The organism is Granulicella sp. S190 (assembly GCF_009766095.1).
In the GTDB taxonomy this organism is placed as follows: domain Bacteria; phylum Acidobacteriota; class Terriglobia; order Terriglobales; family Acidobacteriaceae; genus Edaphobacter.
This window is the reverse complement of record NZ_LMUD01000016.1, coordinates 111,197-154,753: the sequence shown is the minus strand read 5'-3', so window position 1 is coordinate 154,753 and position 43,557 is coordinate 111,197. Positions and strand designations below refer to the sequence as shown.

At 57.7% G+C, this 43,557-nt stretch carries 45 protein-coding genes and 1 tRNA gene; 20 read left to right on the top strand and 26 right to left on the bottom strand.

The window, feature by feature from the left end:
- A partial coding sequence (locus GSQ94_RS21365; RefSeq protein ID WP_254063779.1) for a S41 family peptidase occupies positions 1-688 on the bottom strand: 688 nt, incomplete at its 3' end.
- A 142-nt stretch (positions 689-830) separates the two neighbouring features.
- Positions 831-907, bottom strand: a tRNA-Met gene (locus GSQ94_RS10085).
- Between the two features lie 16 nt (positions 908-923).
- Here GSQ94_RS10085 and kdsB point away from each other — a divergent pair.
- Both kdsB and GSQ94_RS10075 read left to right on the top strand, forming a co-directional pair.
- On the top strand, positions 924-1,748 hold the full coding sequence (kdsB, locus tag GSQ94_RS10080; protein ID WP_158943642.1) for a 3-deoxy-manno-octulosonate cytidylyltransferase: 825 nt from the start codon (positions 924-926) through the stop codon (positions 1,746-1,748).
- Positions 1,749-1,778: 30 nt separating this feature from the next.
- Positions 1,779-2,129 carry a hypothetical protein gene (locus GSQ94_RS10075; RefSeq protein ID WP_158943640.1) on the top strand — a complete coding sequence of 117 codons (351 nt, stop codon included), beginning with the start codon at positions 1,779-1,781 and terminating at the stop codon, positions 2,127-2,129.
- A gap of 22 nt (positions 2,130-2,151) precedes the next feature.
- Here the strand turns inward: GSQ94_RS10075 and GSQ94_RS10070 are convergent, their stop codons facing one another.
- The 5 genes from GSQ94_RS10070 to coaD form a co-directional block, all read right to left on the bottom strand.
- Complete coding sequence (locus GSQ94_RS10070; RefSeq protein WP_158943638.1) at positions 2,152-2,817, bottom strand: HAD-IA family hydrolase; 666 nt, start codon at positions 2,815-2,817, stop codon at positions 2,152-2,154.
- Positions 2,814-4,265 carry a phosphoglucomutase/phosphomannomutase family protein gene (locus GSQ94_RS10065; protein ID WP_158943636.1) on the bottom strand — a complete coding sequence of 484 codons (1,452 nt, stop codon included), beginning with the start codon at positions 4,263-4,265 and terminating at the stop codon, positions 2,814-2,816. The genes GSQ94_RS10070 and GSQ94_RS10065 overlap by 4 nt, the downstream gene beginning before the upstream one ends.
- Positions 4,266-4,312: 47 nt before the next feature.
- Positions 4,313-5,479: a mannose-1-phosphate guanylyltransferase gene (locus GSQ94_RS10060; RefSeq protein WP_158943634.1), complete on the bottom strand. Its 1,167-nt coding sequence runs from the start codon at positions 5,477-5,479 to the stop codon at positions 4,313-4,315.
- 67 nt (positions 5,480-5,546) lie between these two features.
- The gene (locus GSQ94_RS10055) at positions 5,547-6,743 is read right to left on the bottom strand and encodes a pyridoxal phosphate-dependent aminotransferase (protein ID WP_158943632.1); all 1,197 of its coding nucleotides are present in this window, start codon (positions 6,741-6,743) and stop codon (positions 5,547-5,549) included.
- A gap of 56 nt (positions 6,744-6,799) precedes the next feature.
- Entirely contained in the window at positions 6,800-7,294 is a 495-nt protein-coding gene (gene coaD, locus GSQ94_RS10050; protein WP_158943630.1) for a pantetheine-phosphate adenylyltransferase, read from the bottom strand.
- A 128-nt stretch (positions 7,295-7,422) separates the two neighbouring features.
- Between coaD and GSQ94_RS10045 the strand changes: the two genes are divergently transcribed.
- Genes GSQ94_RS10045 through GSQ94_RS10035 form a run of 3 tightly spaced genes read left to right on the top strand, consistent with a single transcriptional unit; the run spans position 7,423 to position 9,159 of the window.
- Positions 7,423-8,049, top strand: a complete 627-nt coding sequence (locus GSQ94_RS10045) for an RNA polymerase sigma factor (protein ID WP_254063778.1) — start codon at positions 7,423-7,425, stop codon at positions 8,047-8,049.
- Positions 8,046-8,564: a hypothetical protein gene (locus GSQ94_RS10040; protein ID WP_158943629.1), complete on the top strand. Its 519-nt coding sequence runs from the start codon at positions 8,046-8,048 to the stop codon at positions 8,562-8,564. Before GSQ94_RS10045 ends, GSQ94_RS10040 begins: the two co-directional genes overlap by 4 nt.
- Before the next feature lies 1 nt (position 8,565).
- A complete protein-coding gene (locus tag GSQ94_RS10035) occupies positions 8,566-9,159 on the top strand; it encodes a Spy/CpxP family protein refolding chaperone (protein ID WP_158943627.1) in 594 nt (197 codons plus the stop codon).
- 122 nt (positions 9,160-9,281) lie between these two features.
- Here GSQ94_RS10035 and recA read toward each other — a convergent pair whose 3' ends face one another.
- Positions 9,282-10,349 carry a recombinase RecA gene (recA, locus tag GSQ94_RS10030; protein WP_158943625.1) on the bottom strand — a complete coding sequence of 356 codons (1,068 nt, stop codon included), beginning with the start codon at positions 10,347-10,349 and terminating at the stop codon, positions 9,282-9,284.
- Between the two features lie 187 nt (positions 10,350-10,536).
- On the opposite strand from recA, the gene GSQ94_RS10025 reads away from it, so the two are divergent.
- Complete coding sequence (locus tag GSQ94_RS10025) at positions 10,537-10,827, top strand: RcnB family protein (RefSeq protein ID WP_158943623.1); 291 nt, start codon at positions 10,537-10,539, stop codon at positions 10,825-10,827.
- An 82-nt stretch (positions 10,828-10,909) separates the two neighbouring features.
- On the opposite strand, the gene GSQ94_RS10020 is transcribed toward GSQ94_RS10025, so the two are convergent.
- Positions 10,910-12,520: an FAD-dependent thymidylate synthase gene (locus GSQ94_RS10020; RefSeq protein WP_158943621.1), complete on the bottom strand. Its 1,611-nt coding sequence runs from the start codon at positions 12,518-12,520 to the stop codon at positions 10,910-10,912.
- 4 nt (positions 12,521-12,524) lie between these two features.
- Here GSQ94_RS10020 and GSQ94_RS10015 point away from each other — a divergent pair, with 4 nt between their 5' ends.
- The 6 genes from GSQ94_RS10015 to GSQ94_RS09990 all read left to right on the top strand — a co-directional run bounded on the left by GSQ94_RS10015 (position 12,525) and on the right by GSQ94_RS09990 (position 17,686).
- The gene (locus tag GSQ94_RS10015; RefSeq protein ID WP_254063777.1) at positions 12,525-13,346 is read left to right on the top strand and encodes a YqjF family protein; all 822 of its coding nucleotides are present in this window, start codon (positions 12,525-12,527) and stop codon (positions 13,344-13,346) included.
- A gap of 66 nt (positions 13,347-13,412) precedes the next feature.
- On the top strand, positions 13,413-14,159 hold the full coding sequence (gene fabG, locus GSQ94_RS10010) for a 3-oxoacyl-[acyl-carrier-protein] reductase (protein WP_158943619.1): 747 nt from the start codon (positions 13,413-13,415) through the stop codon (positions 14,157-14,159).
- 496 nt (positions 14,160-14,655) lie between these two features.
- Positions 14,656-15,663: a hypothetical protein gene (locus tag GSQ94_RS10005; RefSeq protein WP_158943617.1), complete on the top strand. Its 1,008-nt coding sequence runs from the start codon at positions 14,656-14,658 to the stop codon at positions 15,661-15,663.
- Between the two features lie 66 nt (positions 15,664-15,729).
- Positions 15,730-16,515: a class I SAM-dependent methyltransferase gene (locus GSQ94_RS10000; protein ID WP_158943615.1), complete on the top strand. Its 786-nt coding sequence runs from the start codon at positions 15,730-15,732 to the stop codon at positions 16,513-16,515.
- A 273-nt stretch (positions 16,516-16,788) separates the two neighbouring features.
- Positions 16,789-17,136 carry a helix-turn-helix domain-containing protein gene (locus GSQ94_RS09995; protein WP_254063776.1) on the top strand — a complete coding sequence of 116 codons (348 nt, stop codon included), beginning with the start codon at positions 16,789-16,791 and terminating at the stop codon, positions 17,134-17,136.
- A gap of 82 nt (positions 17,137-17,218) precedes the next feature.
- On the top strand, positions 17,219-17,686 hold the full coding sequence (locus GSQ94_RS09990) for a GAF domain-containing protein (protein WP_158943613.1): 468 nt from the start codon (positions 17,219-17,221) through the stop codon (positions 17,684-17,686).
- Between the two features lie 52 nt (positions 17,687-17,738).
- Here GSQ94_RS09990 and GSQ94_RS09985 read toward each other — a convergent pair whose 3' ends face one another.
- The 7 genes from GSQ94_RS09985 to GSQ94_RS09955 all read right to left on the bottom strand — a co-directional run bounded on the left by GSQ94_RS09985 (position 17,739) and on the right by GSQ94_RS09955 (position 23,035).
- On the bottom strand, positions 17,739-18,569 hold the full coding sequence (locus GSQ94_RS09985) for a rhomboid family intramembrane serine protease (protein WP_158943611.1): 831 nt from the start codon (positions 18,567-18,569) through the stop codon (positions 17,739-17,741).
- A gap of 149 nt (positions 18,570-18,718) precedes the next feature.
- On the bottom strand, positions 18,719-19,210 hold the full coding sequence (locus GSQ94_RS09980; protein WP_158943609.1) for a hypothetical protein: 492 nt from the start codon (positions 19,208-19,210) through the stop codon (positions 18,719-18,721).
- Between the two features lie 107 nt (positions 19,211-19,317).
- The gene (locus GSQ94_RS09975; RefSeq protein ID WP_158943607.1) at positions 19,318-20,382 is read right to left on the bottom strand and encodes an MBL fold metallo-hydrolase; all 1,065 of its coding nucleotides are present in this window, start codon (positions 20,380-20,382) and stop codon (positions 19,318-19,320) included.
- 82 nt (positions 20,383-20,464) lie between these two features.
- Positions 20,465-20,704 (bottom strand): hypothetical protein, encoded by a 240-nt coding sequence (locus tag GSQ94_RS09970; RefSeq protein ID WP_158943605.1) that lies wholly within the window; start codon positions 20,702-20,704, stop codon positions 20,465-20,467.
- A gap of 16 nt (positions 20,705-20,720) precedes the next feature.
- Positions 20,721-21,224, bottom strand: a complete 504-nt coding sequence (locus GSQ94_RS09965; protein WP_371417488.1) for a MaoC family dehydratase — start codon at positions 21,222-21,224, stop codon at positions 20,721-20,723.
- 41 nt (positions 21,225-21,265) lie between these two features.
- Entirely contained in the window at positions 21,266-22,126 is an 861-nt protein-coding gene (locus tag GSQ94_RS09960; protein WP_158943601.1) for a 3-hydroxybutyryl-CoA dehydrogenase, read from the bottom strand.
- Between the two features lie 60 nt (positions 22,127-22,186).
- Positions 22,187-23,035 carry a PP2C family serine/threonine-protein phosphatase gene (locus GSQ94_RS09955; RefSeq protein ID WP_158943600.1) on the bottom strand — a complete coding sequence of 283 codons (849 nt, stop codon included), beginning with the start codon at positions 23,033-23,035 and terminating at the stop codon, positions 22,187-22,189.
- Positions 23,036-23,137: 102 nt separating this feature from the next.
- Between GSQ94_RS09955 and GSQ94_RS09950 the strand changes: the two genes are divergently transcribed.
- Complete coding sequence (locus GSQ94_RS09950; RefSeq protein WP_158943598.1) at positions 23,138-24,037, top strand: site-specific DNA-methyltransferase; 900 nt, start codon at positions 23,138-23,140, stop codon at positions 24,035-24,037.
- Here the strand turns inward: GSQ94_RS09950 and GSQ94_RS09945 are convergent.
- Together GSQ94_RS09945 and GSQ94_RS09940 are read right to left on the bottom strand one after the other, a co-directional pair.
- Positions 24,000-24,458, bottom strand: a complete 459-nt coding sequence (locus GSQ94_RS09945) for a DUF4870 domain-containing protein (RefSeq protein ID WP_158943596.1) — start codon at positions 24,456-24,458, stop codon at positions 24,000-24,002. The two genes, GSQ94_RS09950 and GSQ94_RS09945, sit on opposite strands and share 38 nt — an antisense overlap.
- A 408-nt stretch (positions 24,459-24,866) precedes the next feature.
- A complete protein-coding gene (locus tag GSQ94_RS09940) occupies positions 24,867-25,808 on the bottom strand; it encodes a metallophosphoesterase (protein WP_158943594.1) in 942 nt (313 codons plus the stop codon).
- Between the two features lie 120 nt (positions 25,809-25,928).
- Here GSQ94_RS09940 and GSQ94_RS09935 point away from each other — a divergent pair, with 120 nt between their 5' ends.
- From GSQ94_RS09935 to GSQ94_RS09915, 5 genes are all read left to right on the top strand, one after another.
- Entirely contained in the window at positions 25,929-26,387 is a 459-nt protein-coding gene (locus GSQ94_RS09935) for a vitamin K epoxide reductase family protein (RefSeq protein WP_158943592.1), read from the top strand.
- 104 nt (positions 26,388-26,491) lie between these two features.
- On the top strand, positions 26,492-26,890 hold the full coding sequence (locus tag GSQ94_RS09930; RefSeq protein ID WP_158943590.1) for a hypothetical protein: 399 nt from the start codon (positions 26,492-26,494) through the stop codon (positions 26,888-26,890).
- Positions 26,891-27,100: 210 nt separating this feature from the next.
- Complete coding sequence (locus GSQ94_RS09925; RefSeq protein ID WP_158943588.1) at positions 27,101-28,054, top strand: dehypoxanthine futalosine cyclase; 954 nt, start codon at positions 27,101-27,103, stop codon at positions 28,052-28,054.
- Positions 28,055-28,322: 268 nt separating this feature from the next.
- Positions 28,323-29,825, top strand: a complete 1,503-nt coding sequence (locus tag GSQ94_RS09920) for a glycosyltransferase (RefSeq protein ID WP_254063807.1) — start codon at positions 28,323-28,325, stop codon at positions 29,823-29,825.
- Positions 29,826-29,908: 83 nt separating this feature from the next.
- Positions 29,909-30,289 (top strand): hypothetical protein, encoded by a 381-nt coding sequence (locus GSQ94_RS09915; RefSeq protein WP_158943584.1) that lies wholly within the window; start codon positions 29,909-29,911, stop codon positions 30,287-30,289.
- 89 nt (positions 30,290-30,378) lie between these two features.
- Here GSQ94_RS09915 and GSQ94_RS09910 read toward each other — a convergent pair whose 3' ends face one another.
- The 7 genes from GSQ94_RS09910 to mreC all read right to left on the bottom strand — a co-directional run bounded on the left by GSQ94_RS09910 (position 30,379) and on the right by mreC (position 41,485).
- Complete coding sequence (locus tag GSQ94_RS09910; protein ID WP_158943582.1) at positions 30,379-31,374, bottom strand: outer membrane beta-barrel protein; 996 nt, start codon at positions 31,372-31,374, stop codon at positions 30,379-30,381.
- Between the two features lie 265 nt (positions 31,375-31,639).
- On the bottom strand, positions 31,640-35,386 hold the full coding sequence (locus GSQ94_RS09905) for an Rne/Rng family ribonuclease (RefSeq protein WP_158943579.1): 3,747 nt from the start codon (positions 35,384-35,386) through the stop codon (positions 31,640-31,642).
- A 615-nt stretch (positions 35,387-36,001) separates the two neighbouring features.
- Positions 36,002-37,102, bottom strand: coding sequence for a rod shape-determining protein RodA (rodA, locus tag GSQ94_RS09900; RefSeq protein ID WP_158943577.1), 1,101 nt, complete (start codon positions 37,100-37,102; stop codon positions 36,002-36,004).
- Positions 37,103-37,117: 15 nt separating this feature from the next.
- On the bottom strand, positions 37,118-39,049 hold the full coding sequence (gene mrdA / locus GSQ94_RS09895; RefSeq protein WP_158943575.1) for a penicillin-binding protein 2: 1,932 nt from the start codon (positions 39,047-39,049) through the stop codon (positions 37,118-37,120).
- Between the two features lie 87 nt (positions 39,050-39,136).
- Positions 39,137-39,661, bottom strand: coding sequence for a rod shape-determining protein MreD (gene mreD, locus GSQ94_RS09890; protein ID WP_158943573.1), 525 nt, complete (start codon positions 39,659-39,661; stop codon positions 39,137-39,139).
- 177 nt (positions 39,662-39,838) lie between these two features.
- Positions 39,839-40,207 (bottom strand): rhodanese-like domain-containing protein, encoded by a 369-nt coding sequence (locus GSQ94_RS09885; RefSeq protein WP_158943571.1) that lies wholly within the window; start codon positions 40,205-40,207, stop codon positions 39,839-39,841.
- A 96-nt stretch (positions 40,208-40,303) separates the two neighbouring features.
- Positions 40,304-41,485: a rod shape-determining protein MreC gene (gene mreC, locus GSQ94_RS09880; RefSeq protein ID WP_158943569.1), complete on the bottom strand. Its 1,182-nt coding sequence runs from the start codon at positions 41,483-41,485 to the stop codon at positions 40,304-40,306.
- Between the two features lie 149 nt (positions 41,486-41,634).
- Here mreC and GSQ94_RS09875 point away from each other — a divergent pair, with 149 nt between their 5' ends.
- On the top strand, positions 41,635-42,240 hold the full coding sequence (locus tag GSQ94_RS09875) for a cytochrome P460 family protein (protein WP_158943567.1): 606 nt from the start codon (positions 41,635-41,637) through the stop codon (positions 42,238-42,240).
- Between the two features lie 13 nt (positions 42,241-42,253).
- Here the strand turns inward: GSQ94_RS09875 and GSQ94_RS09870 are convergent, their stop codons facing one another.
- A complete protein-coding gene (locus GSQ94_RS09870) occupies positions 42,254-43,201 on the bottom strand; it encodes an alpha/beta hydrolase (protein ID WP_371417497.1) in 948 nt (315 codons plus the stop codon).
- A gap of 273 nt (positions 43,202-43,474) precedes the next feature.
- Between GSQ94_RS09870 and GSQ94_RS21360 the strand changes: the two genes are divergently transcribed.
- Positions 43,475-43,557 (top strand): GTPase (locus tag GSQ94_RS21360; RefSeq protein ID WP_254063806.1); only part of this gene is annotated, 83 nt, incomplete at its 3' end.

Here is a 43,557-nt window from a genome sequence, read left to right as displayed (position 1 = left end):
TGTTCCCAGCCTTCGGCATCGCCTTCAGTTTGGCTTCAATCTGCTGCACATGATCGTGATCGAGTACCCCAGGCTTCAGATAAAGGATCGACGAGTTCTCGTACATCGTCTCTGCAACCGGAGCAGGGGCAGTCGAAACACGAGTCATCACAATCTTGTCCGGCGCAGCCTTCCGCGGCCGCACTACGGAGACCGTCAGTTCGCTTCCGGACTGTCCTTCGAGCAACAACTGGATCATTGCCAGCGAGATATCGCGCGTATCCTGCGGCCCGATGGCCTCGATGATGTCCCCATCCGCTAGGTTTGCCTTATCAGCCGGACTGCCCGGCACTACAGAGACCACGGTGGCGTAGCCAAACCGCTTTGAAACATTGATCCCCACCTGCGCCTTGCCGCCTTTGTCTGCCTTGAAAGCCTTGTAGTCCTCAGGAGTCAGATAGCTGGAGTCAGCGTCGAGGGACTCGAGCAGCCCACGCAGAGCGCCGTTGGTGACGGCGTTGATATTCGGCTCTTCGACGTAGTCCGTCTGGATGTGCCTTAGTACTTCGCTGTAGACGTTGATCTGGCGGTAAGCGCCATCCTGAGGCTCGCTGGCAGCACTCACGGGGTTCGAGTTCACGCCCAGAAAAACAGTAACGACTAGAGCAACCGACACGGCGAGCAATAGAATCTTCGAGATCTTAGGCATAGTTCAGAGCGACTCCATGGGGTGTTCCCAGCGCAATATCGTTTAGACGCATCCCACGGGAAATCATCCCGCAGATCAGACAATCTAGACAAAATGATACTCTCGAACCGTAGAGAGTGCGCCAGCAGTCGCTATAACACTTTGGTGGCGGTGGGCAGAATCGAACTGCCGACCTACGGGTTATGAGTCCGTCGCTCTAACCATCTGAGCTACACCGCCAATGTGTGTAAGGGGCATGCCGGCACAAAACTTCTCTGTTACGAGAGAGACGATCGCCACGGCACAGCCATCTCCAATCATACTTGATTCCGGACTCATCGAAAAGCCGTCCGTCCTGGGCGTTATTCCTGCTCGGCTCGCCTCCACGCGCCTGCCCCGCAAAGTCTTACGCAACCTTGCCGGCCGGCCCATGCTGGCGTGGGTCTACGAGGCGGCCAGCGCCTGCCCCCAGCTTGACCGCGTCCTGGTCGCCACGGACTCAGACGAGGTCGCCGAGCTCTGCGACCGCAATCAGTGGCCTGTACAACTTACCTCACCCGATCTTCCCAGCGGCACCGACCGCGTTCACGCCGTCGCCCGCAATGTTCACGCGGATATCTACATCAACATCCAGGGCGATGAGCCGCTGCTCAAGCCCCAGCACCTGACGGCTCTTCTGCGGCCTTTTGCCCAGAGACACGTCGAAGTCTCCACCCTTAAGGTCCTCTGCTCTGCCGAAAACATCACTAACCCCAACGCCGTCAAGGTCGTTACCGCCGCCGACGGTCGCGCGATTTACTTCTCTCGCGCCACCATTCCTTACGACCGCGATGGAGCTACCCCGAAGTATTGGAAGCACATAGGCCTGTACGCCTACCGCAAAGCAACGCTCGAACGCTTCCCCACCCTCCCCACCAGCCTTCTGGAACAAACCGAACGGCTCGAGCAACTTCGCTTCCTTGAGAACGGCATCAGCGTCCACGTCGAACCCACGGAGTTCGACACCATCGGCGTCGATACGGAGGAGGATCTCCAGCGCGTCGAATCCCTTCTAGCTGGAGCAGACGCGCAGAGACGGTAAACTGAGCTTCGATACCAGAGGAGTCGGCACATGCTGCTCGAACTCGCCAAACCCGTCGCCCTCCTGCTTTGCCTGCTCTCCCTATTAGCGCTCTTCCACACCGTGTTTCTAACCATGGAAGACCCTCATCTACTCCTCCAGCCGCACCAGGCGATTCGCGACCGAATCTTCGACTCGCTTCTGCTCCTCATACTCTCAGCCGGAATTTCACTAGTGGGTGGGCTCATCTTCCGCGAGTCCGAGCCTCTTCCGCCGCCTTCTCTCTCCACAACCCTGCCGCTGCAGATCTTCTATTGGGCCACCAGCATCATGCTTGTTCTTTTCTTTCTTGCCTGGTTTCTGGAGACGCACTACATCTTCAGCCCATCGATTCACTGGTGAGTTCTGCACCCATTGGGCGCCTTTAGATGGAGGGAGTAAATCGTACTTCCAGGCCGTCCGCTGTCGTCGCAACCCGGACGCTCTCAAGTGATCCAACCACCCAGTTTGCCGCGTGCAAATCCTGCGCCGAGTGCGTCCCCAGCACGCCCAGCACACGACAACCAGCAGCCACACCAGCTCCCACACCAGAGGGCGCATCCTCCACCACCAGGCACTCTGACGGCAGCAGGCCGAGTAACTCCGCACCGCGCCGGTAGGGTTCAGGATCTGGCTTGCCCCGCTCCACCATATCCGCACTGATAATACGATCGGGAACAGGCAGCCCAGCTGCCTTCAGACGCCCCACCAGCAGCCGGCTGGTCGCCGAGGTTACGATGGCCCAGCGCTCGACCGGAAGACTCTCCAACAACGCCTTCACACCCGGCAGCACAACAAGGTCTGCGACATCGTCCATCTCCAGATCTTCGATATACCGCAGGCCCTCCTGAGGATCGATATCCGGTCGTAGCGACATTACGATCTCGATCGCCCGCATCCCATGCGGCACTTCGTATATCTCAGCGTTGGGAATCTCGTAGTGCTCGGCCCACTGTCGCCAGCAGCGGATGACAGACCCGATAGAGCTGACCAGCACTCCATCCATATCGAACAGAATGCCTTTGGCGGTCACGCAAATTTCTTTGCTCAAACGGCACGTCCTTGCAGAACAAATGCCTCAGCCGCTGCCAGCACACGTCCTACCGATTGCACCGAACAGCTCTCGCAGTACACCCGTAGCAATGGTTCTGTACCGGAGGCGCGAAGCAACACCCAGGTCTCCGCAGCGTTTAGTTTGTCTGCGCAGGCAGGCTCCTCGAGAAAGAACTTAATCCCATCCAACGTCTCCACCCGAAGCACCTTCAGCCCTGCAAAATCAGCTACCCCAGCTTTGTCTTTGAGAGCGCTTGCCCGTGCAATCGCGGACTGCTTCAACTCCTCATCGATATGCATATCGATACGGCCATACTGGTGTTCGCCGAACTCCTCCTGCAGCGCCGCAACCAGTTGTCCCAGCGTCTTCTTCTCATCGGCCATCACGTTCGCCAAAAGAAGCGAGTTCAGCATCCCGTCCCGCTCCGGCAGATGCCGGCTGATGCCGATCCCGCCCGACTCCTCGCCGCCGATCAGAATCTCCTCTTCAAGCATCAGGTCGCAGACGTACTTAAAGCCGATCCCGTGCTCGTGGAGCCGCCGCCCATACTTCGCGCAGATCCGGTCGAGCATCTTGGTTGTGTTGAACGCGCGAGTCACATCGCCCGGCCACTTCTTCCGCTCCAGCAGCCACTTCAGGATCACGGCGAAGATCTTGTGCGCATCGACCACGTTGCCGTGCTCATCCACCGCGCCGATCCGGTCCGCATCCCCATCCACGACCAGGCCCGCATCACACCTCTCCGCCACTACGGCCACCTGCGAAGCCTTGATGTGCGGCAGAATCGGCTCAGGGTTGATCCCAGGAAACGCAGGATTGATCTCGCTACGAATCTCCACAAAGGGAATATGCGCGCGCGTAAAGACTCCCGCGACCACGCCACGGCCAGCGCCATACATGCAATCGAGCAGGAACTTATAGCCCGACGCGCGGATGGCATCGAGATCGACAAAGCGAGTAATCGCAGCGATGTAATCCGGATTGAAATCAACCGTCTCGATCGGTGCAGGCTTCGCGGCTTTCACCAGCGGCTTATCCAGATAGCCTTCAATCGCAGACATGATCGAAGGCTTACCCGAACCGCCGTAGCTGGCCTTGTACTTCACCCCATTCCACTCCGCTGGATTATGGCTCGACGTGATCATCACTCCGCCCGCGGCCTTGCGCTCGCGCACTGCGTACGAGAGTGCCGGTGTCGGCGTGATCTCCACGGCCATAGCTACCGGGATGCCCGCACCCGCAAGTACTTCGGCAACAACCTTCGCGAAGGAGTGCGAGCCGAACCGCGTGTCGTAAGCCAGACACACCCCCGCCGCCGCGTCTTCGTGAGCTAAAACATAGTTCGCAATCGCCGCTGCTGCGACCCGCACATTCGCATACGTGAAGTCATCTGCAATAATCCCGCGCCAGCCATCAGTGCCAAACTTTACTACTGTCTCTGCCATAGTTATTCAATTTTCCTGAGTAAATGAGAGCAATGTCCACGAGGGACTTAGATGAGGTCTTCTCGCCCCGCACTCTTCAGCTGGGCGACGACTTTCCCAACATCCTGCGATCGGTCGCGAGTTGTAATCAACAGAGCGTCCTTCGTCTGGACGACGACGAGATTCGTAACTCCGACAAGAGCAATGACCTTACCCGGCGCATGAATGTAGTTCCCGCTCGAATCGATGGAGATACAGAGCGGATCTTCCCCCTCAAAGACATTCGCAACCGAAACACTCTCCGGAGGACATCCCGCAGCATGTTCATGCAACGCCGACCAGCAGCCAAGATCGTTCCATTCGAAGTCACCGGGCAGGCTATAGATCTCCGCGCCCTTTTCGCCCTTGGCAGAGCGAGGCTCTAGCACCGCATAGTCGATGCTGATGTTGTCGCACTGCGAGTAGACCTCGGCAAAGACTCGCTCGAACTCCTCCTTCGAGGTGCGATGCGCCACAGCGATTCTCTCGAGCAGAGGCGCCATGGCGGGACAATGCTCCCGGATCGCGTTTGCCAGAGTCCGCGCACTCCAGAGGAAGATCCCTCCGTTCCATGCGTAGTTTCCCGAAGCGACAAACTGCTCCGCTAGCTCAAGGTTCGGCTTTTCCGTGAAGCGCTTCACACGTCGAACCGCAACGCCTTCATGACCACTCTGCGAGCTATCGACGACCTCGCCCAGTTCGATGTAGCCGTAGCCTGTCTCTGCCCGCGTAGGAGGAACACCCAGTACAACGATCTTCTCCCCACTCGCAGCCAACGCGATCCCAGCTCGAATCACCTCTGCAAATCTCGCTTTATTCTTCACCACATGATCCGACGGAAAGATGCCAATCACTGTCTCCGGAGCAGTCGGCTCAAGAAGGAAAGCAGCTAGAGCGCACGCAGGCGCAGTATTTCTAGCTGCCGGTTCGCTCAGGATATGTGCGCGAGATACTTCTGGAAGCTGCTCGGCAATAAGTTCGTCGAGAAGGCTGTTCGTGATCACCCATATCTCGGAGGGATCGACCACCGGCAGCAGACGCTCTACCGTCTGCTGAATCATGGTGCGCTCACCATCCAGAGCCAGCACCTGCTTAGCCCGCGCCTTCCGGCTTCTAGGCCAGAACCGTGTCCCGCTGCCACCTGCAAGAATTACCGGAGCGAACTTTTGCTCCGTCTTACCGCCTTCAATTGGCATAAGCCTCCGTCTTAGTGAAAAGACCGCACTGTAAAGAAGCAGTGCGGTCCAGACGTAAGATCAACAGCTAACTCAACGCTGCGAAGTAGTCTCGCATTCGCTTTACACCTTCATCCACAACATCGTGCGATACAGCATACGAAAGTCGAATGTGCTCTGATGTCCCAAAGGCCTCGCCAGGAACGACGACAACGTGCGCTTCGCTCAGCAGCTTCGCCGCCAGGTCGGACGCGGACTTGACCCCGCCCTTGCCGAAGAACTTGCTCACATTCGGATACACGTAGAAGGCTCCCTGCGGCACCGTACAGGTTAGCCCCGGGATGGTCTTGAAGCCCGCCAAGGTCTGATCGCGCAGCTTGATGTAATCCGCCCGCATCTCCGAAACACACTCCTGCGATCCGGTCAGAGCAGCGATCGACGCCCGCTGCACCATGCTGGCAGTATTCGAGGTACTTTGCGACTGAAGCTTGCTCATAGCCGCGATAATCGGCTTCGGACCGAGCGCGAAGCCCGCTCTCCAACCCGTCATCGCGTAGGTCTTCGAGAGCGATCCCAGGATGATGATGTGTTCTTTGCAGTCGGTGAAAGAACCTCCGCTGACGACCTCGCCGGTAAACGTGAGATAGACATAGCACTCATCGAGCAGCATGTAGATGCCGTGCTTATGGGCCAGCCGGACGATGGCTTCCAGATCTTCAGGAGCAACCACCGCACCTGACGGGTTCGACGGCGTGTTGAGGATGATCGCCTTGGTCTTAGGCGTAATCGCCGCGTCGATCATCTTCGCCGTGATGCGGAAGTTCTCTTCCTCTTTGCTCTCAACCAGAACGGCCTTGCCGCCGGCGTACTGGATGATGTCCTTGAAGGAGACCCAATAAGGAACGGGAAGAATCACCTCGTCGCCATGGTCAACCAGAACCTGTATCGCATTGAACAGGGCCAGCTTGCCACCGGTGGTAAAGACGCACTCGTCGGGGGTATAGTTCGAGCCGAAGTCGCAGGCGTGGCGATCCACAATAGCCTTGCGCACCTCGGGAATACCGGCCACGTTGGTGTAGCGGGTAAAGTTCTTCTCGATCGCCTCGATCGCCGCATCCTTGATGTGGCGGGGAGTGGAGAAGTGCGGCTCGCCAGCGCCAAAGTCCGCCAGGTTTACCCCTTCAGACTTGAGCTTCAACGCAGCGGCTGTGATCGCCATGGTTGCAGAAACTTCAATGCGGCCGATGCGGTCCGCAAATATCTTCGTCGCTGTGGCTGTGGTCATATCTCTAGTTTGGCAGATTTAGCCAGCGAGATAAAGGAGCAAGTCTTCTCATGCGGTCATGGCCGGCTGGGAACCTTTGCTTTCAGTCGCTCCACGACCAACGGAGGCACCAGAGCCGTGACGTCGCCGCCGAGCTGGAAGACCCCTTTTATCAGTCTCGAACTGACATAGGTGTACTTCTCTGCGGGCATCATGAAGAGCGTCTCCAGCTCTGGATCCAGCTTCCGGTTCATCATTGCCATCTGAAACTCGTACTCATAGTCACTGATCGCCCTGATGCCTCGCAGGACGGCCTTGGCGCCTTGTTGCCGGGCAAAATCCACCAAAAGACCGTCGAACGTCGTCACCGAGACGTTCCCAAAGCTGCGGGTCGCCTCAAAAATCATCTCCTCTCGCTCAGGAACCGTGAACAGGGGCGTACCCTTCTCGGAGTTGCGCAGAATCGCGACGACTAATTCATCTACAATCTTTGCTCCACGAGCAATCAGGTCAAGATGTCCATTGGTCAGTGGATCGAAGGTTCCGGGGTAGATCGCTTTTACGGTATGCATGCATGAGCAGCATACCGCGCTTTACCCTGAAAAAATAAAAACGCTAACTTCTGTAGTCTTGCGGACATACTCGGGCGTCTCTCCCAGTAGCCAGAACATGCGGCGGCAAGCTCAAAAGCGGATACCACATGCCAGCACAAGCTCTCAGCTCCGAAGTTCTCAGTCATGACAGACTCTCGATGACGCATCAGACGGCCGCCGCGCCGCAGACATCGGCTACGGCCCTCGACGATATGGATTCGATCGTCGCCACGTATGAGCAGCGAATCTTCCGCTTCCACCTGGTCTCGATCCGCGACCGGGACGTGGCCCAGACGCTGACCCAGGACACCTTTCTTCGAGCCTGGTCGGCACGTAGCAGCTTCCGCGGCGATTGCTCCATCTCAACCTGGCTCATGCGGATTGCGCTGAACCTGGTTCGCGATCACACCCGCACCGATCGCTTCCGCTTTTGGAAGCGGGTCTCGGATACAGCCATCGATGTGTCTGACATCTCTTCGTTCGTTCCGCATCGCGACAGCTCGCTCGAATCGCGCCTGATCGCAAGCGAACAGATGACGCTGGTATGGCAGAGCGTTGCGGAGCTCTCAGAGCGTCAGCGGAGCGTCTTCCTCTTGCGGTTTCTCGAAGAGCTTGAGCTGTCCGAGATCGCAACCATCACAGGCTTGCCCGTCAGCACCGTCAAAACACACCTTTATCGTGCCCTCGCCATCATTCGGGCTCGCCATAACGACACTCTCAAGGACACTCTATGAACCTCCACCTCACTCACGAGCAACTCTGCGATGTGCTTCTCGCCGACTCGTCTTCACAGCCTGTGGGTGTCTATCGCGACACCGATGTTGTCGATCAGCATCTTCAGGCTTGCCTGAACTGCGCGGCGGAGCTGAAGAGCCTGCGCGATTCGCTCTCTCACTTCCGCGATGCCTCCGTTGCTTACTCTCGTCAGGAGTTTGCGCAGAGCTACGCCAGCCGATCCTCGATCGCTCCTCCGCACAGCCTTCTCTCGCAGCCACTTTACTGGGCAGCAGCGGCGGTAGTCTTCGTCGCTGCTCTCTTTCCGATCACGCTGCATCAGCAGCAGTCTGCCGCTCGCTCTGCGATGAAGACCGCCGCGGCGACCTTGCAGACCCGAGAGTCGGACGAGGCGCTGCTGGCAGATATCGACCAGAAGGTCTCTGCCGATGTGCCTTCGCCGATGGAGGCTTTGGACGATCCGACCGACGCGACCAACTCGACAACATCTACCTCAGATAAAAGGACGAACTGACATGCACGCGAAACCTCTACTTTCGGCCGTTTTATTCGCAACGCTCTCTGGCAGCTTTCTGGCAGCGCAGCAACCTGGCTCGGCTGGTCCGCCGCAACCGGGCGGAGGAATGGAGCACAGCCGCGGCGCATGGGGCGGAGGCGAGGGCATGCGCGGTGGGCTTCGCATTGGGCCCCCCGGAATCTGGTGGCACAACGCTGACCTCATTCAGAAGCTGACGCTCACACCAGACCAGCAGAAGAAGATGGATGACATTCTGCAGCAGAGCAAGCTGCAACTGATCGACCTGCGCGCGAATGTCGAGAAGCAGGAGGTTCTGATGGAGCCGATGCTCGCAGCCAACCCTCCGGATACGAACAAGATCCTCGCTCAGATCGACCACACCGCCCAGGCCCGGGCGGAGCTGGAAAAGGCGAACGCCAAGATGCTTCTGGGTATTCGCAATGTACTCACCCCGGACCAGTGGGCCAAGCTGCAGGCCGAGCGCCGCGAGCATCGAGGTATGAGGATGCGGGGCGGCCCGGAAGGGCTTGACGGCCGCGGGGGACAAGGCGGTCCACCGGCTCCCAGCGGAGGCGGTGAGGGGATGGACTAAGGCTACGCCTTCAGTCTCCCGGATCTAGATCACTCGATGTCAGAGGTTTTGCTCGGTAAGGTGCAAAACCAAGAAGCGCCGGCAATCAGATTGCCGGCGCTTCTTGGTTAATCATCACCAGCCTACTTCTTGGCTCGAACTGCTTCCTTCGCCTGCACCGGGCCGTCCGAAGGAACCGGTGGAACATCGGTAGAGGCGACACCGGAGATGCCGAGCTTCTTCCGAAGTTCGGTATCGACGCGCGCAAAGACATCCTTGTTTTCCTTGAGGAACGCACGAACGTTCTCGCGTCCCTGGCCAATACGCTCGCCCTGGTAGCTGTACCAGGCGCCGCTCTTGTCGACGATGTTGTGCAGCACAGCGAGATCGAGCACGTCGCCCTCGCGGGAGATTCCTTCGCCATAGAGTATGTCGAACTCGGCATCGCGGAAGGGAGCGGCGACCTTGTTCTTCACGATCTTGACCTTGGTGCGAGAGCCCACCACCGAATCGCCGTCCTTCACCGCGCCGATGCGGCGAATGTCGATACGCACGGACGAGTAGAACTTGAGCGCCTTACCGCCCGTCGTCGTCTCCGGATTGCCGAACATAACGCCGATCTTCTCGCGAATCTGGTTGATGAAGATGAGGCAGGTGCGAGACTTCGAGACCGTTCCGGTGAGTTTGCGCAGGGCCTGCGACATGAGACGAGCCTGCAAGCCCATGTGAGAGTCGCCCATCTCACCGTCGAGTTCGGCCTTGGGAACGAGCGCCGCGACCGAGTCGACCACGAGCACATCAATGGCGTTCGAGCGGACAAGCGCTTCGACGATCTCTAGAGCCTGTTCCCCGTAGTCAGGCTGGCTGACGAGCAGGTTGTCGATGTCTACCCCCAGCTTGGCTGCATAGGCAGGGTCGAGTGCATGCTCCGCGTCCACGAAGGCTGCGAGGCCGCCGGACTTCTGCGCCTCGGCGATGATCTGAAGCGTGATGGTGGTCTTACCCGAGGACTCCGGGCCAAAGATCTCGATGACGCGGCCGCGCGGCACGCCCCCTACTCCAAGGGCTGCGTCGAAGGAGATGGAACCGGTAGAGATGACCGCGATCGGCACGACATCCTTCGAGCCGAGCCGCATGATGGAACCCTTGCCAAACTGCTTTTCCAGCCCGGAAAGGGCTAGTTCAATTGCCTTGCTGCGGTCATCTGCCACGATATTTCTCTCCTGAAGGGGTGTGAAAGGGAGGTTGATGGTTCAATTTGGGATTCTAGCATTCAAACCTGAAAAAGCAAATAAAAGGCGAATAAAAGTTGAGATATTTTTCCCCGTAAGCCCGTCATACGCCATCCGGCGAGCAACGGGATATTTGGGGAAGGAATCAGACACTGCAGGAGCTTAAATGAGACTACTTCGCAAAGCTTTTGCCTTTTCGACTCTGGCCGTTGTCCTTAGCACCGGCCTCGCACTTGCAGAAGACCACGGGCACTATGTCCGTCACGACGAGTGGAAGCAAGGAGCCCACATCAGGAATGAGGACTGGAATCGTGGAGAACGAGTGGACTACAAGCACTATCACCTTCAGGAACCGCCAAGAGGCTATGAGTGGCGTCAGGTAGATGGAAATTACGTTCTCGCAGCTGCGGCGACTGGCATCATCTCAACAGTTGTAATTGCATCGACCATTCACTAAACCTGAACACAACACCATCATCGCGTGATCCAAAGAGGCCCCCTCACTCCGGGGCCTCTTTGTTGTAGGGATGTAACACTTTTTAGCGTCGCAGTAGATCCACCGGCTCGTTGACGTCTTCGATACGGAAGTACTGCGCCAGCGCCGGATGCTTCTTAGCAACAGCCCGATACATCTCCCACGCGACTCGGCGATAGCTGAAGTGCCCGGCGACCCCGGAACGCAGCTCAGAGATGTAGAGAGCTTCGGCGAAGTCCATCTTGAACAGAGACCGGCAGCGGGTGGCCAACGGCAGGCAGTACTGTGCCGACTGCGCCGCCTCGGGGGCGCCACTATCGCGCAGACTTCGATAGGTGGCATAGGTAGCGCTCAACGTCTCTTTGTAAAGCGTTTCGAGGCCTGCTTCGGCAAGGGTCGGCTGACCGGGGCAAAGCGGCTCGTCATAGCCATGGAGATCGGTGTACGGCTGCAACAGCTGAACGCAGCGGCGGTGGCGGTGCATATCGCGGAAGCCGCCGATATCCATCAGGATGTCGAAGCGGAAGCTATGCCCGGAGGAGAAGCTGCGGAGCAGCTCATCGTGGCGGCCTCGATGTTTCGTACCCAGGCTTGTAATCTCCCCGAGCTGATTGGCGCTCAGTGCGGCAACCTGATGCCGGAGCTGACGGTAAGGGTAGTGGCAGTGCGGGTACAAAAGCGACGTAGCAAGCTCGATCTCCAGTGGCTCGTCTCCATCAAGCAGGTCGACTACCGGCGCGTCGGCGATGTGCTGGTTGCGCATCAGCTCCGCCGCAGCATGGGCGAGTTCACTGCGCGTCTGCCTCTGGTAGTCATTCGACGCAGCATATTTAACCAGTGTTGGCGCAGTCTTTACCGGTCGAAGAAAAGCTTCATGAGCGCGCTCGCCGCAGGCAGGATCGATTGAACTAATCTCTTCGCAAAGAACTTCGGCGGTAGCGTGCTGCACGTTCCACGCAGGCTCTGACGCGGCAATGCGGAGCCTTTCACCAAGCTGTCGAACCTCGGCGAACTCGCTGGTAAGCAGACGGGAGACCTGGGTCTCAAGGGTCCGCGCGTTGACGATCTGCCCCAACGAAGTATTAGTGGCAAGCGGTAAGAGGTACCGTGCCACATCGAAAGCGCGCGCCTTCAGCGTGCGTTCGTAAGCCTCGGGCTTCATGGTCTCAGGCTGTGGGATGGCCCCCTTGAGCGCGGCGAGCATTCCTGCGCTGATCTTGTCATACGTGGTGAAGAGGGTCTCCACAGCGGCGGTAAAGATCGTGGTCTCGGCCCCTAGCTGGGGCGTAAACCAGCCGGAGAGGCGAAAGTTCTGGTAGCGGGTGGACCGCTCCTGCCCATCCCAGCGCTGCTCGTCGACCAGTTCAATGGCCGCGAGAAGCGACAAGCGCTCAATGGCGAAGGGGATGTGGGCCAGGTCGGCGATAGAGCGGTGGCCGTAGGCAAAGTAGAACGTGTTGAGGAACTGCTCGGCGCGCTGAGAGCTGATCTCGGCAAGCGACTCCTTCATGGTGAGAGCCGAGCGGGAGTACTTGGCCATCGCGTAGGCAAGAACCTCGGGGTCGGCCCCGTGAATAGCGTAGACATCGGTCTCAGGGGAGGATGGCTGCTCTTCGCTTGGAGCAGTCACGGGAATCGAACTCTTCTGGCTATCGGGCTTCTGGCTCGCTGACATGGTGATGCTCAGAATACTTGATCCGGGCGGCTTCGGCTGTGGACGCATCTATGCTTGCATCATGTTGAATGTCCTGAGCGCCGTGAGTCATCGCCCCTATGAGCTGCCAGCTGGGCGATGGAGAATGGCGCAGCGATGGAACGACCTGCTCTTTGCGCACTGGCCGATCTCCGTCGACGCAATGGCAAGACTGCTTCCTCCTGGCCTCGAGGTCGATAGCTTCGACGGCTTTGCCTGGGTCGGGGTCGTCCCTTTTTGGATGGATCAGGTGCGGACACGCGCCGTTGGCGAAGGATGCGTCACGGTTCCGGGAACCGCTTCCTTCTGTGAGCTAAATCTGCGAACTTACGTGCGGTCGCGAGTAACAGGTCTGCGCGGAGTGTACTTCTTCTCGCTGGACGCGGCCAGTGCGCTGGCTGTTCTGGGAGCGCGGACGCTCTTTCATCTGCCGTACTTTCTGGCCAGCATGCAGCGGCGAATCGCGCAGAACGGAGCCATCGAATACACCAGCAGGCGGCTGCTGACCGCGCGCAGCGTACGCTTCGAAGCAAGCTATCGCGGGCTGGGTACGGTCGCCGAGCCGAGCGTGACCGGAACCCTGGAACACTTTCTGACGGAGCGGTATTGCCTCTATACGCCCCATGGCGGGCGCGTGCTTGTAGGCCATATTCATCACCTGCCATGGCCGCTCGAGCCGGCCGAGGCCGAGATTCGGATCAATGAGCTGCCCGCGGCGCATGGAATCGCGTTACCGGATCGTGCCCCACTGCTTCACTTCGCGCGGGAGCTGCACGTGTATATCTGGTCACTGCGCGAAGACCGCTAGTTGCGTCGGATACCTGACTCATGGAAATGAATTCGTATAATAACTAGGTTTGAGTCAAGGAGAGACATGAGCATTTCGGCAGGTCGTATTGCGTTGGTAACAGGTTCGTCCCAGGGAATTGGCCGCGCTTGTGCGCTGGAACTCGCGCGCGCAGGAGCAACCGTGGCCCTGGCCGCAAGAAATCTCGACAAGTTGGCCGCCGTTGCTGCTGAAATTACCGCTGCAGGCGGGCAAGCTCACACGTTCGCTCTGGACGTGGCCAGTGAGGAGTCGATCAAGGAGTGCGCCAAGGCCGTAATCACCCACTTCGGCGGGGTAAACATCCTGGTCAACAACGCCGGTATCACCCGCGACATCCTGTCGATGCGGATGAAGCGCAAGGACTGGGACGATGTGCTGACCACCAACCTGACGGGCGCTTTCCTGATGACCCAGGCCGTAATGTCTCAAATGGTAAAAAGCCGGTGGGGACGGATTATCAACGTTACCTCCGTCGTGGGCGAGACCGGACAGGCAGGACAGGTAAACTATGCCGCTTCAAAGGCCGGACTGATCGGAATGACCAAGTCCTTGGCTCGGGAGCTGGCAAGTCGCACCATCACCGTCAATGCAGTAGCTCCAGGGTTCATAGAAACAGCCATGACCGAAGTTTTGACCGCCGAGCAGAAGGCCGCAAATGCCCAGTTCATTCCCCTTGGGCGAGTCGGGACCGACATCGAGGTCGCCCACGCCGTCGCGTTTCTCGCATCGGAGGAGGCAAGTTACATTACCGGGCACACCCTGGATGTAAACGGCGGAATGTACATGGGGTAATTTTTATTGATCCCCCTGGATGAAACTTTTTAATTCAGGGAGGATCATCGTAGTTACTGTAAATTCTTTCTAGAGTTCGATATAGGTTTGATATTCCTCTATTCGAGATATCGAGATAGACCTTCTTCGCCCTGCTGAGCTGTTTGGGCATCCTTCGTAAAGCGGTACGAGCAAGGATTGGGAAACAGCCTTCCAGCAACACTGCAATCATTTGCATCACAAAATCCAATAGGATGCATTAGGCGTAAAGCTCTCAGTTATCGTGCCTTCATCTTTTCAGAGGTTGTCTCAACTGATCGCGAGAACAACGGTATCTGCTTTTAAAGATCTTCGTTTCAACACGTAACCTATGCTGTCGACCAGTCATGAAACAAAGAGTCCCCTAAGTAGTGATCTCGATACCGCTCACTTTTTAGTTCTGCGCGGACGAATAGCGATTCTGCGTGTTCAGTCTGTTCTCGTTGCTCTAAGCGCACTCTGCGAGCAGACCGGCGCAATGGACTACCTGGAATACTTTCTTACCAGCACCGATAACCTGAAGAAAATACCCCACCTCATCCTGGTCACTAACAGCAGCGATGTAAAACTTGCCGGATTGCGTGCCCAGGATTTGAAGGGCGCAGTGTTGCTTTATGAGTACAAAGTGCTGGGAATGCCGTTTCGAGTCTTCAGCACAAATGATTTCAACGGCAGCAGGGCCGTCATCGCGCCGCTTGCGCAACGCACGAAGATCACTGCAGAAGTCGGCCACTATCTGATGGAGCGCGGCGCTCAGGTCGTCATGCTCAGCTATGCCGGCAGTGAAGAGAAGATCTGCCAGGAGTGCTTCATTAGAGCCGTCGAGGAAGATAAAAAGCTTTGGTGGACAACCCAGACGCGCGAGGTCGGCGCGACCATCGTGCTCGAAAAGGACGTCGACGAGACCTTGGCCGCGATGGGGAAACATACACGTCGCAACCTGAGGTACTACCGCCGGAAGGCTGAAGCAGAGCTGCAGTGCATCTTTGAAGGCGACATAAAAAATACACTCAGCAAATCCGAGCTGACCGAGCTGAATCAGGCGTCGACGCATCCGGTTAGCGATGTGGTGATCGACCGGCGATACAACACGATGAAGGCACTCGAAGGTCTCTTCTGTGTTGGGGTTAAGTCGCCTGAGGGACAATGGATCAGCCTGCTGGGCGGCAGAAGACATCATGGCGTCTCGGAGATCGATTGGCAGATGAACCGCGGCGGCCTCGAGAAATATTCGGTCGGAACAGTCATCCGCTCTTACCTCATCGAGCATGAGATTGAGATCGGTACGGAAAGACTCTTCTTCGAAGGGGGAACGCCGCACTCCATGCGCCACGCCTTCATCTCAGAAAAGGCTGTCGATATCGTGGTCACAAACCGGTCCCTGTTCGTCTCTCTGCTGCGCCGCGTAGCTCATTGGTCGATCCCCAGAAAGAACTTTCTGATGCAGACACTCGTTGATCCAGCGCTTCGGTGGGAGCTTCACTAACTCTTTCAAAAGAGCCGGTCGGAAGTAGGCTCCCCCTGAGAAACCAGCCGACAAATAAGAGAGGCGATGACAAGACTTAGTACAGCATGGTCCAAGCTGCGATGGTCACTGGCACAGCGCGGCGTAGCGGGAACAGTTCGCACCGCGTTAGGCCGCGTGCAGCGCCATGAGGACGCCACAGCCTCCGGGAAACCGCTTCTGCATCCCTTCGACAAACGCTATGGCGTCGACACCAGCGGCCTCATCGGCGGTGGAGAGCTTCGCTCCGGCCACAAGAACGACGTCTTCAACACCGCATACTACGGAATGGCCCCGTCGCGCTTTCGGCGAGTCGTCGAAGATTGGATCTCCTCTTCTGGTCACGCCCCCCTCTCCGAGACCAGCTTTATCGATCTCGGCTGCGGCAAGGGACGCGCCGTCCTGATGGCCTCGGAGTTTGTCTTTCGCCAGGCGATCGGCGTGGAGTTGAATCCATCCCTTACTAAAACCGCCGAGTCGAATCTCGCCTTATGGACCGCTGCCGGACGAGCCGTCTGCCCGGTGACCGTTCTTTGTCAGGACGCAACGGAGTTCGCCTTTCCAGACGGCCCTTGCCTGCTCTATCTCTTCAACCCCTTCGCGGCTCCGGTCGTGAAGCGTCTCATCGAGCGGCTTGAGACGGAGTTTGCGAACCGGCCCGGGTCGCTGGATGTCATCTACTTCAACCCGGAGTCAGGCGAGCTGTTCGAATCCCATCCAGGCTTCAAATTACTGTGGAGTGGAACGGTGGAGCTGTCGGACGAGGACGCGGCAGCCGATCACGTCGCCTCCCCCGACGATCTCTGCAGCATCTTTCGATGGGTAGGCCTCTAGGACCGGGCTCTACCGTCTTGGGTTTCCTTCTGGGCTAGTAACTGCTTTAGTAATGCCTGAGACGGTTCACGTCGGGGATGGGGTTCAAGTAAGGCTTCAAGGTTTCTTGGGTAAATGCCTCTCCATGAACCTGCGATGGTACAGGTTTTCACTGGTACCCCAAGATACCCATTGACCAAGTCGTTGCGGGTGTTTACTTTGTGGCTAATGGCTGACATGCAAACTATTCCTGTTGATGTGGCGAACGAGCCTATTGAGGCTCTTTCAATCTCGATGAACATTGGTACTACCATCCGCGGATACCGGCTGCAAAAGGGCATGTCGCAAGGCGACATCGAGAAGCGCACCGGGTTACTGCGCTGTTACCTGTCGCGCGTCGAAAATGGCCATACCGTGCCCTCGCTGGAGACGCTGCAGAAGATTGCACGGGCGCTCGACCTCCAGCTCTCCGAGTTTTTCGCCGAAGAGACAATGGCCAAGGAGATGTCGGGGCTGAATCTGGGCGAAGACGAGATCAGGTTTCTGACCCAGGTGCAGCGCTACTCCGCCCACCTCTCCGACAGTGATCGAAGACTGCTGCTGGCCATGGTGCGGAAGTTTGCCCAGACGACTCTCAGCTAAAACAACGCTTCTGGCCTCGTAACGCAAAGCTGCACGGATACGGGCCAGATCTGCTTCCACACTCAAACCGGAGGAACGACTGGTGCCGGATAGCAAGCTCCTTGGTCAACTCAAGAACCTTCTCGCGGAAGATCTCAGCCGTTCCGCCAAGGCAAAGCGCATCGCGGACGCGATTCAGGTGGAAGGGCCATATCGCTGGGTAGGGATCTACGATGTCGACTTTCAGCGTGGTCTGGTAGTCAATATCGCGTGGAGCGGATACTCCGCGCCCTCTCATCCCGCCTTTCCAATCACACAGGGCCTTACCGCAAGAGCGATCGCGGGCAGAAGAACCATCAACGCGGGAAACGTGGCCGATGACGCAGGCTACATGACCACCTTCGACAGTACCCGCGCAGAGATTATTGTGCCCGTTCTCGACCTCCACGAACGCGTGCTCGGCACCCTTGACGTAGAAAGCGAACGCCTGAACGCCTTCGATACTGACTCTCAGGCGCTACTGGAAGAGTGTGCCCGGGTCCTGGAACCATTCTGGACCGGAGATAAATAAAGCCAGCTGCCGAAGCCCTCATTCGTCCTGACTTGCTGACTCGCTAAATGCCCTACCCCAACCTGGTAATAAAGTAAGCAAACAGAAACAGCAGAAACGCAGCGGCAGCGAAGGTCAGCTTCTGTCGCGCGAGGTAGCGGGTACGGCCCGAGGTCATTCGCGGTACCAGGGGCACGCCCAGTGCCAGCCCGGTAAGAAACCCGCCGATGTGCGCATGGTTATCAATCCGCACGATGCTGGTAAAGTTGGCGCCAATCCCAATAATCAGGTTCAAAACCGCAAACTGAATCACCGACCGTCGCAGCCGCTTCAACTCAAACGCCGGTATCGGAAGCTTCTTGTTCGACAGCAGAACAATCAGAATCCCCGCGATCCCAAACACCGCGCCCGAAGCTCCAGCTCCCACCGATCCATAGTCGCGAAAGATCACGCTCGAGCACAGGCCCAGCAGATTTCCGGCAACGCCCGTAATCACGTACACGGCAATCAGGCCGAACGGCCCCAGCAGCGGCTCCCCCAGAAGGCCCAGGTTCCACAGACACCACATATTCGTCGCGATATGCAGCAGGCCCACATGAACGAAGGTCGCCGTAAGCAGGCGATACCACTGCCCATGCAGGATGAACTCCGCATTCGTTGCGCCAAAGTACAGTAGCTGGTTCGAAGTTGGGCTGCTCGGCGAAACGCCACGAAAGATCATGTAGCAGAAGACAGCGATGTTGATGCCAAGCAGAATATAGGTGCCCGGCGTAGCCAAAATATTCCAGCCGCGCTCACGCGAGTTCGGACGCGAAGCCTCTCGCTCATAGTCGGGTATCTGCTGTCCTGCGACGGAATCAGGGTGTGGCTGAAGAACTTCGCCTTCGGGAGTGGGGGAGGACATAGCTGTTTCTCTACGCTATCAAATGCCGGGAGGAAGTGGTAAGTTTCGCAGGTGCGGAGACCAAGAAAAGCGGCCCGACAGATCGAGCCGCCCTTCAGAACCCCAAATGAAAACAGATGAACACAGAAAACGAAAGACTAACCCTTGTTTCAGGCAGCGTTCTTGGTGAACCGGTCCCGAAGATCTGCAGGTATACGCTCCACGACGATCCCGCCGATGAAGCCGGGGAGCGGAGTCGCGATAGCGACCAGCACCCAGAGCAGCGTTGAGAAGACCAACCCGACCACAGCAACTGCCTCGAGCGAGATGGCTACAGAATGGGCCTGGTTCAGATGAACACGGACCGTATCGATATGGGTGGCTACCTCAACCCGGTGAATAACCACCGCCGCCAGAAGGAAGGCAACGATAGAAAGTGTGCTCACGCTGATCAGAAGCACATCGATAGTACGGGCGATGCGCTGACGGCGCCGGCAATGGCCGCAATCGGAGAGATGCTGGTCGTAGTCCGTTCGCATCGCTGGGGAGAGCCCTGAGATGTCATAGCGCCAACCGGAGAGGATATCTCCCACAACCTGGTCGATGCAGGTAGAGGGGTGGGTTCTGCGGTTCTGCGGGAATGCTAACGCTGTTTTTTTCATCAGTTTATAGTCACCATTGTACCTTGTTTGATAACCGGAAGAAAGGAAAGGATTCATCGTTTAGTAACGGCCGATGGACGCCCGGTAAACTATAGAAATTTATAGACTTAGAGAGTGATCGGTTCCATCGGAGCAGCCTGTCCCGCCAGAACAATCCGGTTACCAAGCAGCGTGGGATGGTTACTCAGTGCCTGCTCCGCCGAAAGCCGAGCCAGCTCCGGCGCATTGTTCGACTCCGAAAGATGCCCGAGCACAATCCAGACAGCTCCTCCGTCGTAGTCCTTCTGTAGAAACTCCGCCGTCGCATCGTTCGACAGATGCCCCACCCGGGAGAGAACACGCTGCTTCACCGACCAGGGGTACGGGCCATCGCGCAGCATCTCCAGGTCGTGATTGGACTCCAGCAGCAGCACATCGATACGCCTCAGAGCGGCCTTGACGTTCGGCGGCATATAACCCAGATCGGTAGCCAGCGCCATCCGGATCCCCTCCGACTCGAAGACGAAGCCGCAGGGATCGGCGGCGTCGTGAGGGATCGTAAAAGGGGTGATATCGATGTCGCCAATCGAAAACTGCGTGCCGGAGTGGAAGTACTCCACAGCAGGAAGCTGCGTCGGATCCCCCTTCTCAGGCTTTTGCGCGGTTATCCCCTCCGCCTCCGCGCCGCAAAGCTCCTCTTCATCGGGGTCGATGGGCAGCTCCAGGCTGGCGTTCGGATCGTCCGAGCGGTTGAGCGCGGCAGCTTCGGCAGAGACGCTTGCGATAGCCTCCGACTGCGCCACCATCTGGGGCGCCAACCCGACAGTAGAGAGGCTCGCAGCGGCCACTGCCGCACGTGCCTCCTTCTCGCTCTGCACATGGTCCAGCCACTTCGCGTAGGTCATCGTGGTGCGCGGGGTCAGCATCCGGACCCAGGCCCGGTGAGTCGGCTCGGTGAAGAAGACTGGGATCTTGAGGCGGCGCGCAAGAACCGAAAGCCCTGCGATGTGATCCTGATGCTCATGGGTTATCAAGATGGCGTCGAGCCTGGACGCATCCTCCCCGGCAATCGCCATCCGCTTCAGAAGTTCGCGGCACGACATCCCTGCGTCCACCAGCACCCGCGTCCGCGAGCTGGAGATGACGGTGCTATTGCCTTTGGACCCGGAGGCGAGCACTGTCATACGCATCATCAGTTAAGAATACGCCGATTGGCTGTGGGTATATCGAAAGAGTAACTACCTTGGTTCGCGTCCGGACCCATCAAGAACCAGTTCAGGAATCGAGCCGGTGGACCGCAGCCACCTCGGAGAGAAGCAGCGAATGGCCGCCGCTTCCCTGCGCAACAAAGGTCCCATCTTCCTTAGGAACGACCTTCAGATAAAACAGGTCGGGAGTCTCTCCCTCATCGAAGACGAAGAGAATCTGCGCAACCACCTCTTCGCCATCCGTAGTCTCCAGTACGACGATCTCGTCGATGCTGGCCTTCAGAAGCGCCAGGTGCTCCTCGGTCATGTTTCTGCCCTCCTTATCAGGCAGTCGGCTTCACGGGCGCGAGAAAGTTCACCGTCGAACGCATCACCACCTCGTCCTTCTGATTGAAGGCGAGCGTCCGCGTCCGAACCACGCCAAACTCCTTGCGTGAGTTCGAGTGCCGAACTCCCACCACTTCAATCTCGGTGCGAAGCGAGTCGCCCGGACGCACCGGCTGGGTCCAGCGCATCTCCTCGACCCCCGCCCCGATCATGCCTCCCGCTACCGTAATCGACTGCACCCGAAGGCGCATCACGATCGCAGCCGTTAGCCAGCCCGACGCCGCCAGCCCTTTGAAGAAGGAGTTCTCCCCTGCCGCCTCATCCAGGTGAAAGGGCTGCGGGTCATACTTGCTGCCAAACTCTTTGATCTCTTCAGCGGTCACCTTGGCTTGACCGATGGAATGAAACTTCTGGCCTACATAAAAATCTTCGAAGTAAAACTCCTTGGGCATTGTCTCTCCTGTTTCCTTGGATGCTGCATCAGGCTCTATTGCTTCCATTAGTGTAGAGCCGCACAAATCGGCTTGCCGCGACTGCCTTATCAACCCGCAGGGTAAGTGTAGAACCCCCGGCCCGACTTCCGTCCCAGCCAGCCCGCGTCCACCATGCGGACCAGCAACGGACATGGGTTGTACTTCGTGCTCCCCAGCCCCTCAGCCAGCACGCGCATAATGTCCGCGCACACATCCAGCCCGATGAAGTCAGCCAGTGTCAGCGGCCCCATGGGGTGCGCCATGCCCAGCACAAAGACCTGATCGACCGCCTCAGCCGTAGCCACTCCCTCCATCACCGCGTAGATAGCCTCATTGATCAGCGGCATCAGAACGCGGTTGGAGATAAATCCCGCCGCATCGTTCACCTCCACCGGCGTCTTGCCCAGCTCCAGCGAGAGCGCATGAACCGCATCGAAGGTCGCCTGCGAGGTCGCAAGGCCCCGAATCACCTCCACCAGCTTCATCACCGGCACCGGGTTAAAGAAGTGCATCCCGATCACCTGCCCCGGCCGCTTTGTTACCCCTGCAAGCTTCGTGATGGAGATAGAACTCGTATTCGTAGCAAGAATCGCATCCGCCGGGAGAATCCGATCCAGATCCCTGAAGATCTCCGCCTTGATCGCAAACTTCTCCGTCGCAGCCTCAATCGCAAAGCCACACCCGCCGAGCGCCTCGCGATCGAGCGTAGGCGTAATCCTCGCTCTCGCCTCATCGGCCTGCTGCTGGGTCAGCTTGTTCTTCGCCACCTCGCGAGCCAGATTCTTCTCAATCGTCGCAACTCCGCGATCGAGAAAAGTCTGCTGCAGATCGTAGAGCAATACAGGAAAGCCTGCGCGGGCGCAGACGTGCGCGATGCCGTTGCCCATGGTTCCGGCGCCGAGGATTGCAATAGTTTTCAATTCAGCCATAAGGAAGCTTCAGACGACTTTGCAGTGTAGCAGTTTGCGCGAGAGGAAGGCGCGGAGTGGTCAGGCTTGCGGAGTGACCGCCACCAGAAGCACCGTGATGTTGTCGTTTCCGCCATTGCGATTCGCAATCGTGATCAGCTCCTCGCACGCAGTAGTCAGTCCCGCCTTCGTCTGCGGCTTAGGAATCGCAGACAGGATATCCGCGATCTCCTCATCGCTCACCTCGTGCGTCAGCCCATCCGACGCCAGCATGTACACATCGTTCGCCTGCGGACGATGGCTCTGGATCTCCGCCTCCACCGTGGCCTGCGAGCCGATAGCCCGCGTAATCAGGTTCCGCATGGGCGACTCCGCAGCCTGCGCCATCGTAATCTCTCCCGCGCGAAGCTGCTCCTCCACCAGCGAGTGATCGAGCGTCAGCTGCTCCAGCTTGCCGCGTCGCTGGCGATAGCATCGGCTGTCCCCAACATGGCCCAGCCACAGCGTCGGCGGATCCGTAACCCGGGAGTGAATATGACCTGTAAGCGAGCGATGCACGACCTGAGCCTTGCCCCCCGCTTCACCAGCCAGCGGCGCATGCAGCAGCGCAACCAGCGTCGTCCCCATGCCGCGATACTGCTTCAACTGCCGTGACTGTTGATACACCGCATGATTCGCCGCCTGAATCGCAGCATTCATACGCGCCTGCGGCTTCTGCGGTTCTTCCCTGCCTGTAGGCGCAGTCGTCAGGCTGGCCAGAAAGGTATCGGCAGCAAGCGTGCTCGCAACCTCACCCGCCGCTGCTCCTCCCATACCGTCACAGACTACAAAAGCCCCAACCTCCGGAGCAGCAGCGCAAGTATCTTCGTTTCCCTGTCGAACGCGGCCGCGGTGCGTAAGCATCGCGTACGTAAGGTAACTGCCTGACATAGTCGTTCCTGATCGATGTGGTAGAGCCATCCGAAGAGAACAATACACGTTGCCGCCGTTGAGTCCAAGGGTACGTTAGTGTTAGGAGCGGAGACGTTTGGTATGAACCGGATCGTGCACGGAGACAATCTCAGCGTTTTACAGTCGATGGCCGCATCCTCCGCGGACTTGATCTACGTCGATCCACCCTTCAACACGGGCAAACGCCAGGCCCGCAGGCAGATGAAGACCATCCGCGATGAGGCAGGCGACCGCGTCGGATTCGGCGGACACCGCTATCGCACCGAAGTTCTTCAACAACAGAACGGAGGCTCTGGCTACCATGACGCCTTCGACGACTTCCTCGGCTTTCTCCGTCCGCGCCTCGTCGAAGCGCATCGCATCCTCTCCCCCACCGGCTCGCTCTTCTTCCACATCGACTATCGCGAAGTCCACTACTGCAAGATCATGCTCGACGAGATCTTCGGTCGCGACTGCTTCCAGAACGAGATCATCTGGGCCTACGACTACGGCGCCCGCGCCACCAAACGCTGGCCCGCCAAGCACGACAACATCCTCTGGTACACCCGCGATCCCAAACGATTCACCTTCAACCTCAACGCGAGCGACCGCATCCCCTACATGGCCCCCGGCCTCGTCGGCGCCACCAAAGCCGCTCGCGGCAAGACGCCCACCGACGTCTGGTGGCACACCATCGTCTCGCCCACCGGCAAGGAGAAAACCGGATACGCGACGCAGAAACCAATTGGAATTCTGGAGAGAATCGTGCGCGTCCACTCCAACCCCGGAGAGACTGTGCTCGACTTCTTCGCCGGGAGCGGAACCACAGGCGCAGCCGCCGCAAAGCACGGCCGCACCTTCGTCATGGTCGATGAGAGCGTATCAGCCATCGCCGTCATGCAAAAACGGCTCGCGCCCTACAGCCCCAGCAAAGAGAAGCAACCGGCCCCGCGACGCAGAAAAGCTACGACCGCGCCTGCTTCTCGGCAAAGTCGCCGATAACCGGAAGCTTGTACCACTCGCCCTTGCTTGCCTTCAAAATAAGGAACAGCCACACCAGGAACAGGCCCAGTCCAATCACCAGGTGGATCAGCGAAAATAGCAGAATGATCCCTGGAACGAAGTGGGTGAAGATCTCCGCGAAGGTGATAATCACCTGCAGCACAAACGCCGCCACGCATAGCCCGATCGACTGCCACGAGTGAAATCGAACCAGCGGCATCTTGTTATACGGCTCCAGTACCAGGAAGATGATCGCGGGAATAATCGTGAGGTAGGCAATCGCAGCCGCAGCCGTCTCCGAGAGGCCAGAGCTCGTAACAGCCGGAGGAGCCGCAACGTACGCAGGCGGAACCGCACTGTAAGCGGGTGGAACCGTTGAGTAGGCCGGCGGAACATTCGTATAGTCCGGGGGAGGAGGCACGCTTGACGCTGCAGACCCACCAGCTCCTGCAAGCGGCGAACCGCAACTGTTACAAAATGCATTCTGGGGCGAAACTTCTTTTTGGCAGACGGGACACAGCATGGCATCACTCCTGGAAGATGGAATTAGGGCCCACGTGCGGAAGACAAGTCAGTTCGAGCCAGCTCGGCATATTCGACCTCGTCTGAAGTGCTACCAAGCATACCCCGGAACTCACGCCGCAAACCCATCTTTTCGCGGGGTGCTGCACATTTTATCCCCAAAAGAGAGGCACCCCCACATGGTTACCGAAGCGCATCACCAAAAGAAAATTCCCCTCGCGACCAACGGGAGCGCCACCCGAAGGGGTATACAAGTCATGAAGCGACCGCCCCTCGCGAAGCGGCGCATCTTTACTAAAAGCTGCCTTTAGGTGTTCTGCGGCGCAACCGACTGAAAGCCCGAAGGCTCGTAACGTGTAGTCAATTTGTTATTCGCCACGGTGACCACGGTAAATCCTTCAGACGTTCCCAGCCGCGTGCCATGCCACCAGTTGCCGCACACCGCTCCGCTGGTCACATACGGAACACCCTTCCACATCACCGTCTCGTTGACATGGGTATGGCCCTGCAACACGCCCAGCACATTGTGCCCGGCAAAAACATCGAGAACCTCTTTAGCATTAGCAATGCTCAGGCTGTGATGAGCCGGTGCAACCACAGCCTCAGGCAGGTAAGCTTCAAACGCCGTAACCAGCGGGATATGCACTGAAACGATGATCGGCATTCCAGGCGGCAGAGCGCTCAGGTCGGCAGCCAGCCAGTGTAACTGCGCCGCGTCAATGCGTCCCTCATACGACCGATCCGGCGTAATCCCAATCGAGTCCAGCACAACGAAGTGATGTCCTTTGTGATCGAACGAGTAGTACAGCTTGCCGAAGCGCTGCTCGAACAGCTTCTTCCCATACAGCGGATCATCCTGAGCGATCCCGCTCGCAGGATAAATCCCAAGCACGTCGTGGTTGCCGACCGTGTGATACACCTTCAGCCCCAGGTCCTGCTCGGTCTTGTCGTACAGATCGAAGAGCGTCAGCGCACGTTGCTTCGGAACAGCAAGCGCATCGAAGACATGATCGCCTCCATTGATCGCGAAGTCCGCTTTGATCGTCCGCGCCCTCTTGAACGCCATATCGGTTCCAACAACTCCATTCAACTCTGGCTGAAGATGAGCATCCGTGACAAAGAGAAAGGTAAACGGCTCCCGCACTGTGGCAGGCGGCACGGCTGCGGCCACCAGCGACGGAGTAACAGCAGCGGAGACGCCCGTGGCGCCCAGGAGAGCGAGAAAACGTCTGCGGCTGGTAGAGGTCATCACGAACTCATGATAGTCCAGGCAATCGCAACATTTGGTGAACGAAGAAAGAACCAAAAAACTTTGGCGCGCCAAACGCCGCGAAGTACAGCAGGCGAAGGGCACAGTAAAATCAAAGCTATGAAGTATCTGATTGCTCTACTGGCCATCGCGGGAATCGTGGTCTCAACCATGGCGCTTCACGTTCATTACATGGACCCCGCACTCGCTCCTCCCTGCGCCGTCACCGAGAAGTTCGACTGTGGCGCTGTCAATCACAGCCGCTTCGCCGTCTTCCCCCCGCGCACCTTCGACGAGGATCCAAAGGCAGGTTCGCACATCCCCGTCGCAATCCTCGGCATCATCGGCTATGCAACGATCGGCGTTCTTGCTCTGATGGGCCGCTGGTGGCTGGTCTTCGAGTTCGCCCAGGTTGGCTGCCTCTTCGCCGCATTTCTCAGCTACATCGAAGCCTACGTCCTGCAGAAGTGGTGCATCTACTGCCTGTGGTCGCAAGGCATCGTGACCGCCATACTGCTCACCACAGTCATAGCGCTCATCGTCAGGTGGCAACAGAACCGCACCGCACTCAACCCATAAATCCAATCCGAACGGCAACTTGCAACGCTGGACTACGATGAAGAATCACCAGACCGTAGCCGCCCTGAACGAGAAGCACAGAAGATAAAAACCCGGAGTAGCGTATGTGGTCAAAGGTATTTGCGCAGTTAGTGGAGTTGCTTCCGCACGTGTCCCGCCTGGTGCCAATGGCAGACAAGTACTTCTCCTCCAAAGCCTCCGCCGAGAAGGCTAATGAAGCCGCAATGGTAGCCATGGCCGAAGGAGTCCGCGGCGACCTCGGACAGGTTACCAAGGCGCACCTGGGTCTGTATCGTCAGCTTCAGGACCAAAGCGCGCAGATCACCGAAGTAAGTGAAGAACTTAAGCTCTTACGCCTCGCAGTGGAGCAGCACGATCACCGCATGGAGGCCATCGAGAAGCAGGTGGCGGCCTTTGGCTTGTGGCTCAAAGCCGGAGTTCCCATCCTGATCGCTCTCGTCTCCATGGTCGTCGTCCTCCTGGTGCGACTGCTCCAGCGGTAAGCCAATCCGCCCCAAAATAAACTTCAAAAAGGTGGCGCTTTTTTTTGTCGTCGAAAAAGTGACGGTTAAAACACCACATCAGCCACGCATCCCACCACGCTTACACCACCATTCCACCACGCCAAAAACACGGAAAAACGCAAAATTCCCTTGCAAAACAGCCTTTTTGCCTCCCCAGAATTTTTCCTCCGGAAACCGTAGAATAGAGCCATGGGAATTACCCGGAACGAAGCTCTGGACTGCTTTCGCAGCGATGATCTGATTGGAATCGGAATGGAGGCCGACGCCGTTCGCCGCCGCCTGCATCCCGAAGGAGTAGTAAGTTATGCCATCGACGGCAGAGTAACCTACACAGAATCCGCAACTGGCGCGGGTTTTGATCCGCTTTGCGAGAAGATCTCCCACATCGTAGCCATGGGCGGTAATGGCGTGATGCTGCAAGGCGAAGTTACCCCCGCACTCACCATCTCCTGGTTTGACGGCCTCTTTCGCAGCATCAAGCAGCGATTTCCCGCAATCTGGCTGCACTCTCTCTCAGCCACTGAGATCCTGTCGATCGCGGAGCAGTCCGGCGCAACCCTGCACGACACCATCGCCCTCCTGCACGATGCCGGTCTGGACTCAATCCCCGGTGATGACGCGGGTATTCTCGACGATGCCGTCCAGCAAGGCACCCGCACCAAATGGAAGACAGCAGACTGGCTGGCAGTCCACCGCGCCGCCCACGCACTCGGCATGCAGACCACCGCAACCATGACCTTTGGCTGCGGCGAGACGATGGAGCACCGCCTCAATCACCTTGAAACAGTAAGAACCCTCCAGGAAGAGACAGGCGGCTTTGCCTCCTTCACCCCTTGGAGCTTCGAGCCAAAAGCCTCATCCCTACAGGGGTTTGAAGAGGCAACCGTGGTGGAGTATCTCAAGACGCTGGCCATCTCACGCATGTATCTCGACAACATCGAGAACGTGCAATCGAACCTCGAAACCCAGGGGCTCAAGGTCCTTCAGGTAGGCTTACGCTTTGGCGGCAACGATGTAGGCAGCGTCATGCTCGCCGAAGGGTCGAACGCCGCGACCGAAGAGCAACTCCGGCAGGTAATCCGCGATGCGGGATTCAAGCCCGTACAGCGCGATACCGTCTACCGAACGATGTTCCTGAACTAAGCAGGTAGCTCCGCTGATCGAACTCTCGCAGACGTTTGAAACAGATTTCAAGCGTCAATTCGCGTAGAATCGGATCGGTACGCTACCTTCCAGCGGAGCAACGATCCTGCAACTTTATCTTCAAACATTGACGTCTCAACTCGCGTTGCTGCTCGCTCCAAAGGGCCTTGGCCACTATTGGAAGACGCACTACGCGGACAAGACGTTCGAGCATCTGTACCGCTGGAATGCGTTCGATACGGCGATGCTGATTCCCTACTTCATCGTCATGATTATTCTGGCGTTCTACGGGGTTCACCGTTATCAGTTGGTATGGCTCTACTTCCGAAATAAAAAGAATGCCGCTAAGTGGAGCGAGCCGCCGATGCGGTTTGCCGAAGGGCAACTGCCATTCGTAACCATTCAACTGCCCATCTTCAACGAGCAGTTTGTGATCGAACGATTGATTGAGGCCGTCTGCAGACTTGACTATCCGAGAGACCGCTTCGAGGTCCAGGTGCTCGACGACTCAACCGACGAGACGACCGAAGTAGCACGGGATATCGTCGAACGATACGCGCGCGGATTTGCCGGAGTGGCTCCGCAGCCCATCGTCTATCTCCATCGCACCAACCGGCATGGTTACAAGGCTGGAGCTCTCGACAAAGGGCTCGATGTAGCTCGCGGTGAGTTTGTAGCGATCTTCGATGCAGACTTCGTACCCCCGCGCCAATGGGTGATGCAGGTCATTCACCACTTTGCCGAACCCGGCATCGGCATGGTGCAGACACGGTGGACTCACTTGAACCGCAACTACAGCTTCCTGACGCAAGTGGAAGCTATCCTGCTCGATGGTCACTTCGTACTCGAGCATGGAGGCAGAAGTCGCGCCGGAGTGTTCTTCAACTTCAACGGCACGGCGGGAATGTGGCGGCGCGAAACGATCTCAGCCGCCGGCGGCTGGCAACATGACACGCTCACCGAGGACACCGACCTGAGCTACCGGGCGCAGCTCGTTGGTTGGCAGTTCAAATATCTCCAGGACGTCGAGTGCCCCGCAGAGTTGCCCATCGAGATGACCGCCTTCAAAACCCAGCAGGCACGATGGGCGAAGGGCCTTATCCAGACCGGGAAAAAAATCCTGCCTCGCATATTGAAGAGCGACGCGCCGTGGCATACCAAGCTCGAGGCGTGGTATCACCTTACCGCGAACATTAGTTATCCGCTGATGATAGTCCTGAGCGTACTGCTCATGCCTGCGATGATCATCCGTAGCTGGCAGGGGTATATCCAGATGCTCCTGATCGACTTTCCTCTCTTCATCGCAAGCACCATGTCGGTCTCGACGTTCTACATGGTCAGCCAGAAGGAGCTCTACCCCAAGAGCTGGTACAAGTCGATCATCTACGTCCCCTTCGTGATGGCTCTGGGCGGAGTAGGACTGACGATCACCAATACCAAGGCCGTGTTGGAAGCGCTGTTCGGAGTGAAGAGCGCATTTGCCAGGACACCAAAGTACAGCGTGAAGAAAAAGGGGGAGAAGAGCCAGGCGAAGGTCTACCGCAAACGGCTCGGTGTGATCCCATGGATTGAGTTGGCGATCGGATCCTACTTTGCCTGGACGGTCTATTATGCGATCTCGACGGAGAACTTCTTCACCGTCCCCTTTCTTGTGCTGTTCGTCTTCGGCTATTGGTACACGGGCCTTCTAAGTCTGCTCCAGGGACGCTTTGAGCGCAGCCGCGACCCTGACGAAGAGATGCACGAAAAGCCCTATCCAGTGGGGGTCTAAGGGCTTGTCCTGCTAGACTGGCTTTCTAGATCTCCAAAGAAGCTGCCGAAAAGATCGCGGCACAGGACACCCAAGATAGGCTCATGATTACTGGCACTTTTCTTATACTTGCACTCGTTCTTGGATATCTGGTGGTAGTCGGCCTGTGGATGGCTGCCACCTTCGGCATCACTGCGGCTTCGCCCAGTCTCGTTACAGAAAACTACCGAATCACCCGAAGATACAAGTTCATTCAGGATGGGGTCTGGTTTATCTGCACGATTGTAGGCGCCTACATGACAGCCCTCGTTCTCGGCAAAGATCACTCCCCGTGGCTGGGCGGAACCACCTTGATCGTAGTGCTTGTCGGCGTACTGTGGAGGAATGCCTGGGAGATGCGTCAGCGTGGGGTAGGTCATCAGATCGTGATGAGCTTCGCCACGATTCTGGGTGTTGGCGCTGGATTTTTTCTTCGTTTGAAATAGGCCCCTGCGAGAAAAACGGTGGCACACAAACGTTAAAAAAGAAGAGAGGCATAAAGCCTCTCTTCTTTGCAATTAACCGCAGGGAAGTTTTAGAAGCGGAGACCAAAGGTAATCGGAATATAGCTCGTCTTCGCGCTATTCTGCGGGAACACGTTGAAGCCGTTTCCATTGGCATCTCCATAAGAGAAGGTCCGCGCCGAATTGAACGTGTAGACGTATCGTCCCTCGACAAAGAAGCGCGTGGAAGCAAAGCGCGACAGCTTGTAGGTAAAGCCGAGACCACCGTTTACACCAAAAGCATTGCTTGTGTATTTGTCGATCGTTTGATTGGCTTGAAACTCAACCGGACCAAAGAAGGTGTCTTCCTCTTCGATAGCCGGCGTTGTGATGTTAGCGGTCTTGTGATAAAAACCTGCGCCAACTACGACATATGCGCCCTTGGTATCCGACGTGTAGTAGTTGAAGATCGGATTCAGGGTAAAAGACCAGTCGTGGCTGCTTCCACCGATCTGCGACAGTGGGTTACCGTTCTGATCCGTAGCAAAGATAGGCGGACCGTTGTAGATCGCCAACAGATTATTCAGGGTAGAGGTGTTGATGCCGAAGTTATCGTAGTCGAACTGGGCGATAACGCCAAAAGTCTTATTGAAGTTGCGCCCGACACCGCCTTGGATCTTCCAGCTTGTATCAAGGACGCTATGCGTTGTGCCTACTGGCAACGTAAAGCCTCCACCCACGACGAAGGTGTACTTTGACGAACCATCAGGATTGGTGTGGCTGTCCCCATAATTGGGACGGCTGTAGCGACGGCGTGGCGGCGGTTGGTTCGCGTCGCTGCTGAGATTAAAGTCCACCGCGTTGGCGGTCTCGACGCTGCCCGTGCTGCTGCTGTAGCCAAGATCGTCCGGGATAGACAGATTGAGTGGCGCCGACAAACTCGTCTTTAGATTTACCGGCGGAAGCGATAGAGCCGTGCCGGCGGACTGCTGCGCGTGAAGGCCCAGGGTCCCCGCTGCCGCAAGAAAGGTGACGGCTGCGGTACGGCCCAGGATACGGTTAAGGCGATTCCCAGTGTTGGTGTGCATCTTTGTGTGGCTCCCTTGGTGCTTTTGAGGTTCTTCAATGGCTTGAACCCGACTGCAACACGCTTGTTGTGTAAGACGCAGGAAATGTCGTTTAGGATGACATCCTTGCGACGGTTTTTACATTCTGCGTCCACGGCAAGACGTTGAACCGGGAATAGTTACGGGCGGCCTCGTAAAGGACGCCCGTAAGGTTTGCATGTGCAGACCGGTAGTTTTGAGAGAATGGGTCACGAGTCTACGCCCGTAACCCTCTCCTCAAAGCGGTCTAGTGAATGTCAAACTGCTCGGGATGGAGGCTGGGATCGGACTTGACGAGAATCGTCTTTCCGACCATCTCTTCCATCTCCTGAAGCCACTTCGTCCCCGGAGCCTTGAGCTGTTTGACAACTTCAGGGTTGACGCGAAGCATCACGTCGCCACGGTCGAGATGCTTCTGCATCTTGCGCATCTCGATGTAGATATCGTTACACACGGTGACTGGCGACTTCACCATGCCGGTACCGGTGCAGACGTTACATGTAGTCGACAGAGTCCGCTCAAGCGACTGTTTGACGCGCTTGCGGGTGATGGCGACGAGACCGAAGTCGTTGAACTGAAGAACCTTCGACGGAGCACGATCACTCTTCAACTCTTCTTCGAGCGCGGCCATCACCTTGTTGCGATTCTTGCGCTCATCCATATCGATGAAGTCGATGATAATAATGCCGCCAAGATCGCGCAGGCGAATCTGCCGCACGATCTCAGGGATCGCGTCGAGGTTTGTCTTCACGATCGTATCTTCAAGACGAGCCGTCTTGCCGACGAACTTTCCTGTGTTGATGTCGATCGCGACCAGGGCTTCGGTCTGGTTGATGACGATGGAGCCGCCGGACTTCAGCCATACCTTACTGCGCAGGGCCTTGTTGATCTCTTCGGTGATACCGAACTGCTCGAAGAGCGGAGTCTCCTTGGTGTAAAGCTTCACGCGGCGAATAAGGGACGGCTGAAAGCGTTGCAGGAAGCGCAGCACGCGTTCGTACTCGCTCTCGCTGTCTACCCAGATAGCAGAGAAGTTGTCCGTCACTTGGTCGCGAAGGATGCGTTCGACGAGATTCAGATCGTGGTAGATCAGCGCCGGTGACTTGGACGACTCCGAACGCTGCTTGATATCGGCCCACAGATTCAAAAGGAAGCGGAGGTCAGAGCGAAGCTCCTCTTCACTGGCTCCCGAGGCTGCAGTACGAACGATAAAGCCGCCAGCGGCCTCACCCTTCTCACTCAACAGAATCTCCTTCAGACGCCGACGCTCCCCATCGGATTCGATCTTGCGCGACACACCGGTGTGGTTGACCGTCGGCATAAAGACCAGGAAACGGCCGGGAAGCGCAATGTGGGACGTGATGCGGGCGCCCTTCTTCGCGATTGGCTCCTTCGCAATCTGGACGAGAATCTCCTGACCAGGCTTGAGCAGTTCGCTGATCGCCGGAAGGTTTGTGGACTGCATGGAACTCCGGCCGCCTCGGCGATCACGGCCGCCACCACTGCTGCTTGCGCGCTCGCGATCTCCTGCTCCCCCCGTGTTGCGGGGACGATCTCCACGGTCGCCACTGCTGCTGCGACCATAACGTTCGCCTCGACGGCCATCTCGACGCCCATCGCGGCGCCCTCGGCTCCGGTCTTGGTCGCGATTGCGATCGGGCGACGGCGCTGCCGCACCAGCCTGCTTCTGATCGGAGCCGTTGGCAGCTGCGAACTCATCACCTTCGGTGAACCCTTCGTGGAGAACGTCTTCCTCTGTGTCCGACTCGTCGAGATCCTCCTCGTCCGCCTCCTCAAGACTTTCGCTCAAAGGGTCGTGAATCGCATCCTCTTCTTCGAGATCGTCCTCATCCTCGTCCTCGACGTTGCCACGAGTAATCTGATCGATGGACATCTCGCGAAGCATGGTGCCCAGATCGGCAGCGCCCTCAAGCGTCTCCTCCTCGTCGAAGTCATCCATCTCTTCAATAGAGCTGGCGTGGAGAGTCGTGTTGAAATCCTCTTCTTCGAAAGTCTCTTCTTCGAGTAAGCCTTGGCCCGGCGCAAAGTGCTGCGAAACGGCCTCATCTGCAATGACGTTCTCAACAGGGTTTGCGATCGCCGTCTCATGCTCGATCGGCGAAACGGTCTCGGTCGCATGTTCTGGAGTAAAGGTGGCAACCGGAGCTTCCGAGTGCATCTCGCCGGTCGCATGGAGCGTCGTCAGCTCATGCGCTGCGGGAGCTGTCTCGGCGTTGGCCTCAGAGATCGACTCTGCGTGCGCTGACGTTGGAGTCTGCCAGTCGAATCTCTCGAACTCAGTCTGCTCGGATTGTGCATGCAGCGGCGCTACCGGCTCACCAGGGCCAGGCGTGATGCTGTGAGCCGCGCTTTGATCGTGCAGCTGCGATTCGACGAAAGCCTCTGACTGAACTTTCTCTGGCGCATCCTGATGCGGCGCGGTCTGATCTGGCGCGTCCAGAACCGGTGCGCTCTGGCGGTACTCACTCGGAGCAGCAGGATCGATGCGGTAAGAAGCAGAGGCATCGGTCGGCTCGTATTCGACCTGCTCAGACGGAGCCTCATGTTGGAGCTGCTCCGAAGAGATGAGTTCGGGATGCGTCGCAAGTAGAACCTCGGGCTGCTCCTCGATGGTCTCGGCGACACTGAATCCTTCCGCCTCGCGAATGACCTCCGCACGTGGCTCGGGAGCCACCGGACTCGCATTGCGATAATCGGCGCGAGCCTCCTGACGATGCTCCGCACGCGGCTCATTACGGCTCTCTTGGCGGCGATGGCGTGACAGAGACTCTCCAGGAAGGGTAGCGCCTCCATCCCAACCGGCAGGAATCGCGTACTCCGGCGCTGCCGGAAGAATGATGTTTGCGTCGGCTGCCTTCGGGGTCGCTGCAACTGTCTCTTCTCCACCCTTGCGGTACTTGGAGAGTGACTCGCCTGGCAGAACGATGGGTTCAGGAGCATTCGCATCAAGTTCAGGCGCCTGATTGTAAGCAGGAGCGTCGTCTACTCCATAGAGTGAAGTCTTCGGTGCAAATCCGCGCGGAACCCGTGGTTCACGGTCGCGGCCGCCACGATTGCGATCGCCTCGTCCGTTGCGATCTCCACGGTCATTCCCTCTGGGCCGCTCGCCGCGATCAGTATTCTCCGGCGCAACATTCGTGGACTCGGTCGAAACATAAGCGGAGGCGATTGGAGCCGTGCTGCTCGCGGTGATGGTCGGTGCCGCAGCCCCGTCAATCTCGAACGACTCTTCTTCATAGCCCGCCTCGCCCGAGGCCGTAGCCGGGGTTGCTCCTACGGCGCTTGGCGTCTCGTCCCGCTGACCTGGACCACGGCCACGGCGGCGGCCGCGACGGCCACGCCAGCGGCGGCTGCCATCGGCACCTGGAGCACCTTCGCCAATCTCGCCCCCATCGTTGCTGTCGGTGACAATGTTCTCCGTCGAAGGATCGGCAGAAAGAAACTCAGCAACCGGTGCGTTGTAAGTGTCGTTGGGCGAGGTAGGCGCAAGCGGATCGGCGATGGGCTGACGATCACGGTTGCCGCCGCGGTCACGTCGTCCTCGTCCACCCCGGCTACGGTCGCCACGGCCACTGCGTTCGCCGCGGTCCGTACGTTCGGAAGAGCTATTGCCGGAGTCAGTAGTCTGGTCGAGCCGGTCCGGAGGACTGGCAACAGTGCCTTCCAGGGTAGGAGCGCTCCCGTTGCGGCGTCCCTCGGGACGACGTCCGGAGTCGCTCGTATCGAAGTCAGCCGAGTCCCCGGCCTCCTCCATGAAATCGGTGATGTAAAGGAACGCATCCCGTTCGAGGCCAATATCCACGAAGGAGGACTGCATGCCCGGCAGGACGCGAGTGACCTTACCGTTATAAATAGATCCAGCGAGAGTGTATTCGTTCTCTCGCTCGTAGTAGATCTCAGTGAGGGCGTCGTCTTCGACAATGGCGAGACGAGTCTCGTGGGGGGTACTGGAGATGTAAATTTCTTTCGACATTCGCTGTGCTCTTTCTGCCCGGCCTCTATTGAGAGGGTGCGAGCGGCAGACGCGACAGAGAACAATCGGGAGTTAGCCTGACCCGGAGGGGCCAGGTTTGGCTCACCGTGGAGCGGACAGATTACGGGCTGCGGAAGCGCGTGAACAAAACTCGACGACCGGTGTGAGATAGGAGTACAGCTCTGCCCTAAATGCAACTGCTGCGCTCAATGGGAGCGCGGCTAGGGCGATACCGGATAAATCGGGGACACGGGGGGATGCTTCAAGCAATTCGAAACATGCGGAGTTTGTGACCAAAACAACCTCAAAATCAACAACTTGAGGCGGGGCCGTTCGCCATCCGGATGCAATCATTCCCTAAAACCTGTCCGGCCAACGGATCGATGTCTCTGGCTGGCCGGCCTTTTCTTCTAAAAAGTCTTTGTTGCCGCTGATTGGCGACCGTGCGCCGAAATATAGCGGGTACACTGAGCGGCATCTACAGCCGAACAGGTGTTGCTAACAGTATTGCACTAAAGCTGCTGCAAAAGCCACACAGTATTAACAATCCTTTATTGTCCAACCATAACCCCTTGCGATAAATCGGATTACGCTCACCAACCCGGCCCGGGAACGCTAGTTGACGAAGCGGCGCATACGAATATTCATCACAATGCCAAGCGACAAAAAGGTAAACAGAACCGACGACCCGCCGTAGCTCAGCAGCGGCAAAGGTATCCCCGTCACTGGCATCAGGCCCACCACCATCCCCACATTCACCGCAATCTGGAAGACGATCACTGCGACCACCCCCATAATGATGAAGCTGCCGGGCAGGTCCGAAGCCGTCTGAGCATTTTGAATCAGCCGCATCAAAATCAGGAAATACAACAGCAGCACACCGACGGCGCCCACAAAGCCATGCTCCTCGCAGAACGCCGCAAAGATGAAATCGGTATAAGGAATCGGTAGAAAGTCGCCCTGGGTCTGTGTCCCCTTATTCGCGCCCTTGCCCCAGATACCACCCGAACCCACCGCAATCAGTGACTGGCGAATTTGATAGCCGGACCCGCGTGGGTCGGAATCAGGATTGATAAACGCATTGATACGAGCCTGCTGATACGGCTTCAGGTGCTTGCCGCTCTTCCACGCCACGCCGCCGATAAGCGCAATGGCAAGCACAATCAATCCAACCTGCTTCACCCGGATGCCGCCGAGGAACAACCCAATCAGCAGAATAGGAAGATAGGTGAGCGCCGTCCCCAGATCAGGCTGCTTCAAAACTAGCGCCATGGGGATGATGACCATCGCAGCCCCTTCGCCGATATCGGCCCACGTAAGCTCCTTCCCGGCCAACCCCCAGAAATAGCGGGCCACAGCGAGGATCAGAACAAGCTTGACCCACTCCGAAGGCTGAAAGTGGATGCCACCGGGAAACTTGATCCAGCGCCGCCCGCCCAGCACCTTCGTCCCGACAATCAGAACGGCAACCAGCGAGAGCACACTGATCCCATAAGCCCAGTGGATGATATCGAGCAACCGGTGATAGTCGATCAACGAGATAACGAACATCAGGAACAGCCCGCCGGCTAGAAACTGAATCTGCTTGTGATCGAACCCGTGGAACTTTGTTTGGAGCGTGGCCGACTTGATCTCAAGCACAGAGATCAGCGACAGCAGCAGAACGAATCCCAGGAGAACCCAGTCGAAGTCGCGATAGGACGAGAGTCGGGGCATAGTGGCTGATCGGTCCTATTCTGCGCTGGGTACGGTAGGAGTTGCGTTGGCGGTGGTCTCGGGCTTGGCTGGCTCGGGCGTAGTAGCAATGCGAATGTTGTTCTCGCGCTTGCGTTGTTTGTTCACGAACGCATCAATAATCTGTGAGGCGAGCTTAGCGGAGTTATTCCCCCAGTTCCCGTGCTCCCACAGCACCGCAACCACGATATCTGGATTGCGCCGCGGAGCCATCCCGACAAACCATGCGTTAGGTTCGGTGTTGTGTCCTTTGCTGGTCTTTGCCAGCGCGTCATGGCCGATAACCTGGGCTGTGCCCGTCTTCCCCGCGAAGTCCACGCCTTCAAGGTGCGCAGCGTAAGCCGTCCCGATGGGGCTACTCGTAACATTGGCCATGGCATCGGTGATCAACTGCCAGTTCTCCGTCGTCAGCGGAATCGTCGCATCGCCAGAACCGGGAAAAGACTCCTGAATCGCCTGCTGCATGTCCGAAGGAACCTCATCGGCAAACACAACATGCGGACGCCGCAGCACTCCACCTGAAGCAATACCGCTCAGCGCGCGGGCAAGCTGCATCGGAGTCGCAGTCACCGCACCCTGACCGATCCCCACCGAGATCGTCTCACCGGCGAACCACTTATCATGCTGAGTCTTCAGCTTCCATGCCGTCGAAGGCATCGTGCCCGCTACTTCATCCGGCAAGTCGATTCCGGTCTTCTGGCCGAGCCCAACTGAAGTCGCATACTTCGCAATCGTATCGATGCCGAGCCTGTTCGCCAGCGTGTAGTAGAACGTGTCGCAGGAGTACGGAATCGCGTTATTGATATCCACCGCGCCATGGTGTTTGTCGCAGGCGTAGAAGTGACCGTAAAACTCCGCCCCGCCATTGCAGCTCACATGCATCGTCTGGGCGACATTCTCCTGCAGCCCTGCCACCGACATAATGATCTTGAACGTGCTACCCGGCGCAAGCTGTGCCTGCAGGCTCTTGTTCAACAGCGGATGATCCGGGTTATTCAGAATCTCGTTCCAGTAGCTCTTGGTCAGCCGCACAGAAAACTGGTTCGGATCATAAGTAGGCCGCGACACCATCGCAAGAATCTCGCCCGTATGCGGATCCATCGCGACAATCGCGCCGTTCTTCCCATCAAGAGCCTTCTCTGCCGCGATCTGCAGATCGAGATCGATCGTCAGCTTCAGATCTTTACCGGGCGTAGCCAGCTCCTGCCCAAGGTGGCCAAGCTCCTTGCCGTGGCTGTTGACGATCACGTCGCGGCTGCCATCCTTGCCGCGAAGCAGCGCGTCATAGGTCTGCTCCACACCAGAGCGCCCCACCACGTCACCCGGAGAATAAAACGCATAGCGCGGGTCATCGAGCATCTGCTCCGAAACCTCGCCGACATACCCGATCAAATGCGCGGCAAACCCATCCCGGGGATAGAGCCGCCTCTGCTCATCCAGCGTCTCAAGCTCTGGAAGCTCATCGCGATGCGCCGCAATAAAGGCCTGCTCGTCAGGCGAAATATCCTGCTTCAGCGGAATCGGCTGATACTTCGGAGCGATCTGGTACCGGCGCAGCGTCGACTGAATCTGCTCAATAGGAATGTGAAGCCCCTGCGCGATCAGCGGCAGGTCCGCGTCAAGATCTTTCACCTGCTCCCGCAGCAGATAGCAGGAGACCGAAGGATAGTTATCAACCAGCAAACGGCCTTCACGATCGAACAGCCGTCCGCGAGGAGCGAGGATCGGAACCTTGCGGATCCGGTTGGCCTCCGCCAGCGCACGAAAGTTATCGGCACCAAGCACCTGCAGACGCCACAGACCCGTCAGCAGCACGATCAGAATGATCGCAACCCCGTACTGCGCCGCGTGCAGTTTGCCTGCGGACACCTTCTCGGCCTTCCCGTTAGGGCCGAGATCCTCGGGATCAATATGGTGGCTTAGTTGCATGCTTATCTCAGTTTACTTCTGCTGGAACCTGTTTCGATCTACCACTGTTGGGGCGTGAGTCCCTGTTAGACGATTGCATCTCCGCTTCTACTCCCTGCGTTTGGCGTTATCGAGCAGAAAAAAGATGGGAAGCGCAACCGCGGTATTGATCGCAGCACGAATCAGCTCATGTCCCCAATAAATGTGAAAGTTGGTCAAGCCAAGCAGCCGGCGATTAATCAGGAAGAGCAGAAAGCTATTCATAAGAAAGAACCCGAAGTTGATCAAAATGCGAGTCGTAAGGTTCTCAACATCGATCTGAATGCCGATACTCGCCGCGATATACCCGATCACCGACTTCGCCATGCCGTTGACCCCGATAGGCTGGGCCGTCAGGGCGTCCTGAAGCAGCCCGATCGCCGCTCCGGTCAGAGTCCCGGCCACCGGATTGCGCCGCGAGACAGCAAAAAAAACGGTGACGATCAAAGGAAGATCGAGAATCGCCAGGCGCGGAAACGGCCTCGGGAGCAGCGCCTGCAGCAGAATCGCGCCCAGCGGCACCAGCAGCGCAACGGCAGGGGGAAAGCTGTGCTGCTCAAGCTCTCGACGGGATGTAAAGCTGCGGGTAGCCATGGTCTCTCTAGCGGTCTGCTACAGCTGAGGGTTAGGGGACTGGGTCGTGTCCGGTGAAGGGTTGGGCTTTGCGCGGCTTTGACTGCTCAGGCTTCGAAACCGCTAGCTTATCTCGCCCATTGCTGTAGAACTTTTGCTCTTACTTTGGCGCGGGGTTAGCTTCACGTCATACAAACTCTATTTCTCTGTCGGCAAACCTTTCTCGAGCCACTCACGGTAGCCTCCATCCATCGAAGCGACGTTTACGTAACCCATCTTCTGTAGGCTGTCAGCGGCAAGTGCCGATCTAAAACCGCCTCCGCAATACAAGATAATCGGCGCTTTTTTGTCGGGAATTGTTGTCTCGATATCGCGTTCGATCACGCCTTTTCCTAGGTGAACGGCTCCTACGGCACGTCCCGCGCGAAACTCATCGTCTTCACGGACATCGACAAAATGAAATATCTCACCGTGGCTTCGCTTCGCGACCACCTCATCAATGGTCACTTGACTAATGTTCTTCTTCGCTTTTTCGGCAATATTGAGAAACCCTGGTGAATGCTCCACTTAACTCTTCTCCTCTAAAGCAAACTTACTCGTAGTTCAATCCAATCTGTCGCAAGGATGGCTCTTGAGAACCACCCGCTCTTCAAAGATCTCGACTCAGTTCAGATCCTTCTCGTTGGGCGGCTCTGCTGCTCCGGGCTTCAGATCCGAAGCCGAGGGAGTTGCACCCGGCGAGTAGCGGTCCGAGTGAATCGTCGGAAGCGGCTTCGGGACCACGCTGACCGGCGGAGTGGTCGCGGGCGGAGCGGCAGTTCCTGGCTTCGCTTCGTCCTCGCCCTCGTGAATACTTGGCAGCCGGTCGGCGACAATCTGGGCGGCAGAGCGAGCTGCAGCCTCGGCAGCCTGCTGGTCTGCAATCTGTTTCGCCGCAGCCTGCGCCTCGGCTGTGGTAACCCCTGCCGCCAGATCCTTCTGGGCCTGAGCCGAAAGCGTAGTCTGGGTGCCCGTAATGACCAGGACCTCCTCCAACTGGTTCAGGTTCGCCGCCGGCCGAAGCTGGATCAGGGTGTAAGGCTGATGGTCAGGGTCGATCTTGATCGATTCGATCGTTCCCACCGCAAGACCCCTCGGATAAACCTGGTCGCCTCCCGAGCTCAGAACCTGCTCGCCTGGCTTGATGCGGTTGTCGGGAGTCAAATTGTTGATCAAAATCTGCCCAGTCGTACTCCCCCGAAGAATCGCCCGAATTCTAGTCGTAGCAAGCAATACCCCCGCACCCGAGGTCTGGTCATTGATAAGCAGCACCTGGGACGTATGCGGAAAGACATCGCGAATCTTGCCGACGATGCCATCCGGAGTGATGACCGCCTGATCCGTCTTCAACCCATCCTTCGAGCCTTTGTCGATATAGATCACCCGCGAAAGATCGTTCCCGCTCGTTCCGATCACCTGCGCCGCAACCGTAGTCGAAACATAATGCTGTTGAAAGTCCAGCATCGCCTGCAGCCGGTGACCCTGCATGGCATCTTCGGCAAAGGACGCCTGTTCCAACCGCAACCGCGCAATCTGATCCTGCAGATCGTGGTTCTCCTGCCTGGTGTGCCGAAGATCGACATAGTTAGACCACCCATGCCGAAACGTATACCCAATCCCATGGAAGAACCGCTCAAACGGACTTACCACGGAGACCGCCCAATAGCGGATTAACGTGACCTTGCTGCTATCCGGCGCGCCCGACTCCACTGGCCGGCGAACCTGCACGGCAAGCCCTATCGTCTGCGCGAGCAGAATCGCGACCAGCACCAGAACATTCTTGAAGCGTGTAAAGAAAGATTCCATGCTCTGGCATTGATTATCTGCGAAGTGACGCGCGTGCGGAGGTGGCGTGCTGGATGCGCAGTACAACTTTTTGCTCAGAACCTCGGAACGAACTCTGCCGGCACCCCGTACTGCCATGAGACCCTGATCCTGACTTTCGCGAGGTTCCCATGCTCCGTTCCGCGCTTCTTCTACTCTCTCTCGCCGTCCTTCCCCAACAGGAGACGGTCCGGTCATACGGAGACATGGCCAACGGCGACGGCCTCAGCTACACCGCAGACGGTCAGTTCAAGATGCCGGAGAAGTACCGCGAATGGATCTTTCTCAGCTCAGGCCTGGACATGAGCTACAGCCCCAAAACCTCCATGGCCGGCCACTCCATGTTCGATAACGTCTTCGTAAACCCGTCATCCTACCGCGTCTTTCAACAAACCGGCACCTGGCCTGACAAGACCACACTCGTCCTCGAGCAACGTGGGGCACAGGGCGCCAGCTCCATCAACAAGAATGGCCACACCCAGTCACCGGAGATCATGGCCTTGGAAGTCCACGTCAAGGACGCCAAACTCGAAGGCGGCTGGGGATTCTACGAGTTCGACGGATCGCCCACCGCGAAGATCGTGAAGCGCCCGGCCTCCTGCTATCAATGCCATGAAAGCCACGCCGCCGTCGACACTACCTTCGTCCAGTTCTACCCAACCTTGCTCGCACTGGCCAAGTCCAAAGGCACCCTAAGCCCGGCCTACCTTAAAGACATCAGCACTCCGACTCAGTAGAAGTAACCGGCCTCTACCTCTGCTGAAACAGCAGCGGAGCAAAGTGCACCAGGTTATCGCGCCAAACCATCCACGCATGAAACCCCGGAGTCTCGATCTGCGTCACTGGCATATCTCTGCTCTTCAAAAACTTCACCAGCTTGCGGTTCGGGTCGATCAGCGAATCCTCGGTTCCGCACGCAATCCACAACAGGTGAAGATTCGCCGTCTTCGGCTCAACTCCAGCCAGCTTCCGCTTGTAATCAAGGTTATGCACCGCCGAGCTGAACCCACCAATCCACCCAAACTCACCCGGATGGCTAAGCCCAACCTCAACGCTCTCCAGCCCGCCCATCGAAAGACCCGCAATCGCCCGGTCGTTCCTGTCCTTCGAGACGTGGTACTCCGACTCCACGCGCGGCAAAATCTCCTTCAACAGCGCCTCTCCAAACAGATCCGTATTGCGATCAATCGCCGCCGAATCCTCCCACACACTGAAGCTATTCAGAAAAGACATATCGCCATACGCAAGTGGCATCACCACTACCATCGGCTTAATCTTCCCATCGGCCAGCAGATTGTCGAAGATCAGATCAGCCTGCCCCACCGCCGTCCAGCCTTCCTCCGAATCGCTCCAGCCGTGCAGCAGGTACAGCACCGGATAGGGCTTCTTCGCCTTCGCATCGTACCCAGGCGGCGTGTAAACGTAGTATCGGCTCTGATTCTGCGGAAGCCCGACCACTATCCCGCTGGTATACGTGTGGCGATGCAGCGTGCCATGCGGAACATTGGTCTCCTCCCAGGGCTGCGGTCTCTCGCCAGGCACCGTCAGCAGGTTGGAGATATCGACCAGGTTCGCCGTAGTGTACGGATTCGCCGGATCGATCCTCAGATCGCCATCTGCCTCAAACGTGTAGTTATAAATCTCCGGCGGAAGCACTGGACTCGTTGCCGTCCAGACACCGGCGGCATCTTTTTCCATGGGCAGCTTCTGCGCCTGCCCCTCCAGCACCAGATCGACCTTCGTCGCGGCAGCGTCTCTGTAACGAAACGTAACGCTGCGGTCGGGATGAATCTCCGTCGAATGAAAGGGAGAGATCGCCTGGGCAGTGAGGAAGAGTGGGGCAGTAACAAGAGATAGCAGGGCCAGACCTCGAGCGGATCTATACGCAATCCGCAGTTGCTTGAAATTCATAGCAGCCAGTTTAGCCGACGATCCCGCTCCAGACCCTGACAACAGCGCATAATAAAGACAATGGCCTTTCGCTCTGGTTTCGTCTCTATCATCGGTCGCCCCAACGCGGGCAAGTCCACCCTGCTCAACGCCCTGCTCGGGCA

Coding starts and splice junctions, on each gene's coding strand:
- fabG (WP_158943619.1), top strand. CDS start 13,413: ATGAGCATTTCGGCAGGTCGTATTGCGTTGGTAACAGGTTCGTCCCAG.
- GSQ94_RS09930 (WP_158943590.1), top strand. CDS start 26,492: ATGTGGTCAAAGGTATTTGCGCAGTTAGTGGAGTTGCTTCCGCACGTG.
- kdsB (WP_158943642.1), top strand. CDS start 924: ATGCCGGCACAAAACTTCTCTGTTACGAGAGAGACGATCGCCACGGCA.
- GSQ94_RS09985 (WP_158943611.1), bottom strand. CDS start 18,569: ATGTCCTCCCCCACTCCCGAAGGCGAAGTTCTTCAGCCACACCCTGAT.
- GSQ94_RS10065 (WP_158943636.1), bottom strand. CDS start 4,265: ATGGCAGAGACAGTAGTAAAGTTTGGCACTGATGGCTGGCGCGGGATT.
- GSQ94_RS09875 (WP_158943567.1), top strand. CDS start 41,635: ATGCTCCGTTCCGCGCTTCTTCTACTCTCTCTCGCCGTCCTTCCCCAA.
- GSQ94_RS10045 (WP_254063778.1), top strand. CDS start 7,423: ATGCCAGCACAAGCTCTCAGCTCCGAAGTTCTCAGTCATGACAGACTC.
- GSQ94_RS10000 (WP_158943615.1), top strand. CDS start 15,730: ATGACAAGACTTAGTACAGCATGGTCCAAGCTGCGATGGTCACTGGCA.
- GSQ94_RS10060 (WP_158943634.1), bottom strand. CDS start 5,479: ATGCCAATTGAAGGCGGTAAGACGGAGCAAAAGTTCGCTCCGGTAATT.
- GSQ94_RS10025 (WP_158943623.1), top strand. CDS start 10,537: ATGAGACTACTTCGCAAAGCTTTTGCCTTTTCGACTCTGGCCGTTGTC.
- GSQ94_RS10055 (WP_158943632.1), bottom strand. CDS start 6,743: ATGACCACAGCCACAGCGACGAAGATATTTGCGGACCGCATCGGCCGC.
- GSQ94_RS09950 (WP_158943598.1), top strand. CDS start 23,138: ATGAACCGGATCGTGCACGGAGACAATCTCAGCGTTTTACAGTCGATG.
- GSQ94_RS09970 (WP_158943605.1), bottom strand. CDS start 20,704: ATGACCGAGGAGCACCTGGCGCTTCTGAAGGCCAGCATCGACGAGATC.
- GSQ94_RS09870 (WP_371417497.1), bottom strand. CDS start 43,201: ATGGAAAAAGATGCCGCCGGTGTCTGGACGGCAACGAGTCCAGTGCTT.
- GSQ94_RS09920 (WP_254063807.1), top strand. CDS start 28,323: ATGATTATTCTGGCGTTCTACGGGGTTCACCGTTATCAGTTGGTATGG.
- GSQ94_RS09980 (WP_158943609.1), bottom strand. CDS start 19,210: ATGAAAAAAACAGCGTTAGCATTCCCGCAGAACCGCAGAACCCACCCC.
- GSQ94_RS09965 (WP_371417488.1), bottom strand. CDS start 21,224: ATGGAAGCAATAGAGCCTGATGCAGCATCCAAGGAAACAGGAGAGACA.
- GSQ94_RS10035 (WP_158943627.1), top strand. CDS start 8,566: ATGCACGCGAAACCTCTACTTTCGGCCGTTTTATTCGCAACGCTCTCT.
- GSQ94_RS09955 (WP_158943600.1), bottom strand. CDS start 23,035: ATGTCAGGCAGTTACCTTACGTACGCGATGCTTACGCACCGCGGCCGC.
- coaD (WP_158943630.1), bottom strand. CDS start 7,294: ATGCATACCGTAAAAGCGATCTACCCCGGAACCTTCGATCCACTGACC.
- GSQ94_RS09910 (WP_158943582.1), bottom strand. CDS start 31,374: ATGCACACCAACACTGGGAATCGCCTTAACCGTATCCTGGGCCGTACC.
- GSQ94_RS10015 (WP_254063777.1), top strand. CDS start 12,525: ATGCTCAGAATACTTGATCCGGGCGGCTTCGGCTGTGGACGCATCTAT.
- GSQ94_RS09995 (WP_254063776.1), top strand. CDS start 16,789: ATGAACATTGGTACTACCATCCGCGGATACCGGCTGCAAAAGGGCATG.
- GSQ94_RS10005 (WP_158943617.1), top strand. CDS start 14,656: ATGGACTACCTGGAATACTTTCTTACCAGCACCGATAACCTGAAGAAA.
- GSQ94_RS10040 (WP_158943629.1), top strand. CDS start 8,046: ATGAACCTCCACCTCACTCACGAGCAACTCTGCGATGTGCTTCTCGCC.
- GSQ94_RS09960 (WP_158943601.1), bottom strand. CDS start 22,126: ATGGCTGAATTGAAAACTATTGCAATCCTCGGCGCCGGAACCATGGGC.
- GSQ94_RS09925 (WP_158943588.1), top strand. CDS start 27,101: ATGGGAATTACCCGGAACGAAGCTCTGGACTGCTTTCGCAGCGATGAT.
- mreC (WP_158943569.1), bottom strand. CDS start 41,485: ATGGAATCTTTCTTTACACGCTTCAAGAATGTTCTGGTGCTGGTCGCG.
- GSQ94_RS10020 (WP_158943621.1), bottom strand. CDS start 12,520: ATGTCAGCGAGCCAGAAGCCCGATAGCCAGAAGAGTTCGATTCCCGTG.
- GSQ94_RS09975 (WP_158943607.1), bottom strand. CDS start 20,382: ATGATGCGTATGACAGTGCTCGCCTCCGGGTCCAAAGGCAATAGCACC.
- mrdA (WP_158943575.1), bottom strand. CDS start 39,049: ATGCAACTAAGCCACCATATTGATCCCGAGGATCTCGGCCCTAACGGG.
- rodA (WP_158943577.1), bottom strand. CDS start 37,102: ATGCCCCGACTCTCGTCCTATCGCGACTTCGACTGGGTTCTCCTGGGA.
- GSQ94_RS09935 (WP_158943592.1), top strand. CDS start 25,929: ATGAAGTATCTGATTGCTCTACTGGCCATCGCGGGAATCGTGGTCTCA.
- GSQ94_RS09915 (WP_158943584.1), top strand. CDS start 29,909: ATGATTACTGGCACTTTTCTTATACTTGCACTCGTTCTTGGATATCTG.
- GSQ94_RS09940 (WP_158943594.1), bottom strand. CDS start 25,808: ATGACCTCTACCAGCCGCAGACGTTTTCTCGCTCTCCTGGGCGCCACG.
- GSQ94_RS09905 (WP_158943579.1), bottom strand. CDS start 35,386: ATGTCGAAAGAAATTTACATCTCCAGTACCCCCCACGAGACTCGTCTC.
- GSQ94_RS10075 (WP_158943640.1), top strand. CDS start 1,779: ATGCTGCTCGAACTCGCCAAACCCGTCGCCCTCCTGCTTTGCCTGCTC.
- mreD (WP_158943573.1), bottom strand. CDS start 39,661: ATGGCTACCCGCAGCTTTACATCCCGTCGAGAGCTTGAGCAGCACAGC.